Origin of the sequence: Methylobacterium sp. J-076 (assembly GCF_022829405.1) — a bacterium.
Classification (GTDB): Bacteria; Pseudomonadota; Alphaproteobacteria; order Rhizobiales; family Beijerinckiaceae; genus Methylobacterium.
Genome location: NZ_JAKSXW010000078.1, coordinates 1 through 55,604, shown reverse-complemented (window position 1 = coordinate 55,604; position 55,604 = coordinate 1). Strand labels below are relative to the sequence as shown.

Here is a 55,604-nt window from a genome sequence, read left to right as displayed (position 1 = left end):
GCCCAGGCGACCCAGGTGGGGGCCACCGCCATCGGCTACGGCGCCACCGCGACGGCCAACCCGAGCACGGCGGTCGGCTACAGGGCCGTCGCCAGCGGCAACGAGGCGTCGGCCTTCGGCGGCTTCGCCAGCGCCACCGCCGACAACGCCACCGCCCTCGGGCGCTCGGCCAATGCGGGCGGGACCGGTGCCACCGCCGTGGGCGTCAACGCCAGCGCCCAGGGAACGGACTCCCTCGCGGTGGGGCGCGCGGCCCAGGCGAACCAGGAGAACGGAGTGGCCATCGGCACGGGGGCCGCGACGACCCGGGCCAATCAGGTGGCCATCGGGACGTCCCGCCAGACCTACACCCTCGCGGGCTTGCCCTCGGCCGAGAGCACCGCGGCGCAATCGGGCGCGACCGGGTTCGTCACGACGGATGCGTCCGGCAACCTGGCGGCGACGAATTACGGGCCGGGGAACCTGGATGCGATGAACAACCGGATCGGGAGCCTGGAGGGGAACGTCGCCAACCTGCAGGTGGCCACCGCCCGCCTGCAGCGCGACATGCGCAGCGCCTTCCAGGGCACGGCCATCGCCCTCTCCCTCGCCGGGGCAGTCCTGCCCGAAGGCAAGAGGTTCGCGGTCTCAGCGAATTTCGGCGCCTACCACGGCGAGACCGCGTTCGGCGCCACGGGCACCGCCCGGATCACCGACAACCTGTTCGCCTCGGCCGGCATCGGCATCGCCACCAGCGGGCGCAGCAACGTCGGCGGGCGGGGTGGATTGACCATGGCGTGGTGAGAGCATTCGGGAAGGGAGGGGGGATGTCCTGCCGCCGGCCTCGTGCGGCACGGACATCCCCTTTCCGCATCGACCGGCCAGGACGGTCCGGACGAGGCGTCTCAGCGCCCCATGCGCCGGGCCAGCCTCTGCCCGATCTCGAACAGCAGCATCTCGGACAGGTGACGCAGGCGGCTGTTCCCCGTCCGGGTGAGGGCCGCGTGCAGGTCGAGGCAGTGGTCGGCAGCCGCGATGAGCGGATCGTCCTGGGCAACCTCGGCGGGACGCGGCGGCGGGACGGACGCCGTGTGATGATGGGTGGTGTCGATGTAGGCGCCGCGGCCCTTCAGCAGGCCGGTCTCGTCCGGGGTGAGGCTCCCCTGATTGAGCACCCACCGGACCTTCCCCGAGGCCGTCAGGACCCGGAACTCGGCCGAGACCGGGCCGCCGGTCTGCCGCACCTGCCGGATCCGGGCGAACAGCCAGTCGCGATCCTCGGGGTGCGTCCGCCTCAGGGCGAGTTCGAGGGGAAGGGGGCGCCCGGCGAGGTCGATGTCACCGGCCAGCAACTCGGCCGCCCCGTCGTCCAGAATGGACGACGCGGACGGTACGTCCGTGTTCCAGATGCCGATGAAGCCGGCGGCCCGGAGCGCCGGATCGATTGCAATCTCTGACGGCATGCTCGTCCTCTGCCGCATGCCGGAACCATGCGATCCGCGCTGCGGAAAAGTACGGGCCCGGTGATGCTGGTCGTTTCACCCCGATGCGCGACCGGCGCGACGGGCGTGAATGCACACCCACAGTCAACGACTTCCCGCTTCTCCTGCATCCTAACACAGTTTCATTGGGCATCGTCGCTTTTCATGGCGGCCGATCCTGTCCACACCAGCGCGGACGGCACCGGTGTTCTGTCGATATCGCTCCGAAGTGCGGCAGCCGGCCGCGCCGAACGACGCGGCGCCGGCCGTCATGATGGACCGGCGGCCCGGCCGGGGCTGGCGATGAGCCGCGCATACTCGGCCTCGGGCACACCGTAGGAGGCCCCCGCCACCTTGAGCAGACTCTCGCGATCACGGATCGTCAGGATGCCGCGCTGCCGCTGGATGAGGCCCGAGCGCTCCAGCGCCGAGATGGCCGCGGTCAGCCCCGGCCGCTGCACCCCGAGCATGAGCGACAGGAAGCGGTGGGTCGTGGGCAGCTCATCGCCGTCGGTCCGGTCGTGGCACATCAGCAGCCAGCGGGCGACGCGCGCCGGCAGCTTGTATCGCCCGTTGGCGAGCGCCGTGGAGGCGATCTGGACGGAGAGGACGTGGACGTAGCACAGCAGCTGCCTGTGCAGGCGCGGACTCTTCCGGAGCACCTCGCCGAAGGCCTCGGCCGGCATGACATGCGCCAGCCCGAGCGCCTGCACCTTGGCCTCGTTCGGCGTCTGGCCGGCGCCCAGCAGCACCGGGGTGCCCACGAGGCCCTCGAAGCCCACCAGCCCCACCTCGATCCGCTCGCCGTCAGGGGCGTTGCCGATCAGGGACACGATGCCCTGCTCCACGAAGGCGACCTGCGGGATCGCGGTGTCGGGCCGAATCAGCACGTCGCCCACCGCCAGCGTCGCCAGCCTCACATGCCCCTGGAGCAGGGCGAAGTCGTCCGGGTGCAGGGACCGGAGCAGGCGGTTCGCGCAGGTATCCTGCATCGGCTCTGACATGATGCCATCCACACCCGGCAGGGCGGCTGCGCCCTCGGTCCGACAGACGCGACCGAGGGCAGCGTCCCGTCCACGAGATTGCCACCCGCGAATGAATAATATCCATCTTATGTTGGAGTGGGTGTCCGATTCCAGACGTAGGGTGGGCCATCGACTTTTTCCACCGTGGCCCGATGCAGGATGCGCTGATCCGCAAGCTTGAGAGCTTCGAGGAGCTGACCGACGCTGATCGGGCGGCGTTGAGAGCCCTCGTTCCCCGCGTGCGGCAGGTCCGGGCGCACACGGACCTCATCCAGGAAGGCGACATTCCCGAGCGGGTCCACCTCATCCTCGACGGCTACGCCTGCCGCTACAAGATCCTGCCGGACGGCCAGCGCCAGATCATGGCCTACTTCGTACCGGGCGACTTCTGCGATCTGAACGTCTTCATCCTCGACCAGATGGACCACACCATCGGCACGATCTCGCCCTGCCAAGTGGTGGAGATCTCCCGGCAGGCCATCGACGAGCTCATGGCCCAATATCCGCAGGTGACGCGGGCGCTCCTGTGGTGTGCCCTGGTCGATGAAGCGGTGCTGCGCGAATGGCTGGTCAACATCGGCAGCCGCCAGGCCGACCAGCGGATCGCGCATCTGTTCTGCGAGCTGCTCCTGCGCCTGGAAGCCGTGGGCCGCGTCAACGAGAACAGCTATACGTTCCCGTTCACCCAAACCGACATCGCCGACACGATGGGCCTTTCAGACGTACACGTGAGCCGCACCTTGAGGGAACTGCGCCGGCTCGAACTCATCACGTTGAAACGCCGGGTCTTGACGATCCTAGACGTCGAGCAACTCAAAGCGTACTGTGGCTTCAATCCCAATTATCTACATCTCAAGAATACGAGATGGGGTGCCCGCCGGCAGGTGCCGTGGCTGACCAGCGGCCATGGAGCATAACGGTGGCGGACCAGGACAACGTCGAGACCCTGGTCGTCCTTCAGCCCATCGCCGTCGATACCGGCAGCCCCGATTGTGAAGGGATGCTGGTGCTCGCGAACGGGCTTCTCGTCGCGGTTCTCGTCCGCCTCGCCATGCCCGACCATACGCAGCGCGGTTCCTGGTTCCTGGAGGCGGGCCTGGGGCACTTGGCCGGCGTGCGCGCGCCGATGTTCGACACCCTCGAAGACGCGACCCGATGGGTCCGCCAGCGCCTCCGGGCCGCCCGCGTCAGGCCATGAGAGGCCCGGCCGCCTCTTGGCCGCGGACCCCGCCGCCGCATCGCTGAAGACCGCCCTGGAGCCACTTCGGAACTTTGCGCCCGCCCAAGCGTGCTAGAGACGTGATGGAGCGGTGGCCGCCACAACAATACCCGGTGTATCCCATGAACGGCATCAAACGCTTCTTTTCCAAGCTCGCCAGCTTCATGTCGGCGAGACACGAATCACAGGCGAGCCATCAATCGATCGACCTCCGGAATAGCTCGGGGAGCGATACGAAGGCAGTCCAGGCGGCGAGGGATTTCGACGGGGACTACCGCAGCGCGACGGCAATGCTGAAGGAGCGGATGCGCGAGCGCTTCCCGGACAACTTCCACGCGCGGGTGGGCGCGAACGCGAACAGCTCCCGCGACTTCGGTGACGAGCGCGCCAGCGCCATCGACACCGCGTCGGCCGCGATCGCCTCGGCCCTGCGCAAGGGCGCCACGGCCAGACAGGCGGCCGATGCGGGCGCGGCCAGCGTCGGGATCTGAGCGGCCTTCCTCTCTTCCCGCGCCGGGTGCGGGGATGGCCCGGCCCGCGGGCATCGTCGCGGGTGATCGCCGGGATGACGGGGATGCCCCCGCGCCATCGTGCGGCGGCCTCGGGCAGCTCCGGCCGACGCGACACGCGATCGAAGCGGACGCGTCATTCGACGCCCCCCCGCGGAACGACGATCGATAATAATTCAAAAACTGATCTACTATATTCGCGATAATCTTGTTTCAAAATTTCGGAACATCCGTCCGGGCGAGGCTGTTCGATAAGAACAACGCGGCTCGGCCCTGGCATCGTGCCACAGGGGTCCATCGGGCGATCACGCCCGCGCCCCGACCGGGCCGGCCCGGTCGCCCCTTCCGGCCCCCTGCCCTTCGTCCCGGCCACGGCCGCGCGATCACGCCCCCGCACACGCGGCCGGATCCACCGATCCCGGTCCGTCGCCCCGCCCTTCCCGACCGAGACCCAGGAGCCTCCCATGGCCAGCATCACCGAGCCCACACCCGTGTCACCCGGCCGCTCCGGCGGGGACAGGGGTGCGCTCAACCGCACCCTGCCCCAGACCAGCGCCGTCACGCCCGCCGAGGACATGCGGACGATGATGCTCCATTCGGTGTCCTGGGGCGCGGTTCTCGCCGGCGCCACGGTGGCGCTGATCTCCCAGGTCATCCTGAACATGCTCGGCCTCGGCATCGGCCTCTCCACGGTCGATCCCATGGGCGACGGCACCCCGGCGGCGAGCACGCTCAGCATCGGCGCGGGCCTCTGGTTCGTCATCTCCGGGGTGCTGGCCGCGGTGGCGGGCGGCTACTTCGCCGGCCGGCTCTCGGGCAAGCCGTCCTCCACGACGGCGGGCTATCACGGCCTCCTGGCCTGGGCGGTCTCGACCCTCGTGGTGCTGTACATGCTGTCCTCGGCGGCCAGCGGCCTCGTCAGCGGAGCCCTCGGCACGGCGTCGTCGGCCATCGGCGGGATCGGCAACGCGGCGGGCGGGTCCGTCTCCACCCTGGCGCAGGCGGCCGCCCCGTCCCTCACCAAGGTCACCGATCCGTTCTCGGGCATCGAGGCCAACGTCCGCAGCAACACCGGGTCCGATCCGGCCGCGCTGAAGGACACCGCCGTCACCGCCATGCGCGCCGCCGTCTCGGGCGACGGAGCCCAGCAGGCCGCCGCCCAGGAGAAGGCCGCCGTGGCCCTCGCCAAGGCGCAGAACATCCCGGTCGAGCAGGCCCGGACGCAGGTCGGCCAGTACACCCAGCAGTTCAAGGACACCGTGGCCGCGACCAAGGAACAGTCGAAGCAGATCGCCGACGCCGCCGCCCGCCGGGTGTCGCAGGGTGCCCTGTTCGGTGCCCTCGCCCTGATCTTCGGCGCCCTCGCCTCCTTCTTCGCCGGCCGCACCGCGGCCGTCGATCCGACCGTCACCCGCGCCACGGCCTGACCCCGTGGCCAAACTCCACGTCCTCGTCCTGCTCGCCACCGCCTCGTGCGGGCCGCTCGGCGCGCAGGCTCAGGAGGGGGGACGGTCCAGGGCATCCCTGCAGCCGTTCTGCTTGGCGGGCTACACCCGCCTCTGCGCCGGCCTCGATCCGAACGGCACCGAGGTCGTCGCCTGCTTCCGCGCGAATGCCCGGAAGGTGTCGCCCGGCTGCCGGGAGGCCATCGCCAAGTATTCGGGGATGGCCTCCGGCCAGTCCGACATCTCTCCCTAGAGCATCTTTCGCCGAAGCGGATGCCGGTTCGGCGCAATAAAATGCTGCAAAGACAAAGTCTTAGACCATTTTCTGTGATCCATCGATGACAGAAAATGGTCCAGCCACCGATCCTCCCACCGCCATCCTCCCCTATCCAAGGATTCTGCCATGAAGACCGTCTCCACCCTGACCTGCGCGATGGCCGCGATGCTCCTCTCGGGCGGCATCGCCGCGGCCGCCCCCTGCACGACCGGGACGACCACCGACAGCACCGGGCAGAAGTCCGGCGACGCCTCCTCCAACGTCGATCGCGGCTCGACGATGAACGTGACGCCCGGCGCCAAGGCGGAATCCCCCGGCACGGTGGGGGCGATGAACAATATCGGCGCCAATTCGCGCCCCTCGGGGAACGAGGCGAAGGTCCCCGAGGGGAAGGTGGTCAAGCCCGGCGACAGCGACTGCTGAGGACCATCGAGGCGCTGCGGCGCCCACACGGCCCCCCGGTCTCCTGTGGATCGGGGGGCGGCCTCGACCGGGATCGGCCCCGCGCGCCCCGCGCGGGCGGGCTCAGTCCTGCCCCGCCCGGACATCCCTGGTGTCCCGCGGCACCGGGCCGGGCCCGCTCGTGTCCTGCCGCTCGCCCCAGCGGGTGTTGCGCAAGTGCAGGTAGTTCGGCGTGAAGTTGCAGAAGGCCTTCAACCGCTGGACGTTGAGGATGGTCAGCACCCGCCGCTTGAGGTGGATGAGGCCGAGGGCGCGCAGCTCCCGTAGCGTCCGGTTCACATGCACGTCGGACAGGCCCATCGTCTCGGCGATCTCGGTCTGCGTGAGCGGGAACGCGTAGCTGTCGTCCGTGACGCGCCCCACCACCTCGAGGCGCATCAGCAGCTCGCAGAGAAGATGCGCGATGCGCTGGCCCGGGGACCGCCCGCCGATGTTGACGAGCCACTCGCGCAGGACGGCGCCGTCCACCAGGGAGCACCACCAGAACGACCGCGCGATGCAGGAATGCGACTTCGCCGCCTCGTCGATGGCCCGGCGCGGGATGTCGGCGACCTTGCAGGGCGAGAGCGTCCCGATGGCGTGGTCCATCTCATCGAGGACGAACACGTTCAGGTTGCAGAAATCGCCCGGCACGAGCAGGGCTATGATGTGGCGCTGGCCATTGGGCAAAATCTTGTAGCGGCACGCGAAGCCGTCGAGGACGAGCAGCACGTTCTCGGGCTTGTCCCCCTCCAGGATCAGATCCCGGCGCGCCCCCACGGGCCGGACCTTGAGCAGAAGGCCGTCCAGGGTCCAGCGGGCGTGATCGGTGAGGGGCTCGAAGCCCTCGAGCTTCTGCGTCAGCGCATTCGGCATCGAACCGCCCCCGCGGGTGAGCGCGCCGATCGACCGGCGGCGGACAGGGCGGTGGGGCGCGGCCGGTGACGCCCCCGGCGATCCGCACGGAAAACGACCCCACGGCCCCGGCTGGGCGGCGGGGCCTGAATGGGCTCGGGTCGAACCACGCCGTGCGGGCGGTGAGACAGCAAAACACGCTCGCAGGACTCGCGCCGCCCGCATCATCGCGGCGACAGCCATCGCGACATGGCAGGAATTTCAAAACTCTATCTGATCAAAAAGCAGGAATCTCAGAAAATTACTGCTACGGATGCAGCAATCCGGCGCCAAATCCAGGAACGATTTTCGAAAACATCTTAGTTTTTCTATCTTACGATCTCGGTCTGGGAGGTGGCGGGCGGAGCCGAGCGCCGCCCGCCACCTTCCTCACGCGCTCACGGGTTCGCGCTGCGCACGGCGGGCTGCGGATAGGCGGGGTTGCCCCCCGGCACGCCGCTGCTCGCGGCCGAGGACGGCGCATCCGCCTTGCCGGTCTCGGAGCCGGTGATCTGCTTGCGCGAGGCCGCTTGGCTCTGGCTGGCATAGTCCGGCGGCGACGTCGCGCCCTGCCAGATCATCAGGCCGGCCAGGGACGCCAGCATCAGGCCGACGCTCACGATCAGGACGTAGAGGGCCGGCTTGCCGCGTTTGCCCTGGCGGCTGTCCTGGCCGGAAATGCTGTCTGACACGCGTGAACCTCGCTTGCTCGAAAAAGATGAGCACACGCGATCAACATGGGGCCGGGCGCGAAAGTTCTGAGTGTGTGACGTTATGGATCCGTCATCCAAATAAATCTGGAAGCAAAAACAGTATCGATGCCGTCGTGGTGGGAGCGATCCGCGCCCGGCCCAGGGCAAAGGTCGCCGCCCGGCGGCACCGCCGAGTTCCTCGCCACGAACTCCGTCGCCACCAAGTCCGTCGCCGGATTTCGACAGGTACGCGGCACGGCCGGCTGCCGAAAAAACCAACACTTCCGATATGTAATTCTCCGATAAAACATGTCTTATGACAGAACATGGGGCCAACAGAGATTTACGTTCCCCATCATCATCAGCTGATCCGACACAGGTTCTGGTGACTGGAAGAGCCGCGTGCTTCCACCTGTCCTGCCGAGGTGAAGCCGCCATGAATTTCGTTCCCAGCCCCGTCCCCGATCCGCAGGCCCCCGGCATGCTCATCCGCAAGCTGGAAAGCATCGCCCCCCTTTCGGCCGGGGAGCGGCAGGGAATCGAGGGCCTGCCGATGAGGATCCACAACCTCAACGCTCGCCAGGACATCGTGCGCGACGGCGACCAGCCCACGCATTGCTGTCTCATCCTCGACGGATGGGCCTGCCGGTACAAGCTCCTCAGCGAGGGCAAGCGGCAGATCCTGTCGTTCCACATCCCCGGCGACATCCCGGACCTGCAGAGCCTGCAGATCCACCGGTTGGACCACAACCTCGCCACGGTGACCAAGGTCCGCGTCGCCTTCATCCCGCACGAGAGCCTGGGGGAGCTGACGGCGAAGCATCCCAGCCTCGCGGCGGTGTTCTGGCGGGACACGCTGATCGATGCCGGCATCTTCCGCGAAAGGCTGGTCAGCATGGGCCGCCGCTCGGCCTTCGAGCACATCGCGCACATGTTCTGCGAGCTGTACCTGAAGATGCAGGCGGTGGGCCTGGCCGGGAACTTCCGCTGTTCGCTCCCGATCACCCAGGCCGACATGGCCGATGCGCTCGGGCTCACCCCCGTGCACGTCAACCGCGTGCTCAAGGAGATGCGGGACCAGACCCTGATCACGCTCCGGAGCAGCACCCTGGTGATCGAGGCGTGGGACGAACTCCTGCGGGTGGCCGAATTCGATGCCACGTACCTGCAGCTCCGGAAGCGGGCGGCGGGCTGACCGTCGTCGTCTTGGAGCCCCCGCGGGCGACACGCACCGGCCGCGACTCACCCCCATTGCGACCGGCCGCTCAAGCTATCGGCAGATCTGGTCGCTCACCCGATCGTGTCCTCAGAGGCTTCGTTTCTCTTTCAGCGGAAAGATTGTTATAACGGTTGCGATATCTTAGCTGCAGATACCTGCCAATGTCCGTCCTATGACAGGGTTTCTTGTCCCACACTGGACATAGGGTGGCGGATCGTTCGTTGCCGCCGTGGTCCGATGCAAGATGCCTTGATCCGCAAGCTTGAAAACTTCGAGACGTTCACGGCCGCGGACCGCGCGGCGTTGCGGGCGTTCGCTCCCCGGACGCGGCAGGTGGGAGCCCGGACGGACCTAATCCGGGAAGGCGACACCCCCGAGAATGTGCATCTTATCCTCGACGGCTATGCCTGCCGCTACAAGATCCTGCCGGACGGCCAGCGCCAGATCATGGCGTTCTTCGTGCCGGGCGACTTCTGCGACCTGAACGTCTTCATCCTCGACCAGATGGACCACAACATCGGCACCATCTCCCCCTGTCAGGTGGTGGGGATCCCCCGGCAGGCCATCGACGAGCTCATGGCCCAGTATCCGCTGGTGACGCGGGCGCTCCTGTGGTGTGCCCTGGTCGATGAGGCGGTGCTGCGCGAATGGCTGGTCAACATCGGCAGCCGCCAGGCCGACCAGCGGATCGCACATCTCTTCTGCGAGCTGCTGCTGCGCCTGGAGACCGTGGGGCGCGTCACCGAGAACAGCTACGCCTTCCCGTTCACCCAGACCGACATCGCCGACACGATGGGCCTGTCGGACGTGCAGATCAGCCGCACGCTGAGGGAGCTGCGCCGGCTCGAACTCATCACGCTGAAGCACCGCGTCCTGACGATTCTGGACGTGGAGCAGCTGAAGGCTTACTGCGGGTTCAATCCCAACTACCTCCACCTCAGGAACACGCGTTGGAGTGGCCGGCGGCAGGTGCCGTGGCTGAGCGACGTCCAAGAGGGGTAGCGGGTGGGGGGCCAGGACAACGTCGAGACCCTGGTCGTCCTTCAGCCCATCGCCGTCGATACGGCGAGCCTGGATCGCACCGGCATGCTGGTGCTGGCCAACGGGAAGCTCGTGGCCATCCTGGTCCGCCTGGAGGTCCCGGAGCACGCCCGGTGTGGCGCGTGGTTCCTGGAGGTGGGGCTGGGCCGGCTCGCGGGCGTCCGTCCGCCGGCCTTCGATACCCTCGAGGACGCGACGCGCTGGGTGCGACAGCACCTGAAGGGTTAGGGCGTCTTCCCGAAACCCCGGATCGCGGGGCTCGCCGCGCGCTCCCCCCCCCTCGTGGGGAGGGGGCCGGCCCGGAGCCGTGGGAACACCCGATCCAAGGCCCGCGGCAAACGCCCTAGGGCAGCGACGCACTCACTCCGTTCATGCGTCTCTGCTCTAACTTCATGTTTTTGCATCGATTTTTCCAGACACGGCTGACGCCTTCGTCTGGATCGATGCACTAGACGCGCATGCCCAGGCCGAGGTGCATCGTCAGCACGCGGTCGATGAGGGCGGCCAGGGCCTGGCCCTGCGGGCTGTCGAGGTTCTGCACCAGGAAGGTCGCCACGTCCTCCTCCGCCGGAATGCGCTCCGGAGCGTGGACGCACACGCAGCACCCGGTCGGTGAGCCCGGGGCGGCATTCCCCAGGAGCCACTGCGTCCCGTCGGGGCCCGTGTGGAACAGGAGCTGGTCGGGCGGCACGAAGAGGGCATCGACGGGCACGCCGAGCGCCGCCGCGATCCGCTGCAGCAGCCGGTCGTTGGCGCCCGCACCGGGCGGACCGAAGGGTCGAGTGGATTGTCCCAAGATCAGATCCACCCCGAAGCCTGGTTCAGCAAAATGAATTCATTCTGGCGATGTCCGGTTCCCGGATTGCCCCTCTGGAACTATCTGGTCCGTTCCACGGTAGAGCATATCGGTTTTGACGGCGACTAGGGCTGAATCATGTCGCGGGGAACTCAACCGGTACTGGCGTTCGTGCCAAGTGCGTTGACCGCATCGCAAGTCGGGACCTGGGAAACGGATACGACCTGCGACCGGACAGTTGCCGATGCCATCACCGCGGCCGTATTCGGTGTGAATGCAGACGAGGCCGCCGAAGGGCTCCCCCTCGTCGCGTTCACCAAGCACATCCATCCGGAAGATCTGCCGGATTTCGAGGAGAAGATCGCCTGCGTGCGCCAACGAGGCGGCCTGTTCGTGATCGAGTACCGCACATGTCCCACACCCCGTGACATCCGCTGGGTGCTGGCGCGCGGGCGCTTCGAGTGGGACTCCCATGCCGGGGGCATCATCGGTCGGGGCATCGTCATCGACATCACCGACAGCAAGTCGGACGGACAGGTCGAGGACCGCGCCTTCTTCGTGAAGCCGGAGGATACGGGGCCCTCCCTCGAACGCCTCGCGGGCTTCGCCATCGAGGTCCACAACGAGATCGAGGAACTGGGCGAAGCGAAGGGATCGATCCTGCGTCAGGCGATCGACACCCTCCTCTGGGCCATCGGCCGCAAGCTCGCCACGCAGCAGCAGACGGACACGAAGAGGTGGAAGAACCTGATCAACTAGAGCATTTTCCGCCGAAGGGGATGCCGGTTCGGCGCGAGAAAATGTGGGAAAGACAAAGGTCTAGACGCCCCCGGCGGAAGCCCGGCGCGGCCTACGGGAGGGCGCCGATCATCCCCTTGGCATCGGTCATCGTGTTCTCGCAGGCGCGCTGGTCGCCGCGGTGATCCTCGTTGACCGCGCGCCGGATGAGGCCGCGGGCTTCGGCGATATGGTCCGATGTCGGGATCATGGCGGCATCGCTGGGGACCCCGGACGGAGCCGCCGCCAGCCCCCGCGGCGAGCCGAGCCGGACCGGATGGCCGGGCTGCAGGCCGGTGACCTGGACCGCGCCGGCACTGTCGAGGCGCCGCTGGATCGTGTCGATCTGCTCCGCGCAGGGCGTGGCCCACGCGAAACCGCAGGCGGGACAGAGGGCGATGACGGAGGCGACGAGAGTCGGGACGAGGCGCATGGGACAATCCTTCCGGCGGGACGGGCATCGGACCGCGCGTCGCGCGGTCGATCGTCGTGCCTGAGGAGAATCGCGATCCGCCCCGGGAGCGCGCATCCGGCTCGAAACGGGCCACGGCTCATGCTGCACTGCAGCATGACTAGCACGGGGTCGTGCGAATAGAAATGCCTGCCGGATCCCCTGTCGCCCTGAGGCGCCCTACATGCCCCCGATGACAGATTTCCAGACCATCGGGACGTTGTGCGACCGGAACCTCATCTCGGAAGACGAGGTGGATACGGCGGTCGAGGCTTTCCTCTCCGGCTCCACCCCCAGCGTGTTCCACTTCCAGGGGGGCTACCGGCTCAACCTCGTCAAGGCGGTGCGCAGCCACCCCGGCGCCCAGGAGTTCGTCGGCCGCCCCAATGTCGGTACGGGGCTGAAGCGCCCCTTCGTGCGGGCCGCCCTCCTCCAGGCGAGACCGCTGCCGGTGTGAGGGCGGCGCCGACGGCTACACGTAGCCGATGACCCGGTGGGGAATGTAGGGCGCTTCGAGGGCGGCGATCTCGTCGGCCGACAGGTCGAGCGATAGGGCCGCCACCGCGTCGGTGAGGTGGTTCGGCTTCGAGGCGCCGATGATCGGCGCGGTGACCTCGCTCTTCTGGGCGATCCAGGCCAGGGCGACCTGGGCGCGGGGGACGCCGCGTGCCGCGGCGATGGTGCCGACCGCATCGACGATCCGCCGATCCGCATCCTCGGCCTGCCGGTAGAGGGTGCTGCCGAACTCGTCCGCCCGCTGCCGCTCGCTGCTCTCGTCCCAGCCCCGCGTCAGGCGGCCCCGGGCCAGCGGGCTCCAGGGGATGACGGCGATGGCCTCCTCCGCGCACAGGGGCAACATCTCGCGCTCCTCCTCCCGGTAGAGGAGGTTCAGGTGGTTCTGCATGCTGCTGAACTCGGTCCAGCCATGCCGGCGCGCGGTGTAGATCGCCTTCGCGAACCGCCACGCCTCCATGGACGACGCGCCGATGTACCGGGCCTTGCCGGCCTTCACGACGTCGTGGAGCGCCTCCAGCATCTCCTCCATGGGCGTGTCGTAATCGTAGCGGTGGATCTGGTAGGGTCGACATAGTCGGTCCCGAGCCGGCGCAGGCTGGCGTCGATCTCCGCCATGATGGCCTTGCGGGAGAGGCCGGCGGCGTTCGGGCCCGGACCCATGCGGTTGAACACCTTCGTCGCCAGGACGACCTCGTCACGCCGGGCGAAATCCCTGATGGCGCGCCCGACGATCTCCTCGGATGTGCCGTCCGAGTAGACGTTGGCCGTGTCCAGGAAGTTGATCCCGGCCTCGAGGGCCTGACGGATCAACGGCCGGCCGCGCTCCTCGTCGAGCGTCCAGCCATGGCTGCCCCGCGCCGGGTCGCCGTAGGTCATGCAGCCGAGGCAGAGCCGCGAGACCTTCAGTCCCGTCCGGCCGAACTTCACGTAATCCATGGTCGACTCCCGTCTGGGGCTGTCCGAATGTCCGGCTCAGGTGGCCGAGGGCCCCGGCTGCGGGAAGTCCGCGCCCAGGGTGGTCGCCTCCCAGGTGTCGAATTCGCTCCGCAGCGTGTCGAGGTTCTGCCGGGCGAGATCGAGGGCCGGCTTGCCCAGTAGGAGATGGCGCGGCGGCGTTGCGGCCGTCACCGCGGCGATGATCGCTTCGGCCGCCCGGACCGGGTCCCCCGGCTGGTTGCCGCTGCGCTCCTCGGTCTGCCTGCGGCGGGCGCCGGCGGTGGCCTCGTAGTCGGCGATGCGGATCTGCGATTGCTGGATCGAGCGGCCCGCCCAATCGGTGCGGAACGGGCCGGGCTCGACGGCGGTCACGCCGATGCCGAGCGGCTCGCATTCGATCGCGAGGGAGGCGGAAAGCCCCTCCACGGCGAACTTGGTGGCATGGTAGTATCCCGTGGCCGCGAAGCCCACGAGCCCGCCGACCGACGAGACGTTGACGACATGCCCGGCGCGCCGCGCGCGCATCCCCGGAAGCACCGCCTTCGTCATGGCCACGAGGCCGAACACGTTCGTCTCGAACAGGGCGCGCACCGGCCCGTCCTCGCCCTCCTCGATCGCCGCGAGGTAGCCGTACCCCGCGTTGTTGACGAGGACGTCGATGCGCCCGAACCGCCCTTCGGCGGTCTGGATGGCCGCGGCCACCTCGGCGGGATCGTTCACGTCGAGGCCGATGGCGAGGGCGCGCTCCGCGTGCCCCTCCACGATGTCGGCCACCTTGCCCGGATCCCGGGCGGTGACGATGGCGCGCCAGCCTCGGGCCAGGACGGCCCGCGCGAGCTCACGACCGAAGCCGGTCGAGCAACCGGTGATGAGCCATACGGGATCGGAGGGAAGCGGCATCGGGTGATCTCGGCGGTGGGGAGCGGGGCGCCTCCATCGCGGCGGAGCGTCCGACCGTCAGCGCGGCAAACATCGCCGGGTTCCACCGGTCTCGCCTTGGGGGATGGCTCCCCCCGTCCGCGGCAAGCCCTCCGGCGCGGCGGGCCGCTCGCCCAGCCCGCCGACGATAAAAGGGCCGGGCGAGGGATGCCCCCTCGCCCGGCCCCGTGCGCCCCCCCGGAATACCGGTGCGGGGCCTTCGTGCCGTGTCCTGGCGGTCAGGCCAGCGTGCGCACCTTGGCCTCGCGGTCCCAGTAGCGCTTCTTGGCCGCCTCGACGAAGCCGGCGAGATCGGTCACGCCCTCGTCCGGCTCCACGCCCGCCTTGTCCAGCAACGGCTTGGCGGCGGTGTTCGCACCGATCGCCTTGAGGTGGCCGAACGCATCCATCACCCACTGGACGGCGGCACCCTCCTTGAGGAGCTTGGCCGTCGCCTTCTCGGAGAGGATCACCGCGCAGGCATCGACCGTCACCGACGGCTGACCGAACAGCTGCTTGTCCGCCTTCACCGTCGATCCGTCCGACAGGGGCACGGCGCCGATCTTGGGTGCGATCGTCATCGGGTGGCCACCCGCCGCCTTGACCGCGGCCTTGAGCGCCTTGAGGTCCCCGGCATCCGTGCCGTCGGCGATGAGGATGCCGACCACGCGGCCCTCCAGGGTGTGCTTCTCCAGGGGGCCCCGGATGATGCGCAGGGCGGGCGAGGGCTTCATGTCGAGGACGGGGGCCGCCGTGCGCGACGCCTCGGGCAGGTCCATGGCCAGACCGTCCGCCACGCGCCGGGCGAGGTCCTCGTCCACGTTGCGCAGGTTCGCCAGCATCGTCGTCTGCACGTGCTCCAGCGAGACCTTGCTGAGTTCGAACACGAGGGCGGAGGCGATGTGCGCCTGCTCGGCCGGGTCCATGGAGCGGAAGAACAGGCGCGCCTGGCTGTAGTGGTCGGCGAAGCTGTCCGGCCGGACGCGCAGCTTCTGGCCTTGCTCCTCCGACGGGAACGTCCGGTACCCGCCCGATGCGTCCTCGCGGGCGCCCCCGACCTCGCCCGCCTTGACGAGGCTGTTCGGCTCGTAGTTGGCGCGCCCCTTCGGCACGGCCATCTGCATGTGGCCGTCCCGCTGCTGGTTCATGAAGGGGCAGCCCACCGCGTCCGCCCGCCCCTTGGCCGAGTTGATCGGGAGCTGGTGGAAGTTCACCGAGCCGAGGCGCGAGAGCTGCGTGTCGGTGTAGCTGAACAACCGGCCCTGAAGCAGCGGATCGTTCGAGAAGCCGATGCCCGGCACGACGTGGCTCGGCACGAACGCGGCCTGCTCCGTCTCGGCGAAGTAGTTGTCGGGGTAGCGATCAAGGACCATCTTGCCGACGATCCGGACGGGGAGCACCTCCTCGGGGATGATCTTGGTCGCGTCGAGCACGTCGTAGGGCTGGCTGTTGGCGAACTCCTCATCGAAGAGCTGCACGCCGAGCTGCCACTCCGGGTAGTCGCCGCGCTCGATCCGCTCGAACAGGTCGCGGCGCTGGAAATCCGGGTCCGCCCCAGCGATCTTCACCGTCTCGTCCCAGATGGTCGAGGCCAGCCCGGCCTTCGGCTTCCAGTGGAACTTGACGAAGGTGCTCTTGCCGTCCTTGCCGATGAACCGGAACGTGTGGACGCCGAACCCTTCCATGTTGGCGAAGGTCCGCGGCAGCGTCCGGTCCGACATCGCCCACATGATCATGTGGGTGGATTCGGGCATGAGGCTGATGAAATCCCAGAAGGTGTCGTGCGCCGTGGCCGCCTGCGGATAGCCGCGGTCGGCCTCCATCTTCGCGGCGTGGATCAGGTCCGGGAACTTGATGGCGTCCTGGATGAAGAACACGGGGATGTTGTTGCCGACGAGATCCCAATTGCCCTGGCGGGTGTAGAACTTGACCGCGAACCCGCGCACATCGCGCGGCGTGTCGATCGACCCGGCGCCGCCCGCGACCGTCGAGAAGCGCACGAACACGTCGGTGCGCTGGCCCTTCTTCTGGAACAGGTCGGCGATGGTGATGTCGGCGAGGCTCTCCGTGCACTCGAAATAGCCATGCGCCGCGGAGCCGCGCGCGTGGACGATGCGTTCCGGGATGCGCTCGTGGTCGAAGTGGTTGATCTTCTCCCGGTACACCTCGTCCTCGAGCAGGACGGGGCCGCGGGCACCGGCTTTCAGCTGGTTCTGGTTATCGCTGATCGGTGTGCCGTGGTTCGTGGTCAGGACCGGGTGATCGTCGTCAGCGACCTGATGCGTTTCGCCACCGCTGACGGCGTTCGGCGGGGTGTGATTGGTCATGCGAGTCCTCGTTGTCTGAGGCGTTCAACGGCTGGCGTAAGGCCAAGTTGCAGGGGCGGTCACAAACAATTCGACGCGCGGGCTCCCCCGCCGCGATGGGCCGGACCGGCCCCGTTCGGGCGTCGTCGGCCGCCGCCACCGCCCGGCGCCACGGCCGGTGGGGAACCTGCATCTCCTTCGTTTCGCCCCGGGCGGAAACGAACTTCAACCCACGCCGCGGGAAATTTGGCAGCACTTTTCCGCCACCCCCCCGTACATTTACATCGTCGATCTGTGGATCGGCGAGTCCATGACGGGATGGATAGGCGATGACCGTGCTGACCGATGATTCTTCCAGGCATTCGTGTCGCCACAACGCACCCAAGACACTGGAGACGACGCATTCGAGACATCGCGAACACGAGATAGGCCCCCATGCCCGCGCATGAGACAGTCACCGACCTGAGCGCCGAGGGGATCGCGGTTCCGCCGCCTGGCCGCGCCGGGACGCCGGGCGCCTCCCCTTCCCCGCACCCTCCGCCCCTCCCCGTCCTGCGCAAGTGCCGCCCTCGCGGGCGCCACCGACGGCGGCCCGTGGGCCGGCCGGCCGCCGCAACCCAGTCCGGCCTCCGCTGAGGGAACACCGCGCCATGCCGTTCCCGTATCCCGGCCGGGCTCGCCCGGCCGTGCCGGTGGCCCTCGCCTTCGGGCTGGCGATCGGCACCCCGCACCCGACCGACGGCAAGGCTTTCGTGAGGGCCGAGCCCCCGGTGCGCACCGCCGTCTCCCCGGCCCCCGGCCCCGCGGCGGCGCCCGAGACGCCGGCCACGGCGGAGGGAGAGGTCCCGTTCCGCGTGACGCTCGGAGCCGGCGGCCGGGACCTGTTCCTGGAGGGGGACCTCACCGAAGGCACCGCGGCCAGGGTCGCGGCCATGCTGAAGGCGCATCCGCGGGTCGCGCGGATCCATCTCTCCAGCGACGGCGGCTTGGTGGACGAGGCATCCGCGATCGCCCGGCTCGTGACGGCCCGGCGCCTTTCCACCTCCGTGTCCGACGCCTGCATCTCCGCCTGCACCCTCATCTTCGTCCACGGCCGTCGGCGGTTCCTGGCCGCCGGCGGCCAGCTCGGTTTCCATGCCCCCTACGAGGAGGCGCCGGACGGGCGGATGCTTTCGGTGGACCCGGCGCCCGAGCGGGCGGCGTACCGGGCCGCGGGCGTGCCCCGGGCCTTCGTCGCCCGGATCATGACCGTTGCACCGGCCGACATCTGGATCCCCAGCCCCGGGCAGCTGCGCGCCGCCGGCATCGTGACGGAACTCGTCACGGCGGCCGGCCCGCGGGCGCCGCTGAAGCGGGCCAGGGCCCACGAGGCCTCGCGGACCAAGGGCCCCGGCCGGGCCGTCGCGCGCCGGGTGCCGTCGAGCGCGTAGGACACCCAGCAGCAGGCCGGCCCCGCCACGCGCCCGGCCCCTCAGCGTGGGCCGGGGCGTCGCTCGCGGGGCTGCGGACCGCGCCGGGATCCGCCCGCGGCTGTCTGTGGCGACGACCGTCGCCGGCGCCGGTGAACGCGCCCCTCCCCCCGCCCATGCGTGGCCCGGCCCCGGGCGCCCCCTGCTTCGTGATAGGACCCTGCCGTCGCGAATGACGTCGCGCTCGACAAAAATAGGGTACCCCCCTATACTAGGCACCGGAGAGACGGCTGATGGGCCACACGGTCAAGGACAAGGCGAAGCTGCTCGCCCGGGTGCGCCGGATCAAAGGTCAGGCGGAGGCGGTCGAACGCGCTCTGGAGGCCGAACTCGGCTGCACGGACGTGCTGATGCTCGTCGCCTCGATGCGTGGGGCCATCAACGGTCTGACCGCCGAACTGATGGAGGACCACATCCGCCATCATGTCGTGAACCCGGCCACCGAGCCCGATGCGGACCGCGCCCGCGGCGCGGCCGAGCTGATCGAGGTGGTTCGCACCTACCTCAAATGACGAGGGGTCTGCCCCATGACGCCGCTCACCGACCTACTCCAGCAGGGGACCGCGCACGCTTGGCTGTTCGTGCCGACCGCGATCCTGCTGGGGGCCCTCCACGGGCTCGAACCCGGTCACTCGAAGACGATGATGGCGGCGTTCATCGTGGCGGTGCGGGGCACGGTCACGCAGGCCGTGCTGCTGGGGCTGTCGGCGACCCTCTCGCACACGGCGGTCGTGTGGGTGATCGCCCTCGGCGGCCAGTATCTCGGCCGGGAATGGGGGGGCGAGACCAGCGAGCCGTACTTCCAGCTCGCCTCGGCCGTCATCATCGTCGGCATCGCCCTCTGGATGCTCGTGCGGACGTGGCGCGAGCGACACCACGGGCACCATCACCACCACCACGATGCGGACCGGCGCGTCACCACCCGTGACGGCGTGTTCACGCTGGAGGTGTTCGAGGACGGCGTGCCGCCCCGCTGGCGCCTCAGCCGGGAGCGGGGGGTGCTGCCGAAGCCCGAGCGCATCGGCCTGGAAACCGAGCGGCCGGATGGCACGCGGCAGAGGTTTCACTTCGTCCGCCGGGGCGATCGGCTGGAGAGCACGGACGAGATCCCCGAGCCGCACGCCTTCATTGCACGGCTGAACCTCGCCGGCTCGGCGGGCACGGAGATCCACGAGATCGCGTTCGCGGAGCACGACCACCACCACGAGCACGACCCCTTGGATCCGGGCGACGGGGACGACGCCCACGCCCAGGCGCATGCCGCGGACATCCGGCGGCGCTTTTCCGGACGGCAGGTGACGACCGGGCAGATCGTGATGTTCGGCCTCACCGGTGGACTGATCCCATGCCCGGCGGCGATCACGGTGCTCCTGCTCTGCATTCAGCTCAAGCAGCTCAGCCTGGGGTTCGTGCTGGTGGTGTGCTTCAGCATCGGGCTGGCGCTCACCATGGTGTCGGCCGGCGTCATCGCTTCGCTGAGCGTCCGGCACCTCGCGGGCCGCTGGTCCGGGTTCGGCCGCCTCGCCCGGCGGGCCCCCTACGCCTCGGCGGGGCTGATCGTGCTCGTTGGGCTCTACACCGGCTGGCTCGGCTGGCAGGGCATCCAGCACGGGGCGGGCGGCGTCGCACACACGGCCCAGGGCCCCTCGCCGGGGGCCTCCATCCCGGCGCCCGGCGGCCGGTGACGGGGTTCAGGCGGGGCGATGCCGGAGGCGCGCCAGGGATTGCCATGCCGGCGCCAGGACGACGCGCGTCAGCGGGATCAGCAGACCGCCGACGATCAACCCGATCAGGCCCGACGCCATCGCCGTCACCAGCCACTCGACGACCTGCCGGGCGAACGGAAGGAGTGAGCCCGCGCCCTCCGCGGCGGCGTGGGCGGCGTGGGCCGGCGCCGCGATGCCATAGGTCTCCAACCCGTGCATCACGATGCCGCCGCCGACCCAGATCATCGCCGCCGTCCCGACGACGGCGAGGATCCTGAGCAGGATCGGCATGCCCTTGACCACGGCCCGGCCGACCCCGCGCACGACGCCCCCGAACGGCGGCCCCGCCGTGCTCCTGGCGAGGGCGAGGCCGGCATCGTCGGCCTTCACGATCAGCGCGACCACGCCGTAGACGCCCGCGGTGATGCCGATGGCGACGATGGCGAGCACGGCCGCCCGCATCCAGAAGCCGCCCTCCGGCAGGGCGGCGAGGGTGATGGCCATGATCTCGGCCGAGAGGATGAAGTCGGTCTTGATGGCGCTGGCGACGCGGCGGTCTTCCTGGGCCCGGTCGCTCCCCCCGTCCCCCTGACGATCCTGCCCGTCCCCGTGCGCGCCCCCGTCCCCGTGGGCTTGGTGAGGGAAGAGGGCCTCGTAGACCTTCTCGGTCCCTTCGTAGCCGAGGTACGCCCCGCCCAGCATCAGGAGCGGCGTGATCGCCCAGGGCGCGAAGGCGCTGAGCGCGAGGGCGCCGGGCAGCAGGAACAGGAGCTTGTTGCGCAACGACCCGAGGGCGATCTTGCCGACGATCGGGAGTTCGCGCTCGGCCGCGAACCCGACGACGTAGCGCGGCGTGACGGCGGCATCGTCGATGACGACGCCGGCCGCCTTCGTGCCGGCCCTGGCCGCCTGGCCCGCCACATCGTCGAGGGACGCCGCCGCCGTCCTGACCATGAACGCCACGTCGTCCAGCAGGGCGATCAATCCGACGCTCACTCGTCTTACCCCTCGTTCGCGATGAACCTGCCTGACAGACGATCCTCGAACCGATTTGATCCGCCAAGCTTGAAAATCGGCCTGCCTCGCGCCCGGATCGGCAGGAGGGTGAGCGCGTCAGGGCATGATCGGGGGATGGTAGGTCAGGGTGAAGGCCAGCGCCCAGAGCAGGAACAGCACCAGCGGCAGGTGCACGATGAGCTGCAGGAAACTGAAGCCGACGATGTCCCGCGCCTTCAGGCCGAGGATGCCGACGAGGGGCAGCATCCAGAACGGATTGATGAGGTTCGGCAACGCCTCGGCGGCGTTGTAGATCATCACCGCCCAGCCGAGGTGGACCTTCAGCTCGTTGGCGGCCTGGAGCACGTAGGGCGCCTCCAGAAGCCACTTGCCGCCGCCCGAGGGGACGAAGAAACCGAGGATCGCCGAGTACACGCCCATGGTCAGCGGAAAGCTGCCGGTGGTGTTCAGGTTGACGAAGGCGTGGGTGATGACGTCCGAGGCCGAGGCCCCGGCGGCGTTCTTGGGGCCGGTCAGCATGCCGCTGATCGCCGCGTAGAGCGGGTACTGGATCAGGATGCCGGCGGTGGCCGGCACCGACTTGGCCACCGCCACGAGGAAGCGCTTCGGCCGCCAGTGCAGCAACAGGCCGAGGGTGATGAACAGCAGGTTGTACGTGTTGAGGTTCGAGATCGCGACGATCCAGGACTGGCGGGCGAATTCCTGGACGATCCAGCCCCCGGCGATCAGCACGAGCAGGATCGTGAGGAGCGGCGAATGCTCCAGCCACTCGCCGGGCTGTCGCGGGCGCGCGAGGCGGGTCTCCTCGCGGGCGACATCGACCCCCATCGCCTCGGCGGTGACGGCCGTCTCCCGACGGGGCGCCGAGGCGTAGGCGATCGCCACCGAGACCACGAACAGGATGGCGGCGATCAGCATCGACTGCCACAGGAAGATGGTCTCGCTGAAGGGGATCACGCCCGAGATCGCCAGGAGGTTCTTCGTCAGGCTCGCGGGGTTGGCCTGGAGCTGCGCCGCCGAGGAGCTGAGGCCGAGGGCCCAGGTGGCTCCGAGCCCGAGATAGGCCGCCGCCCCCGCGGCCCGGTAATCCATCCGCAGATCCGTTCGTCGCGCCAGGGCGCGGACCAGCAGGCCGCCGAAGATCAGGCTGAGGCCCCAGCTGACGAAGGACGAGACCATGGTCGCGCCCGCCACGAAGCCCACCGCCCCGCGACCGGTCCGGGGCACCTGGGCCAGCCGCTCAATCAGCGCCCGCACCGGCGGCGAGACCGCGACGACGTAGCCGCCGATGGTGACGAAGGCCATCTGCATGGTGAAGGGAATCAGGCTCCAGAAGCCGTCCCCGAAGCTCTTGGCGACGGACGCCGCCGGCGCGCCGTTGGCCAGGGCGCCGAGGGCGACGATGACCACGGCGATGGCGACGAAGATGAAGGCGTCCGGAAACCAGCGCTCGGCCCAGTGGGTGAAGCGGATGCCGAGCCGCTCCAGGGTCCCCGCCGGGGGCACCGTGCCGGAACCGGCGGCCTGGACATGCGGGGACGGGGCCGGATCGGCTGCCATGGACTTCCTCCGAGGCCGGCTCTTCACGGCCGGGGGAAGCAGGATGGCGCGCAGGCGACGACCCTCAAGGGACCGCCCCGATCAACACCGTGACAGCGTGGCGGGATCGTGAACGGGGGCGCCCGCCCGCGGGGGCGCGCCGCGGCCCCCGGCCGGATCTCGGGTCACTCCACCGGCCAGGACACCTCGACCGTCAATCCGCCGTCGGGCGTCCTCGCGAAGGCGAGCCGTGCCCCGGCGGTTTCGGCCACCTCCCGGGCGATCGAGAGGCCGAAGCCGGTGCCGGGGCGGCTCTCGTCCCAGCGCACGCCGCGGCCCAGGCCGGCCAGGGCCGCCTCGTCCATGCCGGGGCCGTCGTCGCTCACGATCAGGCGGCCGGCCGAACCGTCCGTCGCCCCGGTGACGCGCACGCGCCGGTGCGCCCACTTCCGGGCGTTGTCGAGCAGGTTGCCAAGCACCTCCATCACCTCGCCCTCATCCCCCGGGTAGGTGAGCGCGTCCGGCACCGCCACATCCCAGCGGAGCGACTCGCCGTCAGGCAGCCGTCGCATGGTCGCGATCAGCCGCGCCACGACCGGCGCCAGGGTGCAGCGCCGCTGGCGCAGGTCGCCCGGCCCCGACAGGCGGGCGCGGGCCAGGGCCCGCTCCACCTGCCCGCCCATCGCCCCGGTCTGCTCGGCGATCTCGTGGGCGAGGGCCGGCGCCGCGGCGGCGTGCTGCCGCGCGAGGGCATCCAGGACGGCGAGGGGCGTCTTCAGGCCGTGCGCCATATCCGCCGCGCTGGCCTGCGCCCGCGCCAGCGCCTGCTCCTGCGCATCGAGAAGCCGGTTGAGATCGGACACGAGGGGGCGCACCTCGTCGGGGAAACCGTCGGGCAGCCGCCGCCGGGTTCCGGCATGGACCGCGGCGAGATCGCCCCGCAGGGCGCGGAACGGCGCCAGGGCCCGGTGGACGAAGAGGCCCATCGCCACGGTGAGGACGGCGAACAGCGCCGCCAGCGACGGGGCGAGGAGGCGCAGGAAGGTGGTGCGGCTCCCGGCGAGCTCGCGCCGGTCCTCGGCGACGGTGACCTGCAGCCGCGTTCCGGTGCCGCCGATCTCGACCGGGCGCGACAGGGCGAGGAGCCGGCCGCCATCCGGCCCCGTCAGGTCGGCGACGGCCGGCCCGTCCCCGCCCGTCCCGTCGAGCCGCTTGTCCCACAGGGACCGGGAGCGGAGGACCCGTCCGCCGGACCCCTCGATCTGCCAGTAAAGGCCGCCATAGGGCGTCGCGAACCGGGGGTCGGGCGGCTCCCGCGACAGGGTCGGGGCGCCGTCCGGCGCCAAGCCGACCCGCCCGGCGAGGAGCTTGGCCGTGCGGTCGAGCTCGTCGGCGGTGCGCGCGTCCAGCACACGGTCGAAGATGACCGTCAGGCCGAAGCCCGCCAGCAGGAGCGCGAGGGCGATGAGCGCGGCGGCGGCCAGCCCGAGCCGCAGGAGCAGGGAGCCGGCCCTCACCGGTCCGCCGCCCCCGGCGGGTCCGTGGGGACGAGGTAGCCCTGGCCGCGCCGGGTCTCCACCACCCCCGGCCCGAGCTTGCGCCGCAACCGCGTCAGCAGGGCCTCCAGGGCGTTGGCCTCCCGGTCGCTGCCGGTCCCGTGCAGATGATCGAGGAGATCGCCCGCGGGGACCACCTGACCCTGGTGGTGGAGCAGGAAGGCGATGAGCCGGTATTCCAGGGCGGTCAGGTCGACCTCGCGGCCGGCCACGCTCACCGCCCGGGTGCGCGTGTCGAGCTCCACGCCGGCGGCGCGCAGCACGGGCGAGGCGTGGCCCGCCGTGCGGCGCAGGATCGCCCGCAGGCGCGCGATCAGCTCCTCCATCCGGAAGGGCTTCACGAGGTAGTCGTCCGCCCCCGCATCGATGCCCTCGACGCGCTCGCGCCATCCGTCGCGGGCGGTCAGGATCAGCACCGGCACCGCCGCCCCGGACCCGCGCAGCCGGCGGAGCACGCCGAGGCCGTCGAGGCGCGGCAGGCCGAGGTCGAGGATCATCGCGTCGTAGGTCTCGGTCCCGGCGCGGAACCACGCCGTCTCACCGTCGGAGACCCCATCGACGGCGTAGCCGGCCCGCTCCAGGCCCTCCCGCACGTCCGCGGCGATGCGCGGCTCGTCCTCGACCACTAGCACCCGCACCGAACGCGCCCCCCTGCGAGATCAGTCATCGTCGTCCTCGTCGAGGCGGCGGAGCGTCCGGGCGTCGATCTTCACGCTGCGCCGTTTGCCGTCCGGCCCGAGGATCCGCAGCTTGTACCGCCAGCGCCCGTCGTCGTGCTTGAGATCGACGGAGACGACATCGCCGGGCACGGCCGCGCTGGCGGCGCGCAGCACCTCATCGAGGGGGCGGATGTCGCCCCGCTCGAGGGCGCGGCGGGCGCGGTCGGCCTCCTCGTCGGCGCGCGCGGACGGGGCCCGGGCCAGGACGGGGAACAGGCAGGCGGCGAGGAGGAGGCGGCGGCGGGTCGGCATGGTGAGGGACAGTGTCGGCCAGAGAACCTGACAGGAGGCTGACACGCGCCGTCAGGGTCGCGGGTTCCGCGATGGGCAGAAGGCCGCACAGACATTTCGTCAACGGAGCTGCGCCGCCCTCATGTCCCTCCTCCTCGGCCTCGTTCTCACCGGCATCGCCGCGGTCGCCGGCACGGTGTTGTGCCCCCCCGCCGCCGGCCGCCCCATCGACCGGGACGGCCTGCCCGGCCTCGCCCTGGCCGTCGCGCTGGCGGCCCTCGCGGTCATCACCAGCCACCCGGCGGGGGCCGCCGAACGGCTCACCGGACGCGCGAGGATCATCGACGGCGCGACCCTGGCCATCGACGGCGTCCCGGTGGCCCTGTCCGGGATCGTCGCACCGGCGGCGGACGCGACGTGCTCGGATGCCCGGGAGGTGCCCTATGCCTGCGGTCACCGCATCCAGGCCGCCCTGGCGGCACGGATCGGCGCGGAGGCCGTGACGTGCACGCCGTCCGGCCGGGAAGACGGCCGGACGGCCACCGCGACCTGCCTGGCCGGCGGCACGGATCTCGGCGAATGGATGGTCGCCCAGGGCTATGCCGTGCCGGCGCGCGAGGCTCCGTCGGCGTATCGCGCGGCGGGCGACCGCGCCTGGGGGCGTCGCCTCGGCCTGTGGGGCGGCGTGTTCACCGATCCGGCCGGCTGGCGACAGGCCGCGCGGTAGGACACCGCCACGGTCGGCGCACGCCCCCGGTGGGGTCGGGCGCCGACGGCGGATCGAGGGGCGGGCCTTCGCGCCCTTGCGCGTCGATCCCGATCCGGTCGAGGCCATCCCCTCGTTCGAGCCGGCCAAGGTCACGGCCGAGCCGTTCCCCACCGACGACGTGTTGCCGGTGCCTCCGATCCCCACACGGGTGTGATCGGCGGTCCCGGTCGAGTTCCAGCCGCCGTTGATCCCCATCCGGGCGTTGTAGCCAGCCCCGCTGGAGTTCGAGTTGCCGTTGACGGTCAGCGTCGACCACGCCCCGGTGTCGCCTGAGCCGTTGACCGTCACGTGCGCGCCGTCGCAGGCCGAGCTGCCGTTCCACCATCCGTTGACGGTGACGGCCGAATTGCCTCCGACCTGTCTCGGCATGCACCGCATCGCCCTCGCCGGTGATCGCGGCGGAGCTTCCGGCGGCGACGTTCACGGTGCCGCCACTGATGCCGATTCCGCTGCCGCGGCCACAGGCGGAGACGGTGGCGTGCGCGCCCGTGATGGACACGCCGTTCTGGTCCCCGGCCACGGTCAGGTTGACGTCGTGGCCGCCGGAGATGGTGTTGCCGCTGCCCAGGACCGTGTACGTCGCGCCGTTGACGACCTTGATCGTCACCCCGGACAGCGTGACGGTCTGGTGGCGATAATACTGATAGTCGGTCTGGGTGCCGTCGGCGTGGAAGTAGGCGTCCTCGGTGATCACGCCATTATTGTCGAGGATCGTCTCGGGGGACGCGTAGGCTTCTCCGGTATGGGGGTCGACGCCGCCATCGGTGACGAGGCTCGCCGACCATCCGTCCCCACTGCCGATCTGGTTGAGGCCGAGTTCCTGGGCGCGCAGGAGGGTGTTCTGCCATCCGATGGCGGAGCTGCTGTTTGGATTGGTGGCGAGCAGCAGGTTGATGATCTCGGTGTTGGCGAGGTAGGTCTTGTAGTCCTTCGCAATCTGCAGGTCGCCGGCCACCGCATCGATACTGGAATCCTGATGACTCGCCGCGCCGAGGTCGGCGAGCATGATCGGATCGCCGCCGCCGATGTCGGCAGTACGGGCGAGCGAGAGCACGGCATCGCCCGCGGCCTTGCTCCAGGTGCCGGCGTCCCGGGTCAGGAAGTCGACGCCGCCGTCGGCGAGGACGACATGCTGGTCGGATCCGCGCGAAGAAATCGTAAGGTTACCGGTGCCGCCGAAGCCGGCCAACCTGCCCGTGGCAGCAGCCAGCACGGCATCGGTCGCGCCGGAAATGGTGCCGGCCAGCGGGTTGAACACGCTGGAATTGCCGCCGTGCGCCGTATTCTCGGCGACGACGCCGAGATGGTTGCCGCCGGCATTGCCGAGGACCACGGTGGCCGTGGGGGGACAGGAGGAACCGAACAGATTGCCGATCAAGGTGCCGATCACGTCGCCGATGAACGAGCCGACGATGGGAATCGGGATCAGCGCAGTGCCGATAGCACCGCCGGCATAGCTGCCGACGCTGCCGGCAATCGAACCGGCGATCCCGTTGGCGGAGACGAGGGACGAGCCGAGGACGGCGCCGACGGAGCCGCTGAGCGAATCGAAGACACCACCCTTGCTGAAGTCGAACCCGGCGGTGAGCAAGGACGCCCCCTGTTTGATCACCCCGGAATTGGGAGGGCCATGCTGCCGGCGTTGTGAATGAGCTGGCCGGTGATGGTCGTGCCGAGGGTGCCGACCAGAGCGCCGGCGGTGCCTTTGAGGCTGAGGGCTTGGGTGAGCTCTCCGTTCAGCACGGCGGCGAGCCCGCCGCTGACCGGATCGCCGACGGGATGGGACATGTCCTCGGGCGGGATGGCGTTGGTGCCTGCGGCGCCGAGCGAACAGAGCGCGTCGTCCAGGCCGGAGTCGAGGTTGGTCAGGCCGTTGAGGTTGATGGCCGCCAGGGAAGCGCGGAAGTTGCCCAACGTGGCGAGGCTGCCCGCAATCTGAGCTCGGAGGGCTCCGACGGCGGTCGAGCCGAGCACCCGGCCTTCTAGAGCGATTTCGGTTTAATCTGGTTCATATCCTGCTGCGGCGAAGATGTCAACGTTATACACCCGGCGTTATCAGAGTAGGATATACTCGAGTTGGGTTGATAACAAAATTAACTTTTGAATCCTGCAGTAATGTGGCGGGCACAAAGTCGCCTTGAATATCTTTTACAAAGAAATCGCATTATTAGACATAATTTCCTTCAATCTAAGCTTTGCAGGCGCGCGTTTGAACAATTTTGCGATTTGCTCTGATTATTGTAACGTTATTTTCCATAAAATTTTTCAGAAGAAGCTTGAATTCTGATGCTGTAAGCCTTTTGCTTATTGTAGAGAGCCGATATTCACACTCGTCAAAAATATTGTATTTCAGTATCACAGTACACATATCACTACCGCATACTTCATCCGTTTTGTTAATTAATTCTGATACGTACTTACATTCATTTAAGCTACAAGTAGGCACAATATTGTGACTATATAAGAAAAACTACAAATCACTCGACACGCCAATTTTCGAGTCTTGCGTACTTATTACAATCGATACACACGCAGTAGCAAGGCGAATGATATCTATCTTTCGGCCTAATCTTTTGCGGGACGCATAGATCATCAGTTTGGATGTAAAATACAATATGATTATCAACGATAATCCAACATTAACATAAAAAGCAATAATCCAACTTATATGTACAGGATATATATTACCTGAAAGCAATGACAGCGCCAAATTACATGCTATGATAGCAGATGTGACGGCGAGATTTTTAGTGGAAAGAGAATTATTGAAATTATCTGCGCGAGCGCCGGGCGTTTTATTGACGTTTATGTCGACTTTCTCAGAAGTCACCTCTCCCTCCCGGCTTCCTGTACAGCCTGAACGACGGGCGAGAGCAAATACTCCAGCACCCGCCGCTCGCCGATCCGGATCTCCGCCGACACCCGCATCCCCGGGCGGATCGGCTCATGCCGCCCATCCACCAGCAGCCAGTCTAGCTCTAGCGTAACTTTTTCTGGATAGGCTAGATCTGTTGCAGTCGCCGTCGCCATCCGTGCCGCAACGGCCACATCAATGACGTTCTTATCTGACATGATAGGCTCCTAACGTCCGAGCTCGAGTATTCGAGGACGATTGAACCCAACACCAGGGTCGCCGTACGCGAGAACTTCGCCGTTCTTGATGACCGCAAAGCTGGATATTGTGACGGAAACTGCATCTACGCTGCTGATAAGCGGCTGTCTTCGTGGTTCTTCGGCAAAGCATCTGCCGTCATATCCAAGGCAGAGGAATTCATCATTGCCAAGTACGTGTAAATTACGTTCCGCGTTTAATGCATATGTGGCAAATACCGATGTCGTAATGTCTAAAATATTTGACAGATTCGGCAAATAATATGATTTTTTACTGCCGCGGCTGACCCCATTTATTCGACTGATACCCCAAGACCACACAGCACTTTTGTTCGTGATTGCATAAGTGGCCACGGAGGCCGTTACCGATCGAACAGGTGGAAGAGCGACCAGATGCACTGCGGTGAACCCGATCGGCAGCGCGACGAGGTGGCGGAACAGCTGCGCGCCGAGGATCGCGTCCATGCGGCTCGTGGTGTGCGCGAAGACGTAGGTCCCCAGCCAATTCAAGGCCTCATCGGCGAGGTTGACCGCGAGCAGCCCGACGACGAGCACCTGAAGGGTCGTCAATCCGCGATGCACGAGGACCTTGTCGATCACTACCTGCGTGAACAACGGCGCTACGAGCGCCAAGAGCTGGATGAAGACCGAAACGACCAGGACTTCGGCGAGGACCTTGCGGAACCGCCGGACCGCCGGGAGAAACCACGCGAGGCCGAACGTGACGGCGCTTGCACCGGATCGGTCGCGGCGCAAGGCGAACAGCACCTCGCCCGTCCAGTTCCGCGCGAGTTGCTCGAGCGTCCAGTGCGTCGGGCCGCCCCCGTCCTCACCCACGAACACGCCATCGCCGGAGCGGCGCCCGATGACGAAGAAACCGCCGTCGGGCCGGCGCGCCCGGAAGCCACCTTACCTGCATCGCAGGCGCGCAAGCCCCTACGGAGCCATCCGCACCGGGCGATGCGGGCTCGGCTTCGGGCCGAGCACAATCTGACGGTCGGGCTCGGCACCCGGTGGGGCCTCCTCCCCGCGCAAGACCTCACCGACAGATCGGACGCCTCGTCGATGCCGTCACACCCGACGAATGCGCCGATTTCTTCGCTGCAGCAGAATATGAGCCAAATTAAATCGAAAACGATCTAGCGCTTCACAAAGCCCACGTCGGCCGCCACGCCCGCTAAGCGCTCGGGCTCACGTTCCTTCCGCTCGCTGTAGCGGTCCACCAAGTAGTCGGCACGCTCGCGGGTCAGCAGCGTGAACTTCATCAATTCCTCGCATACGTCCACGACGCGCTCGTAGAGCGGCCCCGGCCTCATGCGGCCGGCGTCGTCGAACTCCTTGTAGGCCATCGGCACGGACGACTGGTTCGGGATGGTGATCATCCGCATCCAGCGGCCGAGGATGCGCAGGGCGTTCACGGCGTTGAAGCTCTGCGAGCCCCCCGACACCTGCATGACGGCCAGGGTGCGCCCCTGGGTGGGCCGCACGCTGCCCTCGGAGAGGGGCAGCCAGTCGATCTGGCTTTTCATCACGCCCGTCAGGGTGCCGTGCCGCTCGGGCGACACCCACACTTGGCCCTCGGACCAGATCGAGAGGTCGCGCAGCTCCTGCACCTTCGGGTGATCGGCGGTCGTGTCGTCGGGCAGAGGCAGGCCGTGGGCGTCGTAGATCCGCACCGCGCCGCCCATCGCCTCCAGAAGCCGGGCGGCCTCGAAGGCGAGGAAGCGGCTGAACGAGCGTTCGCGCAGGGAGCCGTAGAGGATCAGGAACCGGGGTGCGTGGGTGAAGGGCGCCGCTGCCTGCCCGCTTTCGCGGGTCGGCACCACGAAGTGCGCCGGGCTCAGGTTCGGCAGACCATCGGTGAAGGGCTGTGCGGACTTGTCCAAGGATCGGCTTTCTCTTACATTCAAAATGTCATTTGAAGATTGTAACGAGAATGGATGAACCGCAAGCCCTCGCCGCGTTCGCGGCCCTCGCGCAGGAACACCGCCTGCGCCTGGTGCGGGCGCTCGTGACAGCCGGGCCGGCTGGCATGGCCTCGGGCGTGTTGGCCGAAGCGGTCGGCGTCTCCGCCGCCACCGTGTCCCATCACCTCAAGGAACTGAGCCACGCCGGGCTGGTCGCCTCACGGCGCGAGGGCCGCTCGATCATCTACAGCGCCGCCTATCCCGCCCTGTCCGCACTGGTCGCCTTCCTGATGCGCGACTGCTGCCAGGGCCACCCGGAAGTCTGCACCCCCGCCATGGCCGCGCTCACCGCCTGCTGCCCCCCGACCGGAGAGACCGCCCGTGCCTGAGCCGTTCGATGTCGTGATCTACCACAACCCCGAATGCGGCACGTCCCGCAACACCCTGGCGATGATCCGCAATGCCGGCATCGAGCCGCACGTGATCGAGTACGTCAAAACCCCGCCCAGCCGGACGTTGTTGGTGCAGCTCCTCGCCCGCGCGGGCCTGAGCGTCCGCGACGTGCTGCGGGAGAAAGGCACCCCGTTCGCCGCGCTGAACCTCGGCGATCCGGCACTGACCGACGCGCAGCGGCTCGATGCCATCGCGGCGCACCCGATCCTCCTCAACCGCCCGCTCGTGGTGACGCCCAAGGGCGTGCGCCTGTGCCGTCCATCCGAAACCGTGCTGGACCTCCTGCCGCGGCAGCAGGGCGAGTTCGTCAAGGACGATGGCGCGCGTGTCGTGGACGAGCACGGCCGCCGCGTCGCCACCGCCTGAGCCTCACGCCACGCCATAAGACGAAAACGCCCGGATGCTCGCCCTCGCCATCTTCCTCGTCACCCTCGTGTTCGTCATCTGGCAGCCCAAGGGCCTCGGGATCGGGTGGAGCGCCCTGGCCGGGGCGGGCATCGCCCTCGCCACGGGCGTGATCCATCCCGGCGACATCCCGGTGGTCTGGCATATCGTCTGGGACGCCACCTTCACCTTCGTGGCGCTCATCGTCATCTCGCTGCTGCTGGACGAGGCCGGGTTCTTCCATTGGGCGGCCCTGCACATCGCCCGGTGGGGCGGCGGGGAAGGCCGGCGGCTGTTCCCCCTGGTCGTGCTCCTCGGCGCGGCCATCGCGGCCGTGTTCGCCAATGACGGCGCGGCCCTGCTGCTGACCCCGATCGTGCTGGCGATCCTGCTGCGGCTCGACTTCAAGCCGGCGGCGGCACTCGCCTTCATCGTCGCCTGCGGGTTCGTGGCGGACTCGACCTCCCTGCCGCTCGTGATCTCCAACCTGGTCAACATCGTCTCCGCCACCTTCTTCGACGTGACCTTCGGCCGGTACGCGGCCGTGATGGTGCCGGTGGACCTGGTATCGCTTGCGGCGACGCTCGTGGTGCTGTGGGCCTATGTCCGGTGCGACGTACCGGCGGCCTACAAGGGGGATGCGCTCGAACGCCCGGCCGAGGCGATCCGCGACCCGCGCGTGTTCCGGGCGGCCGTCCCGCTGCTGGGCGTGCTGCTGCTCGCCTACTTCGTCACCGCACCCTTCGGCGTGCCGGTGTCGGCCGTCACCTGTGGCGGCGCGGCCGTGCTTCTGCTGCTCGCCAACCGGGGCGGGATCATCCCGATCCGCAAGGTGCTGACCGGCGCCCCCTGGCAGATCGTGCTGTTCAGCCTCGGCATGTATCTCGTGGTCTACGGCCTCCGGAACGCCGGCCTGACCGACGAGCTGGCGAAGGGGCTGGTGTGGCTCGCCAAGCATGGCCCGTGGGTCGCCACCGTCGGCACCGGCTTCGCCGCGGCGATCCTGTCGTCCGTGATGAACAACATGCCGAGCGTGCTGATCGGGGCGCTCTCGATCCAGCAGGCCCCGGACCTGTCGCCGCTGACCCGCGAGCTCATGATCTACGCCAACGTGATCGGCTGCGACCTCGGGCCGAAGTTCACGCCGATCGGCAGCCTCGCCACGCTGCTCTGGCTGCACGTCCTCGACAGCAAGGGCCAGAGGATCACCTGGGGCCAGTACATGAAGGTCGGCCTGGTCATCACCCCGCCCGTGCTGCTGGTCACGCTATTGGCGCTGGCGGCCTGGCTGCCGCTGCTCGGCACGCGGTAGAACTCCGTGTCCGAGGCCCGGCGCTGGCCGGTGATCTCTGCCCTCGGCGTGGTCGAAATCCTGGCCTGGGGCTCCTCGTTCTACCTGCCGGCGCTGCTCGCCGGTCCGGTGGCCGAAAGCACCGGCTGGCCGTTGTCCTGGGTGGTCGGCGGCCTGTCCCTCGGCCTCCTGGTCGCCGCGTTCGCCACGCCGCACGTTGGCGCAGCGATCCACCGCCACGGCGGGCGCCCGGTGCTGGCGTCGGCGGCGCTACCGCTTGCGACGGGCCTGGGGTGCTGATCCTCGGTGGCGCGATCATGTCACTCTTGTCCGTGCATCTGCTGACGCCCCTGCGGTAGGGCTGCTCGGGGTGACTCTGCGGCGGTCTGCCTTCGGGCAGCGCGCGGAGGTGAGCCGACACCGTCGTCGTCGAACCCTCCGATCGTGTCCTGCCCCCTTGCGATCCCCCATCTGACCTGCAACTATCAACCAAATGGTTGAGCATCAGCCCGCAGCCCTGGACGGCGTGTTCCATGCCCTCGCGGACCCGACCCGCCGGGCGATGGTGCATCAGCTCGCCTCCGGTGAGCGCACGGTCTCCGAGCTGGCCGCCCCGCACGCGATGTCGCTGGCTGCGGCCTCCAAGCACGTCCGCGTGCTCGAGCAGGCGGGCCTTCTCCGCAGGGCGATCGACGGGCGGGTGCATCGCTGCTCGCTCGAGCGTCAGCCCCTCGTGCAGGCGTTCTCCTGGTTGCGGGCCTACACCGAGTTCTGGGACGCGCGCTTCGATGCCTTGGAGGATCTCCTGAATGCCGGGGACGACGATGACCGAGACTGAGCCCGCCGTCATCCTTGTCCGCACGTTCCGGGCGACCTGCGAGACGCTCTATCGGGCTTGGACCGACCCGGTCATGGTCCAGCGTTGGCTCGCGCCGGGGCCGAACGTGGTCGAGCGGGCCGAGACCGATCTGCGGGTCGGCGGTCACTTCCGGTTGCAGACGCGGGGGCCCGACGGCACGCAACACCGGATCAGCGGGTGCTATCGGGAGCTCGAACCGGGGCGTCGCATCGTCCAGACCTGGATCTACGACGGCCCCCTCGCCCTGCTGCCGGGCGAGGAAACGGTGCTGCAGATCGACTTCACCCCGCGCGACGACGGCACCAGCGAGATGCGCCTGACCCATCGGCGGATCGCCCGCGACGACGTCCGCGACGCCTACCAGGGGGATTGGCCGAGCTGCTTCGACAAGCTCGATCGCGTCCTGCACTGAACGACAAAAAAACGAGGAAACGCCATGCTGACACGAAACTCACCTGCGCCCCTCAGGCGCGGGATCGTCAAACTGTGGTTTGCGCTCGACGCGATCGTGGCGCTGGCCCCGCCGCTCTACTGGGCCGCCGACGGCCGCACGACCCCGATCGCCGGGATCCCGGCTGCATTGTTTTACTTCCTGGCCGTCAACCTCTGCATCACCGCGAGCCTGATCGCCGCCTCTTGGCTCGACTCGGCCGACGAGGGGAGCGCGGCATGATCATCACCTTCGGTCTGCTCGCCCTGTTCTTCGCCGCCGTGGTCTCAGTGCTCCAGCGCAACCGCGCCGTCGACCAGTCCTTCACCGACTATGCCGTGGGCGGCCGCGCCTTCGGCGCCCGCTACCAAGCCATGTCGTTCCTCAACACATGGTATCCCGGCTCGATGTTCACGGCGTTCGGGGCGCTCTCGGTCACGGCCGGGGTGATGTCGTTCTACGTCCTGTCCTACTCGCTGCTGACCGTGGTGCTGCTGTTCGTGCTCGCCCGGCCGGTCTGGATCTGGGGGAAGGCCTACGACCTGCGGACCCAGGGAGACCTGTTCGCGCTGCGCTACGGCTCACGCCACATCCGCACGGTCGCGGCGCTGATCGGCCTCGTCTCGGGCCTGCCCTGGCTGGTGCTCGGCATGCAGGCCCTCGGCAACCTGTTCCAGGCGATGTCGCTCGGCGCATTCTCGTTCTCGACCTCGGTCGTGGTCGGCGTGCTCGTCATCGCGCTCCGCCAGGTGTGGACGGTGCGGATGGGCATGCGCGGCGGCGTCATCTCCGATTACCTGCAGGGGATCGTCGCCTATCTCGGTGGTGGCCTGATGCTCGTCGGCCTCATCGTCTGGCTGATGGTCGCCCGGGGCAGCACCCTCTCCACGCTCGACCCGCAGATGTTCGCGATCCCGAGCTTCGGATCCAAGGAAGGCCCGCTCTACTTGTTCGCTCTGATGTTCACCGGCGCGCTCGGTGGCTGGTGCTGGCCCTACATCTTCGTGCGTCTGTTCACGGCCGATGGCGTCCACAGCCTGAAGAAGTCGGCCGCCCTCGCCGTGCCGTTGACCTTCCTCTTCGGCGTGGTGCTGCTGATCTTCGGCATGCTCGCCTCCAAGGTGCCGGAGGCGGTGGCCAAGCCCGACGACGTCTGGTTCATCGTCTCGCAGCAGGCCGGCGGCCTCGTGCTGCTGGGCCTGGCCGGCGTGGTGTTGCTCGCCGCCTCGATGGGGCACACGGACGGCAACATCCAGGCCTACGGCGCGCAGCTCGCCAACGACCTCGTCGGCAATTACGTCCAACTCGACCAGAAGCGGATGATCGTCATCGCCAAGGTGGGCATGCTGATCCTGACCCTGCTCGCCTCCTGGCTCGCCACGCTGACGCTGCCGGCGCTGTTTTCCCTGGCGGTGCTGTTCTACCAGGGTATCATCCAGCTCGCGGTGCCGCAGTTCCTCGGCATCTTCTGGAAGCGCGGGAACCGGCAGGGTGCCTTTGCCGGCATGATCCTGGGCTTCGTCACCGCCGTCGGGCTGGAGTTCGCCTATGGCGGCCATCTGCCCTTCGGCTACGGCCTGACGTCAGGCTGCTTCGGCTTGGTCGTCAACCTCCTCCTCTACGTCAGCTGCGCCTACCTCCTCCCGCATTCGACCGACGAACGGCGGCGGATCGAGGAATTGTTCGACATCGTGCAGGCCAGGAAGGGAATACAGGCGGGGATCGACCCTCGACCCCGGGCGGCTCTGGCTTGACGCGGACCCGACCACGCGCGTCGGCACGCCCCCCCCGACAGCGGCCGAATGACCGCCCCGATTGGCCGGAGCCAACCTCTCAGGGCGGCGTCACGACCGCGTCCCGGATCTGCAGGACGAGAAACGCCTCTGCGCGCGGCCAAGCCCCGTCGGTATCGCCGCGGACGTTCAGGTCCCGGGCGAGGATGCCTCCGAAGCGAGACCTTCTCCTCGGTCTTGCTGACGAGCTTCATCAGGTCGGCCGGCCCGCGCCTGCGCAAGCAGTCGCCGGACCGATGCTTGACGGGTCGGGGTATCGGGAGAGGCCCTGTGCACCACCCGCGCGTACAACAGGCGGACCAAGAAAGTCTTGCGGTGCAACGACTTCTGGAAGATCAGGCCCTTTGGAAGGGCGCTTGGCGGAGAGGGGGTCCGAGCAACCTCTGAGATAACGCATTGATTTTGCAGGGCTTTCATTTCCTATGAAAGCCGACCCCCCAGAATACACCCCAGAGGGTAAACGTCCACCTTGCGATTGCATCTCCCGCGTGGGTGGAATGATTGGCCGCTCAAATAGCCCTTCAGATCGCCACAGGGACTCACAGGCGGCGTTCAGCGCCTTGGACGACCGGATGATGCCGTAATAGGCGCGCCGGCTCCTACGGCAATCTCGGAGAGGTCTACGGCGGAGGCGGCTGGTAGGGGTGTCTCGTCGTCGGGAGTGTATGCCTGCGACCGCGATTTGGCCCGGAAAATCTCGTCGGCAACCTCCTGGATCTTGCGGGGGTCCATCCGGCCGATTGATCGGGAAATCTCGGCCATCTCGTCGAGCGTACCGCGCTTGAGAACCGCTTCCAAAGCGGTTGGATTGGCTTCCTGCCGTGCCTTGGCTTCGGCTTCGGCCTCTTCGTACATGGCGTCCCGTGCTTCCAGAATAGCGACACGCCGCGCGCGGGCCTCCGGCGAGACCTTCCATTTTTCAGCCTTGGCTTTCGCGGCGGCTTCGCGGAGCCGGGCTTTTCCAAGTTCGAGGCCCATAAGTGCGACGGGGGCTGTCATGCTTTGTCTCCGGCTTCAGCCTTCAGACGGCTGGCCAACTGGGGGTGGGTGTTCGTCACGTAGGCGCGGTGTGTCGCGTTCCCGGTGCGCCACGGATTGCCGTAGGTCGCGACAAGGGTCTCGGCCTGAGACTGCTTTGCCGTGTCCCTGCCCGAACGGATCGCGGCGTTCATCGCGACCGCTCGCCGTGTCGCGTTGGCGTTGGCCGGAAGCTCCAGGCCATCCGGCTTGGACGATGCTGTCGGCTGCTCGATGGGTGCCCCGTAGCCCTTGGACATGGCCTCCACGGCCTCGCTGAGGTCGAGGAAGGGACCGGACGTGATCTTGATCTGGCCGTCCTCGATGCCGATCACCACGCCAAGGTTCTCATTGATCGAGTCTACGTCCTCAGGAGTGAGGCTGATGCCGCGATCCCTGGCACTGGCGACGATCTCTGCGGTAAAGCTGATGCTCATCGGCCGTTCTGGATTGCAAGAGTGCCGAGAGCGTGCGTTCCGAGAAGCTGGCGTGAAAGCACCCAACGGATGAAGTCTTTCCGCTTCAGACGAACGTGCTTCCGGTCGGCATCGAGTGCGGCGGTGAGTTCTTCGTCAAGCTCGATGTGTAGGCGGGCGCCGCGCTGGCGCGGGGTCGTGGTCATGATGTTTTCTCCAGGGAAAGGCATGGAACGTCCATGCAGAAACACGCCCCCGGCGGTGCTGGGGACGTTCAGGCCGGAATGGTGTCCGGCAGGTCAGTTGTGAGGAAGTTGCTGCGGAAGGGATGAATTGCAGTGTGCCATTCCGATAGCACTTTTGAACGGATTTGTCAAGAGTGGGTCAGCTTTGGGCCAGCAACGGGTCAAAATACCCAAGTTGTGAGCTTGGCCGTGGACGGAACTGAGGCCTTCCGACTTTCGGTCTTATCTGGCCTTCGATGATGAAGGCTCTTGTGTGAGCCCCCATCATCTCGCCCACCTGATCAGATTGCCGATCCTGACTTGCTCGGCTTCCGGCTCTCGTTCCGTATCCTGATGGCACCCTTGAAGTAGTCCATCCACGCCTTGTGCCAATCGGCGTACTTCAGCCCTTTGCTCTGTGCGTGGTCTCTGAACTTGCCGAACGTTTCTTTGAGTTCTCCCCGGCTGAAGCCTCGGTAGTGATCCTCTGCCATCTCAGCGATTGGCTTGGTTCACCCAAGGTCATCCGGCCATGCTGTCGCTCGGAGCTTGCTCTGCCGCTCGACCTTCGTCTCTCGCTGGCTTGTGTGTGTGTCATCCGTCTCGCCCCGGCGCCCTTCAGGGCTGAGGGGAGAGGCGGTATCTTCTGAGGGAGTAGAGGGAGAGAGAGTTCCTTCGGAAGTTAAGATTGGAGTGTTAGGGTCCGGTAGACCGGACGGGGGGTAGTCCGGCTGGCCGGACGGGGGTAGTCCGGTAGACCGGACGGTCTCGGGTGCCGGAGGATCGTCTTTCGGGACAAGCCGGAGCTTCGGACCCTTGCCGCGTTCCGGGACCGGAGATGTCGGCTTCGCCTTGGGATCGTGGATCTCCACGTCTTTGAGGACGTAGCTGTTGCTTGTGCTGCTGTTGCCGGTGGTCCAATCAATTAGACCGGCTTCCCGCAGGGCGACAAGGTTCGTGTAGACCACGCTTCGGGGTTTGCCGGTCCCTCTGGCCAGTGTCGGCAGTGACGGATTGCACCGTCCGGTGTTCTGGTTGTGGTGTGCGGCTAGACGGAAAGCCAGAACCTTTGCGGAGGAACTGATGTCCTTCCGTGCCATGATCGACTCAAGCCACATTTGCTTGTCAAACATTTTAGGATGCGCCGCTTGTGCTACGGCCAAAGCTGTGTTATGTGTCACTCACATTCTTTCGGTGAAAGCCCGTTCGACCCATCGCTTGGAAGGCAGGGGGGTCTGGCGGGCTTTTGTCTGTCTGCCCCTATTACCGATCTGGAAAATCGGGCACTTCAAGTCTTTGATGTTGTTGAGCTTTCCGGCTTATTCCGACGGAAAAAGGGATTTCACTGCCCGAATTTCTCTCTTTGGTGTGCCGGCGAGATGCGGGTCGGCAAGTATCAGCCCCTACCCCCGACAGCTTCTCTCGACACTTGCTTCAAGAACTCTGCCCGTTCCTCTGCGGAAGCGGATCGCCAGATTGTCTGTAGACGCTGGATCACAGTAGGTGGCGTGATGATGCCAGCTTCAATAGCTGCCATGCGTACCGACTTGAACTCGCCAAGCGCAATACGCTTCGCGATGTCTGGCCTGTCCCGCTTGATGCGGCTGATCAGGTATGCGGCCGATGTGCCGCCTTGGCATTTCGATGATGTCATACTGGTATCACCAGCCATCAAACTCCCCTTTCACTTCTCTAGGACCGATATGGCGATGAACTTGATCATATCAAGAGTCGGTCATCCTTGATGGGACGGGAACGGCCCGGAAGCTGCCCCATCATCAGATCGACTTGGTTTCGAGGTCGTGGCAACGGTGATGTAGCGGCGGTGCTCAGAAGAGCCGGAGCGATCTCTCCAAGCTCCGCGCGAACTTGCCGGGCAACAGATCGACCCGAGGATGGCCGAGCTTCGGTGGCGGCTGATCGGTCAACATGTACTCGATCTGGCCATCGTACTCGAACGTAAGCCCGAAGTAGCTCGCATTCTCTGCATCTGGCCAGACACCATCGAAGGCAGTTTCCCCGTCCGGTGTTACCCAAGCGTGAAACACTGGAATTATGAGTTCGCCAGCGATTGACGGTGGGAGGATCGCCCAACCTTGGATGATGCTCCACCCGTTCTTGCCGAATAGCGTTCTCGATGCAGTGATGCACTCATTGGGAGGGAAGGTCTCAGTACCATCTGGGAGCGGCCTGCCCCGGTAACTTCGGCCATGCCGGATCAGGTAGTTGATGTCGTTCCGCCGTAGCGTGCCGCTTTCACGAAGTGCCTTGATTACTCGGTGTTGTTCAGCGTCCATAAATACGGGTCCTTTTTGGATTTGTGGAAATTTTTCTGGATCGAAAGTTCCAGAATGGATTGGGGGGGCGTCAAAGAATAGGGGCGTCTTTTGCAGCTACGCTTCAAGCACATCCCGGACAGGGGTACCCCCTATGCTTGGGATAAAAAACTTGCATGAATGCAAATGACATGCAAGCCAAGTTGTAAGTCCATAAATACTTGGCTTTCACTGTGATGTTGCGCAAATGCATCTTGCAACACGGCGACGGATGCCGTAGCTTAAGGATGCACACCGATGCTGGGTCACGAAGCACTGACGAAGTTGGATGACGTGGCCGGGCTGCTACTGCGCCTGGCTGAGCAGCGCACTGCCGTGGGTGACGAGGCCGGTGCCATGGCCTCGTCTGAGGCCGCCGACCACTTGCTTGACCTGCTCGACCTCGATGCCTTGCGCACCCGTGAGCCGCTGGCAGCCTAGGCTTCCCTGGTAGGCGAGACCCCAAGAGGCTTGGTGCTGGCGTCCTCGGGCGCCGGCGCTCGCCTGTCGTTCAGCTACCGGTGATCGAAGCGGCGGCTGCTACGTGCGTCCCGTGCCGCGTTCCTTGCAGAGCGATCCTCTTGCACGGCACGGTCAGCTTCCACCTGCCTCAGGCGGTGTAGCTCGTCAGCCTGGCGCTCCTGTGCCCTGGCCATGTCCCGTAGAGCATTCGCCTCGCGTGTGCCGTCCTGTGCCTGTGACTGAGCAGCGGGGCTCAACAGGATCGCAGCGAGGACGAAGCGGGCTCGTGACATGCCCAAAGTCTGACGAGGGCGTGAGTCCCTGTCTAGCACCCTGTCAGAGCAGGCACGGGTCAACCGGCCGGGCTAAGGCCGCGTAGCTGGCCAGCACCCTGCGGTAGTCCAAGCTTGGAAGCCGGGACAGGACGCCATGAAGCGTCTAGGGCGAGACAACCCCTGTCTCGGCACAGCGCAGGGCGCGTTCGAGAACGCCCCCCCCCCCCGAGACCCCAAGATCATTCGCGCGATGGCCCTGAGGCTCCTGAGCCGTGCCTTGCGTTCGCAGTCATCGCTGGCCGGATCGAACGCCCCCCACCATTCGTCGCCTATCGTCATTTTCTCGTCTCTGGACTGTATTCCTGTCCGTAGGGGTATAATCTAACACAAATCTTCCCCACGATGTTGATTAGGTAAGATATTTTGAGTCAGTTCAGATTTGACTGCCAACTAATATGGATATTCAATTCGCTCGATTATAAACCAATCTAACGAGGCAAGAAATACCTTCGTTGTCCATCTTGATCGCCAGTCCTTGCGAGGCCAGTTGCGACGAGCGTCTCAAGAACCTCAATAACTCGATTTCGGCGCTTCGCAGTCGCTCTTCCATCGAAAACGTTCGCGACGGACTCGGCCGGTGCCGGCGCGAGAGACCTGGCCAGAAGGTCGCGTACAAGCCGGATTTGCTCAAGTCCGTCCGTTGGCCATTTCGGTCGGTCCGCTACTTCTGGAACCGCAAAATCGAGGGTGCCGAGATGCTCCGCCTCCGGCTTCGGCAATTTTTTGCCAAGTTTTGGTATCTGGTAGTCAGGCCGCAGCCAACGAACGAGGCCACACTTTTCCTCCTCTGCCCGCACTCGATTGAGAGCGACAAGCCGAGATAGCAACTCCCCTTCCGAGGCCTCTTGCTCTGCCGTTTTATAGCGCGATGGCAACGTTGCACCCGGCCGGCCGACAAGCGGCGGCATCAAGTCATCCCAGCCATAGGCAACGAGTACCGTTCGGTCGATGTCGTTGTGGATCTCATTCAAGACTGAAATCAATCCGGTCTTGTGCACGTTGCGTTCGACCTCGCTCAGTGGCGGCCCAAAGCCGCACTCGACCTCTCGTAAACGCTCCAAAGCATTGTAAAGGCTCGTCATGGTCAGTGAAGGGTAATTGGACAACCTTTCTTTGCGGAAGACGTCAAGGCGGTTACCAAGGATACGTAAGTTCTCAAGCTGCACAGAAAACGGATTAGTAGGCGCAAGATCTGAATTGAGAGCAAGTGGAAATGGAAAAGGGTCGAAAGTTTGCTTGTTGTTATACCTCGGCCTATTTTCTAATGTACCGCCAAAATTCAGAGCCCAAGCAACATGAACTCTGCTGCTCAGCGAAGCAAGCAATGCTCCATCGTCACTCGCTATTGCATACACCATCGCATCCGGAACGGTCCCACCATCGATGAAAGAAAATAGTCGGTGTTTTGCCGTATAGGGTGTTCCAATGAAATTACTCAGGTTTGACAATGATTGACGCATCGCCGGTCGAGGCTCGGCGAAGATCCACCATAATTTTTTATAGCTTTCTCTATTATTGTGCTCGCGTTCCGGACGCACTCGTACTAGCAGGTACTGATACGTCGCAGGAAACTCTATCTTCAAGCGGTCTAAACTTATTCCAAATGCGTCAATAATAAAAGATCCTCGATCATTCTGCGCAATATCCCTACCATTTAAATAATTTCTGAGAAGTCCTTGTTCGGGAAAAGCCATTGCTTCAGAGGCAGTCATTTTGAAGCCGGAGCCCGCAGGTACAACTCCTTGAAAACACAATTCGCTATTGGAATGTAAAGAAGAAAAACTGTCTTGTTCTGTCGCTGGTTGCAGCAATGATCCTATCCGATCTACCTCCGTGAACTTCACAGAAGCTTGCTCGTCAGCGAACGCAACCCCTAACTTTGCTTTTCGCGGTAGCTTGGATTTTGGAGCGGCAACTGTCATAGATATTCTGACCGCGGCGCCATCAGCTTCATCAACCCAGGGGTGATCTGCTATAGCAAACTCCAAACTGATTTTTGGCTGCTTTCCGTCAATCCAATAAGCTAAAACAGGCCTATTGTACGATTGGGTTATGCTGTTTGTTGTTATAAATCCAAATCTTTTTATTCGCTTTGTTGAAACAAGTCGAGCTGACTCGTGCCACCAGTAAGCAACAATGTCTGCGGTTTCCACAACTCCGGGATATGCGCTCCGCAACGCATTGACATAACCGTCGCCCAATCGATTTCTAATACGACGGGTTCCGATAAAAGGAGGATTTCCGACGATAAAATCTGCATCAGGCCAAGTTGTTGGACGCGGGTTTACATATCTGTATAGTGGTATTATTGCATCTGAGTCAGGCACTGCTTCACCAGTGATTGGATTGAGCTTCTTAGTTACGCCGTCCCAACGTGACATCAGACGCCCATCCGGGTCGCGCACCATCTCCAGGCTGTCATACGCCAGCACTGCGTCTTGTTGTAAAATTGTGCCGTAGGCGTCCAGTACCGGCTCTGTGATCGCGTCGATACCTACGGTTTTGAGTTGCCATTTCAAATAGCCGATCCAAAGCACAAGGTCGGCAATCGGCACCGCGCGCGGATTAATCTCAAGCCCATGGAATTGGTGGGGATCGACTGTGAAGCGCCCGCCTGTCCGCGCCAACCGCTGACCTCGCAAATCATTACCAGCTTCGGCCGGGTAGTCGCTGTAACGATCAGGCTGTCCGCCAAGTGCCATGATCGCTTCCAGCACCTCACCCTCAAGTTTTTTCATCAGCTCCAATGCAACATAGAGGAAGTTGCCAGTTCCACATGCGGGATCGAGTACCCGCGTCGTGCATAGTTGACGGTGAAACCGCAGCGCAGCAGCGAGCGCACCTTTCTCGTCACCTCGCTCGCTCCTCTCCTTCAGCTGCCCCTGGACAAGATCCCAGTCGGCGCGCAGAGGCTCCATGATCGTCGGCACGATCAGCCGCTCGACATAGGCACGTGGCGTGTAGTGAGCCCCGAGTTTCGACCGCTCGCGCGGATTGAGCGCCCGTTCCAGAAGTGTGCCGAAGATGGCTGGCTCAACCTCTGACCAGTCCTTCCCAGCTGCGATGTGCAATTCTGCGATGTCCTCAGGTTCAAGCGGTAGAGCTGTGCGCGTCTTGAACAGCGCGCCGTTAAAGCGTTTGAGGGTCGCGTTGAGGTGAGGGGCGTAGCCGCCTGCATCCATTGCAGCCCACAGGCTCTCTAAGGCGGGGACGAAGTGCTGTGGTGTCTCGCGCATTCGACCGAGCAGATCGCGAAACCCGTCCTTAGGGATCAGCTTCACGTCCTCGGCAAACATCGTGAACAGGCAGCGCATCAGGAACTCGGCAACCTGCTTGGGGTCGTGCTGTCCTTCCAGCCGTTTTGCGATACGCGCGAGACGATCAGCAATGTCGCGGGTAACCTGCGCAGTGATCCGAGTCGGATCAAGCGAAAGCGGATCCAACCAAATTGCGCGCAGCCGCGCTTGGACAGCTAGATCGCGCAGGTCATCCATGGCGATGCGGTAGGACTGACGATCAGGGAATTGGGCGTAATTCTTCCCCTGGCCAGAGAAATCAGCATAGACCTCGACGACATGCCCAACATCGACGACGAGCAAGAAGGGTGGGTACCCGTGCTCGACAGGCAATGCGCGAGCATAGTTCTCCGCTTGTTTGCGGGCGCCCGCCATCACTTGGTCCCAGCCGCGTGTACCACGCAAGGCGTGCCCGGCTTTGAACTGCCTTGTTGTCTCTGGAAGCAAGGATAGCTGGTCTTGTGCAGATCGCGCCAAATCGCGCTTACGGGACTGTTTGGCTTCCAGAATAAATGAACACTTGCGGTAACAATCGATAAAGCCACTTGTTGTGCTACCGTCCGGGTGCTTGAACGCAACAGTGCGCTCGAATACGTAATTATTGAGTCTGTTCTCTTCTCGCGCCATATCAGGACACGGCAAACCTAGCGCGACACACAAGCGTTCTATGAAAATTTGATAATTTGATCGCTCTGACCCACCTGATGATTTAGCTTCGTTAATCAGAATGTCTAATTTTTCCAAATTCGTCATAAATTCATTCATAGTAATTTGTTCCTCGCCTCAAGAATTTTATTATAATGAAATTATTCGCGATATGAATGTGTTGGCAAGCCTTCACTTACCGCAGATCAAAATATGATGCCCCGCTATGAATGTGCTTGGCAAGCCACGTCCACAGGGCAACCTTGGACCATCCCCCGCTTGAGCCTTTGCAACTCATCTACAACTTCACTCAGACTGCAACAGCTTTTCGTGGTCGTTTCGCAAACGTCATGCGCCACGAGCATAGGAACGGATATCCGCTAGGGTATGCCGTAGCGGACAATCGGAAAAGTGCGAATTTTTTGTCCGTAAGGGTTGCATTCGGTCAACGGACATCGTTCTATACGGACATCAGCCCAGCGGACCAAAGACAGCCCCGATGCAGACCGTTCTCTACGCCCGCGTCTCCACCGCCGACCAAACCATCGCGCATCAGCGGAAACAGGCTGAGGCCTCCGGCTTCAAGATCGATGCGGTGGTCGCGGACGATGGCGTGTCGGGTGTCTCCACGGTCCTCGCGGATCGCGCCCAGGGTCGTCGTCTGTTCGACATGCTCAGGGCTGGCGATGTCCTCGTGGTCCGTTGGGTTGACCGGCTGGGCCGCAACTATGCGGACGTGACTGAGACGATCCGGGAGTTCATGCGCCGGGGTGTCATCATCCGCACGGTCATCAATGGCCTCACGTTCGACGGCGCGACCACCGATCCGATGCAGCAAGCCGTTCGTGACGCTCTCATCGCGTTCATGGCCGCAACCGCCCAGGCCCAGGCCGAGGCGACCAAGGAAGCTCAGCGTGCCGGTATCGACCACGCGAAGGGTCGGGATGATGCGTATCTCGGCCGGAAGCCTTCCTACACCCGCGCCCAGCTTGACGACGTGATCACCGGCCTAGATCGCGGCGATGCCGTTGCTGCCATCGCCAAGGCCACTGGCCTGAGCCGTCAGACCGTCTACCGCGTCAGGGATGACCGCTCTGAGGCGGAAGCCGCTCTCGCCCGCTGGGCTGCGTAGACATTCAACACTGAAGAGGACGACGAGAGCGTGACCGGGAGACCGGCGCGCCCTTCTTTATGAGCATGTGCAGACCGCTACCGGATGCAGCGCCACAAGCGACGGTCTGCCGGCCGAAGTCGAACAGGCCGTTGTCGTGCGTCAGGAACCTGATGTCGCGCACGTCATGGTCGAGGCCCGCGCTGCCTGAGAGCGGTCATGGCGCTGGCGGATCGGATGGGGGATCACCCCGCCCCTGGCGTCTCCGAAGGAACCGGCCGGTCTCCACAATAGCGGCGATGGCCACAGGCGACAGCGCTGTGATGACGGCGGCGAAGGCGTAGAGGGTGTTTGGGTCTGGCATGTTGAGACATCATCAGTGAGACGTCCCGCGTACCATCAGTTGCCTACGGCAGTTTTAACAGCCGGTTTACCGGGATGTGCATGTAGCCCCGGCGATACCAGGCAAAACGATGAAGGGTGCGCCGGACTGTCGGTCGCACCCCTTGTCGTTTTGAGACAGCCTTAGCTGCTATCCTCCGAAGTGCGCTCGAACAAAGGCGGGAGGAAGTGCTCCAAGAAGCTGCAAAAGAAATCCTAAGATTACCAACATGACACCAAAACCGACTGGTGGTCGTGTTCGTGTTTCGATCTTCGCCATCTTGCGAGCAATAGCGGCATCCGTTTCTATCCTAGATCGTGCAATTTCTTCTTCTGTCGGCAGCATCCTTCCTTCGCCGATAGCCGGTAGTCCAAGGCGCTGACGAAGTCTATCCATCTCAGAGCGTCCCATCGAGTGAAGCATTTCTTGGATGGTTTGCGCAGGCTCTTCGTCTTCTTGAGTCTCGGATAGTGACGAGATCAGTACTTTGTACTGCCATTCAATAGCTTCACGCAGGCGGTGGACTCTGTACTCTGGCCATATGTCGTAGGTGATGATGGCGACACCCGCCATATCCGCAACTAGACCCCAAACACTCAACCACGGGCTCATGCGTCCTACTCACGAAAATGCCCTCGCTGGGGCGTCGCATTTAAGGAATGCATCCTGCGGCGTGACATTACACGTTGACCGGCGTGGTATCGACCACAACCGGGCTGGCGGCGCCGCTTGCGTCTGGCTTGTCGATTGGCTCGGGGACCACAGGTGCCTTGCCTGCTTCCACGCTCTCTAAAGATGGCAACTGTCGGCCGAGTCGCAGAAACGCGCCCTCGTCCAAGCCCTCATAATCCTCACCGGTGCCGGGTGGCTTGGCCAAGATTTCCGTGACGATGCCGGGTTCCTTCGTGAAGGTGTGCGTTACTGTATCGATCACGTAGCTTCCGTTAACTTCACTGCGAAAGCCTCGGAGCAAGGTCCGCATCTGGTCTCGTATCCAGGGGTAGCCCTTGGCGAGTGTCAGGTGCGCTTCGCCCTGAGCGCGTTTGAGCATCGCCATCTGGCTCTTGGCCATCATCTTGGCCTCCGCCTCTGATCGCCCAAGCTGTTTCGAGAGGTAGAAGTCCTGTTGCGTGGTTCCATCCGCCTCCTTGCTGGCGTTTGGGTCCTCTACCTCCGCGTACTGCTTGACGTGATCCTTATCGAACCATCCGACCTTAACACCATCAAACTGTGATCTGTCTGTGTGGCGCACAAATCCCTTGCTGATATGCCATGGCCGGAGTTCGATGACCGGTGTCTCTGAGCCTTCCGTGGACTCGCCCTCGTCACGTTTTGCAAACACTAGTCGGTCGTTCTCAAACTTGGCGACGGCACCGAAGCGTCGTTCGAGTTCGTGGAGCAGGTGAAGGGGGCTCGATGTCTGATTGACGAACGGAAGCTCAATGTCCCTGAACTCGGGGTCCACGTAGACACTGGCTCCCTTCAATGCGCCAATCTCGTTCAACACATCCCCGAGTTTCTTGTTCTCGAAGTTTTTGATGGCCGGCGCCTTGATCGCACCTGTAAACCCTACAGAGTTTCCGACGATCTCGATTTGCTTCGGCATGATGACGTAGTCAACAGTGCCCACCTGGAAAATGCCCATCTGAGCAAGCCAGGTTTCTTTGAAGCCGAGGTATACTTCAAGCTTCGCGCCAACCTCAACCGTGGCAATTTTCCAATCGCGGTCGTCTACTGTGATCTTGCATGTATCGGAGTCTCCACCGCCACCTTTCAGGTCGACTTGAATTTCTGTTGTACGGTCATTGAAGCGGTCGGTGATGTCGATGCCGCCTTTCATGATCTTGTAGATTGGCGTGTAACCGGGCTGCATTGTGTGTTCCTAAACGAAAAAGCCGCCCGACGAGGGGCGGCTGCTGATTGGGTGGAGGTAGGTAGAGGGCGTCAGGGGACGCAGGGTGCAGACGCCAGCCAGCCGGTGCCGATGCCTTCGCCGCCAATGTGCTGCCTATCATCGCCAGCATCCGCGCCAGCGGGTTCGAGAATGACACCCCCATCGCCGTTGAGTTGAACGCCCGTTGCATCCCGACCGCCCGTGGCGGCACATGGGTGACTGTTCAGGTGAGGCGGGTGCTTGTTCATAGTTTTGAACGCAAGGTTTCAGTTGCAACCCGTGGATAAGCCAAATCATCCTAAGTTGCGGCGTTGCATCGCCGTATCCTTTGACCCGATAACATACGTTCTCCCCTTGAACCGGAAGCAGCCGTATCGGGAAACTGACGAATGGAAAGAACGGCAAAGTTCGTCCTATCATACACGGGCAGAATGTCCGACGAACATCAAATTGATTTTTATGATATTTCGGAAGCCTTACACGGATTTCAAAGGTATTTAGCTCTTACGACTAATCTCGTTGTCAATAACGAAATCATTACTCATTCGACGGCTCTTAAAAACGCTCGAATTTATGCCTTACCTCCAGAAGAAGGTAGCTGGAAAATACTTGCTCCAATAGTTGTTGCTTGTACAGCAGCCTACCATGTTGGTACTGCAGACAAAGACACACCCATAGGAAACTTGGCGCACTCCATATATGCGTATGTTATTCAAGAAAGTCTTGGGATCAACCCGGATTTTGATAAGGATTTGGGTCAACAAATAAAGGATGAGAGGGCCAAAAATCCAAATTTTCCAGAGCTTACGCAAAGCAAAATCGACTCCCTTATCGAAAAATGCCACAACTCCCTCCAGAAAATTCATCGACCTATCATTGCGTCTGAGACAGCAAAACAGGCTGAGATTTTATTCGATGATGGCTCTGGGGAAATCAAAACAACGGGATCGTTTGATAGAAAAACGTACGATTATATGGCGTACGATAAAGAAGACAGCCATGAAACCATTGTCATCGGTCGAATAACTAGCTACAACGTGAATACGTTTAAAGGAAGAATTTATATTCCAAAGGAGAAAAGGCCGATCCCATTCATGCTTGCAGATAATGCAAGGAGATCAGACATAATAGATTTAGTCACTTCAAGTCTTTCGGCATCTGCACTTGATATTGTTACCTCAAACGACCTAAGGTGCTTCGTATACAAAACCAAAAGCCGGACGGATCGTCTCAAATTCTTGGTAATGACCAACGTAACTGTAGTGCCATGAAAAGTGAATTGAAAGCACATAAGGCCGGCGAGATTACCGCCGGCCTTCAATGTGTCAGGCTGCTTCGCCGAGCGACACCTTCTCCGCCATCCACCTCAGAGCGGCCCGAGCTTCTGCCAACTGCCGGCGAGCTTCGTCGTCGGAAAGATCCTCAAGAAGTTCGGTACCGTTGAGGTGGGCGACCATTCCGGCTTCTATCCAGGCTTCAACCCACTCAGCGTCCCAGGCGCCGGTATCGTACTGAGCTTTAAAATCACCGATCGGCAGTAATCCCATCAATCTGCCTTCCTGAAAGCGGCCGACTGTGCTCCACACCTTGAGGCGCCCAGGAAATCTTGCCTCGAGAATGGCATCCATGTCCTCGGCGTTACTCCACTCGGGGTATGGTTGCGACCGAAGAGCCTTGGCGGCGATGTAGAGGGCCTGTGCCAGGATGTAGCCGTCGCGGGAGGTAATGCTGTTATCGTTCGACATGGTGATGCTCTCCGGCTCAGGCGTGGGACGTAGGGCGGTGGATGACGTGAACGGCTGAAGCCTGCCGTGCGCGGTTGAACGCTGCCGACATGGCGGTCTCGCGTGGCGGGACCGGTCGAGCGCGGGCGTTGCGGATTACGCGGTAGACGCCTTCGGGCATCGCGCCAGTATCGTACTTGGCTTCGATCCAGAGGGCACCGAGTTGGTCTGAGATGTAGGGCTGTAGCATCACGCGGCTCTCCGATCCGGGAGGCCGTTCCACCATGCACTCGCATCGTCGCGACCGATGAGTACGCGGTGCCCCACGCGTTTGGCAGCGAGGCGACCAGCCTTCATCTCATCGAAGACACGGTTCTTGCTGATGCGGTAGGTCGCGCACATCTCTGCGACCGTAAGCACTTGTGATTGAGTGGGCGGCCTTACCCGTTCGATGCTGGTTTCTTGTTCCACTGAAACTCTCCTCAACCCGGTTGGGCTGAGCGAGACCTATTCTCCATGGTGTCACAGAAATAGACGGCAATCGATTTCTGTGAACTGTATACCTACACCCCTCAGCGATACGTGGTACGTGCCATCCACTCAGGGTGCTCTCTTTGGTGCTTACTGATCATGTTCTCAATGGTTCTCGGACTGATCCCATTTGGAAAACTCATCATCTTTCGTACCGTGATCGCATCTGCACTATTACCTGCAATGTATCGGCAGATTGCTCGGGTTGACTTTAGGTCATCTCGTATTTTGCTTTCCTCTGACGCTTCCCGAATGACATTGATGAAGAGCGACAACGCCATCATACGCTCCGGCCCTCTAGTTTCAGACCTACCTACCTTCGCACCGTCGAGTTTCTCTGATGTTTGTTTTAGAGCATGGGGAGCATACTTTTCAGCAAGCGCCAATGCTACGGCACGCCAGTCCTCCGGGTCCGCAACGCCTACGTGATCGAAGAGGGCCTTATGGAAGTGATCCTCACTCATGCTGCCGTCCCCGACGACACGAAGGCATCCCAGGCATTCATCAGTTCACGGCGCTTTTCGAGGGCATCACCCCGGCGGTAGGCGGCTTCTGTCGCGTCTCCGACGACGTGGGATAGTGCGGCCTCTGCGACCTCACGCTGAAAGGTGGTGGCATCGCCGGCCCAATCCCTGAAGGATGATCGGAAGCCGTGTGTCGTCGCCTTGACGCCCATGCGCTTTAGCAGGGCGTTGAAGGCCATGTTGCTCATGTGCTTGTCCGCCTTGAAGGTCGGGAACACGTAGGTGCCCCGCCGCAACGGCTCCATTGCATCGAGAATTTCGAGCATGCGAGGCGTAAGCGGTACCCGGTGGTCGCGCTCCGCTTTCATGCGCGCGGCCGGGATCGACCACACCTTTTTCGTTCGGTCGATTTCCGACCAAGGGCATTCGAGAACTTCCCCGACGCGACCCGCTGTCAGGATCGTAAATTCGAGCGCCAGAGCTGAGACACCGGAGCGCTTGCGAAGCTCAGCGACGAAGGCCGGAACCTCCAGGAAGGGAAGGGCCGCGTGATGGCCGCGCATGAGCTTCCGCCGCTTGGATAGAAGCTGATCGAGATGGCCGCGCCACCGTGCCGGGTTCTCACCAGTCCGCAAGCCCCTTGCCTTGGCAGCATCCAACACCTTTTCGATCCTGCCTCGCACACGGGCTGCCGTCTCGTTTTTGTCGTGCCAGATGGGTTGTAGGCAGGCGAGAACATCGTCGGTGGTGATGTCAGCCACCGGCTTCAGCCTCAGCGACGCGGCGTACGTGTTGACCGTGCTGGTCCACTGAGCCCTGTGCTTCTCGTTCCGGTAGCCCTTGACGATCTCGGGGATGAGCTGGTCTGCGAAAGCTCCGAACGTCACAGCCTTCACCGTCGCCGGATCGGGCTTGCGCTTCTCCGCAATGGGGTCACGACCTTCCGCGATGAGGCGACGAAACTCATCACGCTTGGCGCGTGCCTCCGCGAGCGAGAACACGGTGGCGCTGCCGAGCCCCATCTCCCGTTGACGGTTGTCGTGCCGGAAAATCATGATCCAGCGCCGAGAGCCGTTCGGATCGATAACGAGGTAGAGGCCGGCACCGTCGCCGTAGCGGCCCGGCTTCTTCTCCCGTGCGATGCTCAAAGCCGTGAGTTTGTTGACCGCCCGTGCCATGTGTCCGCCCAACCCCCAGCAATCACCCCAGCGGGTGCAGCGGTATCAGGTGGGATCAGGCTAAACCGGTTCAAGCCCCTCAGCGGAAAAAGCGCTGCTGGTTCAAGGGCTCAGAGGGCTGGTTCAAACCCCCTCAAACAGGTCCGTGGCGGAGAGGGGGGGATTCGAACCCCCGATGGGCTTGCACCCATGCCGCATTTCGAGTGCGGTGCATTCAACCGCTCTGCCACCTCTCCAGCCCAGCGCGGAATGGGACACCGGGGTGCCGCCCTCCAGGCTGTGCACCGCCGAAGCCGGGGCCGGGCACGGGGCACGACCGTCGATCTCTGCGGATAGGGGCTCATAATCGGCCGGCGCGCCGAGGGCAAGGGCTTCGGGCGATGCGCCGGGTCCGCGCACAACGCGGCGCGGCCGGGTGGCAGCCCCGGGATGCGATCGCCGGGGAACCCGTCCGTCGATCCCTGGGGCGCCCGGTCCCGGCGGTCTTGGGCGCCCGGTCCCGGGGGTCTTGGCGCCGCAGGGGGCGGGCGCGGGGGAGCCTTGCCGGGGGCGGCCGGTTTCCCAGGGGCAGGGATCGCGGGAGGCGGCGGTGGGAATGGTGCTCGGAACGGGCCACAGCCGGGTCGAGGGGCCCGCCAAGGTCACCGGCACGGCCGTCTACGCCTCCGATCCGCCCCCGCCGGGGACCGGGGGGCGGGTCGCCCATGCCGCCCTCGTCACCAGCGCGATCGCCCGGGGGCGGATCACCGGGTTCGACCTCTCCGGAGTGCGGGACGCGCCGGGCCTGCTGGCCGTGTTCACCCACCGGGAGTTCGCGGGCGCCATCGCCCCCGTGCGGCACCTGATGGCGGGCGGTTACGTGAACAGCGCCCACCGCCCCCTCGACTCCGCGGCCATCGCCTATGCCGGGCAGATCGTCGCCCTGGTGGTGGCCGAGACCGCCGAGATCGCCGAGGCCGCGGCCCTGGCCGTGCGGGTGTCCTACGAGGAGGAGCCCGCCGCCGGAGGGTTCGATTCGCCCGGCGCCGAGACCGTCCGCCTCGCGGTGCTGAAGGACCGGCACGCGGATGTCCGCTTGGGGGATGCCGACGCCGCGCTGGCGGCCTCCCCCCACCGGGTCGAGGCGCGCTACGAGACCCCGATCCAGCACCACAACCCCATCGAGCTGTTCACCACCCGCTGCGCCTGGGAGGGTGACCGGCTCACCGTTCACGAGCCGACGCGCTTCGTCGGCGCCGTGCAGCACGGGCTCGCGGCGCAGCTCGGGCTCGATCCGGCGAAGGTCCGGGTGGTCTCGGGGCTGATCGGCGGCCATTTCGGCGCCAAGTTCGCCCTGTCCCAGCACACCGCCCTCGTGGCGCTCGCCGCCCGGCGCCTCGGGCGGCCGGTCTCCCTCGTCCCGACCCGGCGGCAATGCTTCACCATCGCCACCTACCGGCCCGAGACCCGCCACGACATCCGCCTCGCCGCCGACGCGCAGGGCCGCCTCACCGCCCTGGTGCACGAGGCCGAGGTGGTGACCTCCCGCTTCGACCCCTTCGCCATGGAGGGGGCGGACGTCACCGCCAGCCTCTATGCCTGCCCGGCGATCCGCACCGAGGAGCGCGCGGTGCGCGTCGATCGCAACACGCCGGGGCCCATGCGCGCCCCGCCGGAGTTGCCCTACCTCTTCGCCCTCGAATCCGCGATGGACGAGATGGCGTGGCAGCTCGGCCTCGATCCGATCGACCTGCGCCGCCGCAACGACACGGCGACCGATCCGGTGAGCGGCAAGCCGTTCACCTCCCGCCCGCTCATGGCCTGCTTCGAGGCCGGGGCCGCGGCCTTCGGCTGGGCGCGGCGGCCGCCGCGGCCGGGGGCGCTGCGCGAGGGGCCGTGGCGGGTCGGCCTCGGCTGCGCCGCCTCGGTGCGCCCGGTGAAGATCGCCGCCGCCACGCTGCGGGTGCGGCTCGCCGCCGACGGGGCGGCCGAGGTCGCCGCCGCCCAGCACGAGATCGGCAACGGCATCACCACCCTCCTGGCCATGGGCGCCGCCGACTGGCTCGGCGTGCCGGTCGCGGGGGTGCGCGTCCGCCTCGGCGACACGGCGTTGCCGCCCGCGGGCATCTCCGGCGGGTCGAGCACCACGACGAGCCTGATGAACGCCCTCGCCCTCGGCTGCGGGCAGGTGCGCGGCCGGCTGGCCGCCGCGGCCACCGCCCCCGGCGCGCCCCTGGCCGGGCGGGCGCCGCAGGGCCTGCGCCTGTGGGAGGGGGCCCTCGTCGCGCCGGACGGGGCGCGCCTGCCCCTGGCGGAGGCGGTGCGCCTGATCGACCCCGAGGCCGTCGAGACCCTGGCGGAGTTCGTGCCCCGGGGCGGCAAGCCGGACGCCCTCCAGGCCCTGCGCGAGGGCCATATCGGCCTGACGCTCGCCGACGATGCCCTGTCCTGGGCCTTCGGGGCGCAGTTCGCGGAGGTGCACGTCCATTCCGAGACCGGGGAGATCCGGGTTCCGCGGCTCACCGGCGCCTTCGCGGCGGGGCAGGTGCTGAACCCCCTCACCGCCCTCAGCCAGCTGAAGGGCGGGATGATCTGGGGCCTCGGCTCGGCCCTGCTGGAGGAAACGGTGCTGGACGGGGCCGCCTACCGCAACCCCGACCTCGCCGAATACCTCGTGCCGACCTGCGCCGACGCGGAGACGGTCGAGGCCGTCCTCGTGCCGGATCCCGACGCGCGGGTGAACCCCCTCGGGGTGAAGGGCCTCGGCGAGCTCGGGGTCATCGGCGTGAACGCGGCCATCGCCAACGCGGTCTACCACGCCACCGGCCGCCGCCGGCGCAGCCTGCCGATCCGTATCGAGGACATGATCGCGTGAGGGCGACCGCTCTGTCATCGCGGAGGCAGCGGGCGGATTGCGGACGTGGCGGCGCCCTAAGTTGCTTCGCTCCGCTCGCAAGGACGGCGGTGCTGCCGGAGGGCCCACCCGTCATCGCGAACGCAGCGAAGCGACCCAGGGCAGCGGGACGCTTCCGGACGAGGCGGCGCCCTGGGTTGCTTCGCTTCGCTCGCAAAGACGGCGGTGCTGCCGGAGGGCCAGCCCCGTCATCGCGAACGCAGTGAAGCGACCCAGGGCAGCGGGACGCTTCCGAACGTGGCGGCGCCCTGGGTTGCTTCGCTCCGCTCGCAAAGACGGCGGGGGCTCGCGACGACCCGCTCCGTCATCGCGAGCGCAGCGAAGCCACCCAGGGGACCGGGACGGTCCCCGCTGTGGGCCCCCTGGCGTGCCTCGCTCCGCCCGCAATGACGGCAGTGGCCGCCCGCCCTGATGGCGGGCCCGTCCACCGCGACGGCGGCGGCAACCGTCCGCTGGGGCGGCGGCGGCCCTCTCCGTCATCGCGAGCGAAGCGAAGCGACCCAGGGCGGCGGAACGGTCCACGACGTGGCGCCGCTGGATTACCTCACTCCGCTCGCATTG

General features: G+C 65.5%; 55 protein-coding genes, 1 tRNA gene and 2 pseudogenes (1 of these 58 running past the window's edge). 28 read left to right on the top strand and 30 right to left on the bottom strand.

Features of this window, described 5'->3' with window-relative positions; genetic code table 11:
- Window positions 1-783 carry the 3' portion of a YadA-like family protein gene (locus tag MKK53_RS25365; protein WP_279598857.1) on the top strand. Its footprint begins 2,421 nt before the window's first position, so the window shows 783 of its 3,204 coding nt (coding positions 2,422-3,204); the start codon falls outside the window, past its left edge; it ends in the stop codon at window positions 781-783.
- 101 nt (window positions 784-884) lie between these two features.
- Here the strand turns inward: MKK53_RS25365 and MKK53_RS06765 are convergent, their stop codons facing one another.
- Window positions 885-1,442, bottom strand: coding sequence for a PAS domain-containing protein (locus MKK53_RS06765; RefSeq protein WP_243927930.1), 558 nt, complete (start codon window positions 1,440-1,442; stop codon window positions 885-887).
- Between the two features lie 287 nt (window positions 1,443-1,729).
- Window positions 1,730-2,464 carry a Crp/Fnr family transcriptional regulator gene (locus MKK53_RS06760; RefSeq protein WP_243927929.1) on the bottom strand — a complete coding sequence of 245 codons (735 nt, stop codon included), beginning with the start codon at window positions 2,462-2,464 and terminating at the stop codon, window positions 1,730-1,732.
- A gap of 173 nt (window positions 2,465-2,637) precedes the next feature.
- On the opposite strand from MKK53_RS06760, the gene MKK53_RS06755 reads away from it, so the two are divergent.
- The 6 genes from MKK53_RS06755 (at window position 2,638) to MKK53_RS06730 (ending at window position 6,358) form a co-directional block, all read left to right on the top strand.
- A complete protein-coding gene (locus MKK53_RS06755) occupies window positions 2,638-3,402 on the top strand; it encodes a Crp/Fnr family transcriptional regulator (RefSeq protein WP_243927928.1) in 765 nt (254 codons plus the stop codon).
- Window positions 3,403-3,404: 2 nt separating this feature from the next.
- Complete coding sequence (locus tag MKK53_RS06750; RefSeq protein ID WP_243927927.1) at window positions 3,405-3,683, top strand: hypothetical protein; 279 nt, start codon at window positions 3,405-3,407, stop codon at window positions 3,681-3,683.
- A 104-nt stretch (window positions 3,684-3,787) separates the two neighbouring features.
- Complete coding sequence (locus MKK53_RS06745) at window positions 3,788-4,195, top strand: hypothetical protein (protein WP_243927926.1); 408 nt, start codon at window positions 3,788-3,790, stop codon at window positions 4,193-4,195.
- A gap of 482 nt (window positions 4,196-4,677) precedes the next feature.
- Window positions 4,678-5,640, top strand: a complete 963-nt coding sequence (locus MKK53_RS06740; RefSeq protein WP_243927925.1) for a PhnA-like protein — start codon at window positions 4,678-4,680, stop codon at window positions 5,638-5,640.
- A gap of 4 nt (window positions 5,641-5,644) precedes the next feature.
- Complete coding sequence (locus tag MKK53_RS06735) at window positions 5,645-5,911, top strand: hypothetical protein (protein WP_243927924.1); 267 nt, start codon at window positions 5,645-5,647, stop codon at window positions 5,909-5,911.
- 150 nt (window positions 5,912-6,061) lie between these two features.
- Window positions 6,062-6,358 (top strand): hypothetical protein, encoded by a 297-nt coding sequence (locus MKK53_RS06730; RefSeq protein WP_243927923.1) that lies wholly within the window; start codon window positions 6,062-6,064, stop codon window positions 6,356-6,358.
- 102 nt (window positions 6,359-6,460) lie between these two features.
- Here the strand turns inward: MKK53_RS06730 and MKK53_RS06725 are convergent, their stop codons facing one another.
- Both MKK53_RS06725 and MKK53_RS06720 read right to left on the bottom strand, forming a co-directional pair.
- Window positions 6,461-7,252, bottom strand: coding sequence for a Crp/Fnr family transcriptional regulator (locus tag MKK53_RS06725; protein ID WP_243927922.1), 792 nt, complete (start codon window positions 7,250-7,252; stop codon window positions 6,461-6,463).
- 416 nt (window positions 7,253-7,668) lie between these two features.
- Window positions 7,669-7,962 (bottom strand): hypothetical protein, encoded by a 294-nt coding sequence (locus tag MKK53_RS06720; protein ID WP_243927921.1) that lies wholly within the window; start codon window positions 7,960-7,962, stop codon window positions 7,669-7,671.
- Between the two features lie 436 nt (window positions 7,963-8,398).
- Between MKK53_RS06720 and MKK53_RS06715 the strand changes: the two genes are divergently transcribed.
- From MKK53_RS06715 to MKK53_RS06705, 3 genes are all read left to right on the top strand, one after another.
- Entirely contained in the window at window positions 8,399-9,157 is a 759-nt protein-coding gene (locus MKK53_RS06715; protein ID WP_243927920.1) for a Crp/Fnr family transcriptional regulator, read from the top strand.
- 261 nt (window positions 9,158-9,418) lie between these two features.
- Window positions 9,419-10,183, top strand: coding sequence for a Crp/Fnr family transcriptional regulator (locus MKK53_RS06710; RefSeq protein ID WP_243927919.1), 765 nt, complete (start codon window positions 9,419-9,421; stop codon window positions 10,181-10,183).
- Between the two features lie 3 nt (window positions 10,184-10,186).
- On the top strand, window positions 10,187-10,450 hold the full coding sequence (locus tag MKK53_RS06705; protein WP_243927918.1) for a hypothetical protein: 264 nt from the start codon (window positions 10,187-10,189) through the stop codon (window positions 10,448-10,450).
- A 220-nt stretch (window positions 10,451-10,670) separates the two neighbouring features.
- On the opposite strand, the gene MKK53_RS06700 is transcribed toward MKK53_RS06705, so the two are convergent.
- Window positions 10,671-11,018 carry a hypothetical protein gene (locus tag MKK53_RS06700; protein ID WP_243927917.1) on the bottom strand — a complete coding sequence of 116 codons (348 nt, stop codon included), beginning with the start codon at window positions 11,016-11,018 and terminating at the stop codon, window positions 10,671-10,673.
- Between the two features lie 138 nt (window positions 11,019-11,156).
- Between MKK53_RS06700 and MKK53_RS06695 the strand changes: the two genes are divergently transcribed.
- On the top strand, window positions 11,157-11,777 hold the full coding sequence (locus tag MKK53_RS06695) for a PAS domain-containing protein (RefSeq protein ID WP_279598856.1): 621 nt from the start codon (window positions 11,157-11,159) through the stop codon (window positions 11,775-11,777).
- Between the two features lie 91 nt (window positions 11,778-11,868).
- Here MKK53_RS06695 and MKK53_RS06690 read toward each other — a convergent pair whose 3' ends face one another.
- Window positions 11,869-12,228, bottom strand: a complete 360-nt coding sequence (locus tag MKK53_RS06690) for a hypothetical protein (protein WP_243927915.1) — start codon at window positions 12,226-12,228, stop codon at window positions 11,869-11,871.
- 202 nt (window positions 12,229-12,430) lie between these two features.
- Between MKK53_RS06690 and MKK53_RS06685 the strand changes: the two genes are divergently transcribed.
- Complete coding sequence (locus MKK53_RS06685; protein WP_243927914.1) at window positions 12,431-12,703, top strand: hypothetical protein; 273 nt, start codon at window positions 12,431-12,433, stop codon at window positions 12,701-12,703.
- 15 nt (window positions 12,704-12,718) lie between these two features.
- Here MKK53_RS06685 and MKK53_RS06680 read toward each other — a convergent pair.
- The 3 genes and pseudogenes from MKK53_RS06680 to MKK53_RS06670 all read right to left on the bottom strand — a co-directional run bounded on the left by MKK53_RS06680 (window position 12,719) and on the right by MKK53_RS06670 (window position 16,943).
- Window positions 12,719-13,698: pseudogene (locus MKK53_RS06680) on the bottom strand (aldo/keto reductase).
- 36 nt (window positions 13,699-13,734) lie between these two features.
- Window positions 13,735-14,598 (bottom strand): oxidoreductase, encoded by an 864-nt coding sequence (locus tag MKK53_RS06675; RefSeq protein WP_243927913.1) that lies wholly within the window; start codon window positions 14,596-14,598, stop codon window positions 13,735-13,737.
- A 257-nt stretch (window positions 14,599-14,855) separates the two neighbouring features.
- Window positions 14,856-16,943, bottom strand: a complete 2,088-nt coding sequence (locus tag MKK53_RS06670; protein ID WP_243927912.1) for a catalase — start codon at window positions 16,941-16,943, stop codon at window positions 14,856-14,858.
- Between the two features lie 629 nt (window positions 16,944-17,572).
- On the opposite strand from MKK53_RS06670, the gene MKK53_RS06665 reads away from it, so the two are divergent.
- From MKK53_RS06665 to MKK53_RS06655, 3 genes are all read left to right on the top strand, one after another.
- Window positions 17,573-18,352, top strand: coding sequence for a hypothetical protein (locus MKK53_RS06665; protein ID WP_243927911.1), 780 nt, complete (start codon window positions 17,573-17,575; stop codon window positions 18,350-18,352).
- 272 nt (window positions 18,353-18,624) lie between these two features.
- Window positions 18,625-18,903 (top strand): metal/formaldehyde-sensitive transcriptional repressor, encoded by a 279-nt coding sequence (locus tag MKK53_RS06660; RefSeq protein WP_243927910.1) that lies wholly within the window; start codon window positions 18,625-18,627, stop codon window positions 18,901-18,903.
- Between the two features lie 15 nt (window positions 18,904-18,918).
- A complete protein-coding gene (locus MKK53_RS06655; protein ID WP_243927909.1) occupies window positions 18,919-20,076 on the top strand; it encodes a nickel/cobalt efflux transporter in 1,158 nt (385 codons plus the stop codon).
- 6 nt (window positions 20,077-20,082) lie between these two features.
- Here MKK53_RS06655 and MKK53_RS06650 read toward each other — a convergent pair whose 3' ends face one another.
- From MKK53_RS06650 to MKK53_RS06630, 5 genes are all read right to left on the bottom strand, one after another.
- Window positions 20,083-21,093, bottom strand: a complete 1,011-nt coding sequence (locus tag MKK53_RS06650; protein ID WP_243927908.1) for a DUF808 domain-containing protein — start codon at window positions 21,091-21,093, stop codon at window positions 20,083-20,085.
- A 117-nt stretch (window positions 21,094-21,210) separates the two neighbouring features.
- Window positions 21,211-22,674, bottom strand: a complete 1,464-nt coding sequence (locus tag MKK53_RS06645; protein WP_243927907.1) for a short-chain fatty acid transporter — start codon at window positions 22,672-22,674, stop codon at window positions 21,211-21,213.
- Window positions 22,675-22,838: 164 nt separating this feature from the next.
- Window positions 22,839-24,170 carry a sensor histidine kinase gene (locus MKK53_RS06640; RefSeq protein WP_243927906.1) on the bottom strand — a complete coding sequence of 444 codons (1,332 nt, stop codon included), beginning with the start codon at window positions 24,168-24,170 and terminating at the stop codon, window positions 22,839-22,841.
- Window positions 24,167-24,847, bottom strand: a complete 681-nt coding sequence (locus tag MKK53_RS06635) for a response regulator transcription factor (protein WP_243927905.1) — start codon at window positions 24,845-24,847, stop codon at window positions 24,167-24,169. Before MKK53_RS06635 ends, MKK53_RS06640 begins: the two co-directional genes overlap by 4 nt.
- Before the next feature lie 21 nt (window positions 24,848-24,868).
- Window positions 24,869-25,180 carry a PepSY domain-containing protein gene (locus MKK53_RS06630; protein WP_243927904.1) on the bottom strand — a complete coding sequence of 104 codons (312 nt, stop codon included), beginning with the start codon at window positions 25,178-25,180 and terminating at the stop codon, window positions 24,869-24,871.
- Between the two features lie 121 nt (window positions 25,181-25,301).
- On the opposite strand from MKK53_RS06630, the gene MKK53_RS06625 reads away from it, so the two are divergent.
- Complete coding sequence (locus tag MKK53_RS06625) at window positions 25,302-25,886, top strand: thermonuclease family protein (RefSeq protein ID WP_243927903.1); 585 nt, start codon at window positions 25,302-25,304, stop codon at window positions 25,884-25,886.
- Here the strand turns inward: MKK53_RS06625 and MKK53_RS06620 are convergent.
- The 5 genes from MKK53_RS06620 to arsH all read right to left on the bottom strand — a co-directional run bounded on the left by MKK53_RS06620 (window position 25,849) and on the right by arsH (window position 30,925).
- Complete coding sequence (locus MKK53_RS06620; protein WP_243927902.1) at window positions 25,849-27,519, bottom strand: hypothetical protein; 1,671 nt, start codon at window positions 27,517-27,519, stop codon at window positions 25,849-25,851. The two genes, MKK53_RS06625 and MKK53_RS06620, sit on opposite strands and share 38 nt — an antisense overlap.
- A gap of 17 nt (window positions 27,520-27,536) precedes the next feature.
- On the bottom strand, window positions 27,537-27,902 hold the full coding sequence (locus tag MKK53_RS06615) for a hypothetical protein (protein ID WP_243927901.1): 366 nt from the start codon (window positions 27,900-27,902) through the stop codon (window positions 27,537-27,539).
- Between the two features lie 852 nt (window positions 27,903-28,754).
- On the bottom strand, window positions 28,755-29,000 hold the full coding sequence (locus tag MKK53_RS06610) for a hypothetical protein (protein WP_243927900.1): 246 nt from the start codon (window positions 28,998-29,000) through the stop codon (window positions 28,755-28,757).
- A 9-nt stretch (window positions 29,001-29,009) separates the two neighbouring features.
- Entirely contained in the window at window positions 29,010-29,807 is a 798-nt protein-coding gene (locus tag MKK53_RS25360; protein ID WP_313901533.1) for an ABC transporter transmembrane domain-containing protein, read from the bottom strand.
- Window positions 29,808-30,178: 371 nt separating this feature from the next.
- Window positions 30,179-30,925 (bottom strand): arsenical resistance protein ArsH, encoded by a 747-nt coding sequence (gene arsH / locus MKK53_RS06600; RefSeq protein WP_243927899.1) that lies wholly within the window; start codon window positions 30,923-30,925, stop codon window positions 30,179-30,181.
- A 50-nt stretch (window positions 30,926-30,975) separates the two neighbouring features.
- Here arsH and MKK53_RS06595 point away from each other — a divergent pair, with 50 nt between their 5' ends.
- The 8 genes and pseudogenes from MKK53_RS06595 to MKK53_RS06560 all read left to right on the top strand — a co-directional run bounded on the left by MKK53_RS06595 (window position 30,976) and on the right by MKK53_RS06560 (window position 36,117).
- Window positions 30,976-31,335 carry an ArsR/SmtB family transcription factor gene (locus MKK53_RS06595; RefSeq protein ID WP_243927898.1) on the top strand — a complete coding sequence of 120 codons (360 nt, stop codon included), beginning with the start codon at window positions 30,976-30,978 and terminating at the stop codon, window positions 31,333-31,335.
- A complete protein-coding gene (arsC, locus tag MKK53_RS06590; RefSeq protein WP_243927897.1) occupies window positions 31,328-31,765 on the top strand; it encodes an arsenate reductase (glutaredoxin) in 438 nt (145 codons plus the stop codon). Before MKK53_RS06595 ends, arsC begins: the two co-directional genes overlap by 8 nt.
- Window positions 31,766-31,799: 34 nt before the next feature.
- Window positions 31,800-33,095, top strand: a complete 1,296-nt coding sequence (locus MKK53_RS06585) for an arsenic transporter (protein WP_243927896.1) — start codon at window positions 31,800-31,802, stop codon at window positions 33,093-33,095.
- A 6-nt stretch (window positions 33,096-33,101) separates the two neighbouring features.
- Window positions 33,102-33,362: pseudogene (locus MKK53_RS06580) on the top strand (MFS transporter); the annotation flags it as partial.
- A 205-nt stretch (window positions 33,363-33,567) separates the two neighbouring features.
- Complete coding sequence (locus MKK53_RS06575; protein ID WP_243927895.1) at window positions 33,568-33,912, top strand: ArsR/SmtB family transcription factor; 345 nt, start codon at window positions 33,568-33,570, stop codon at window positions 33,910-33,912.
- Window positions 33,899-34,345 (top strand): SRPBCC domain-containing protein, encoded by a 447-nt coding sequence (locus MKK53_RS06570; protein ID WP_243927894.1) that lies wholly within the window; start codon window positions 33,899-33,901, stop codon window positions 34,343-34,345. Before MKK53_RS06575 ends, MKK53_RS06570 begins: the two co-directional genes overlap by 14 nt.
- A gap of 24 nt (window positions 34,346-34,369) precedes the next feature.
- The gene (locus MKK53_RS06565; protein ID WP_243927893.1) at window positions 34,370-34,606 is read left to right on the top strand and encodes a hypothetical protein; all 237 of its coding nucleotides are present in this window, start codon (window positions 34,370-34,372) and stop codon (window positions 34,604-34,606) included.
- On the top strand, window positions 34,603-36,117 hold the full coding sequence (locus MKK53_RS06560; protein WP_243927892.1) for a sodium:solute symporter: 1,515 nt from the start codon (window positions 34,603-34,605) through the stop codon (window positions 36,115-36,117). The genes MKK53_RS06565 and MKK53_RS06560 overlap by 4 nt, the downstream gene beginning before the upstream one ends.
- Before the next feature lie 591 nt (window positions 36,118-36,708).
- Here the strand turns inward: MKK53_RS06560 and MKK53_RS06555 are convergent.
- The 4 genes from MKK53_RS06555 to MKK53_RS25685 form a co-directional block, all read right to left on the bottom strand.
- Window positions 36,709-37,155 (bottom strand): hypothetical protein, encoded by a 447-nt coding sequence (locus MKK53_RS06555; protein WP_243927891.1) that lies wholly within the window; start codon window positions 37,153-37,155, stop codon window positions 36,709-36,711.
- Window positions 37,152-37,610 (bottom strand): hypothetical protein, encoded by a 459-nt coding sequence (locus MKK53_RS06550; protein ID WP_243927890.1) that lies wholly within the window; start codon window positions 37,608-37,610, stop codon window positions 37,152-37,154. Before MKK53_RS06550 ends, MKK53_RS06555 begins: the two co-directional genes overlap by 4 nt.
- Window positions 37,607-37,795, bottom strand: a complete 189-nt coding sequence (locus tag MKK53_RS06545; protein ID WP_243927889.1) for a hypothetical protein — start codon at window positions 37,793-37,795, stop codon at window positions 37,607-37,609. Before MKK53_RS06545 ends, MKK53_RS06550 begins: the two co-directional genes overlap by 4 nt.
- 530 nt (window positions 37,796-38,325) lie before the next feature.
- The gene (locus tag MKK53_RS25685) at window positions 38,326-38,913 is read right to left on the bottom strand and encodes a helix-turn-helix domain-containing protein (RefSeq protein WP_409564287.1); all 588 of its coding nucleotides are present in this window, start codon (window positions 38,911-38,913) and stop codon (window positions 38,326-38,328) included.
- Window positions 38,914-40,386: 1,473 nt separating this feature from the next.
- Here MKK53_RS25685 and MKK53_RS06540 point away from each other — a divergent pair.
- On the top strand, window positions 40,387-40,569 hold the full coding sequence (locus tag MKK53_RS06540) for a hypothetical protein (protein ID WP_243927888.1): 183 nt from the start codon (window positions 40,387-40,389) through the stop codon (window positions 40,567-40,569).
- A 784-nt stretch (window positions 40,570-41,353) separates the two neighbouring features.
- Here the strand turns inward: MKK53_RS06540 and MKK53_RS06535 are convergent.
- Window positions 41,354-44,974, bottom strand: a complete 3,621-nt coding sequence (locus tag MKK53_RS06535) for a class I SAM-dependent DNA methyltransferase (protein WP_243927887.1) — start codon at window positions 44,972-44,974, stop codon at window positions 41,354-41,356.
- 391 nt (window positions 44,975-45,365) lie between these two features.
- On the opposite strand from MKK53_RS06535, the gene MKK53_RS06530 reads away from it, so the two are divergent.
- Window positions 45,366-45,998, top strand: coding sequence for a recombinase family protein (locus tag MKK53_RS06530; RefSeq protein WP_243927886.1), 633 nt, complete (start codon window positions 45,366-45,368; stop codon window positions 45,996-45,998).
- A 511-nt stretch (window positions 45,999-46,509) separates the two neighbouring features.
- Here MKK53_RS06530 and MKK53_RS06525 read toward each other — a convergent pair.
- Entirely contained in the window at window positions 46,510-46,971 is a 462-nt protein-coding gene (locus tag MKK53_RS06525; RefSeq protein ID WP_243927885.1) for a hypothetical protein, read from the bottom strand.
- A gap of 67 nt (window positions 46,972-47,038) precedes the next feature.
- Entirely contained in the window at window positions 47,039-48,232 is a 1,194-nt protein-coding gene (locus MKK53_RS06520) for a phage late control D family protein (RefSeq protein WP_243927884.1), read from the bottom strand.
- A gap of 452 nt (window positions 48,233-48,684) precedes the next feature.
- Between MKK53_RS06520 and MKK53_RS06515 the strand changes: the two genes are divergently transcribed.
- Window positions 48,685-49,524 (top strand): hypothetical protein, encoded by an 840-nt coding sequence (locus MKK53_RS06515; protein WP_243927883.1) that lies wholly within the window; start codon window positions 48,685-48,687, stop codon window positions 49,522-49,524.
- 54 nt (window positions 49,525-49,578) lie between these two features.
- Here MKK53_RS06515 and MKK53_RS06510 read toward each other — a convergent pair whose 3' ends face one another.
- The 4 genes from MKK53_RS06510 to MKK53_RS06495 form a co-directional block, all read right to left on the bottom strand.
- Window positions 49,579-49,998: a hypothetical protein gene (locus tag MKK53_RS06510; protein ID WP_243927882.1), complete on the bottom strand. Its 420-nt coding sequence runs from the start codon at window positions 49,996-49,998 to the stop codon at window positions 49,579-49,581.
- A 551-nt stretch (window positions 49,999-50,549) separates the two neighbouring features.
- The gene (locus MKK53_RS06505) at window positions 50,550-50,972 is read right to left on the bottom strand and encodes a hypothetical protein (protein ID WP_243927881.1); all 423 of its coding nucleotides are present in this window, start codon (window positions 50,970-50,972) and stop codon (window positions 50,550-50,552) included.
- Window positions 50,969-52,150 carry a tyrosine-type recombinase/integrase gene (locus MKK53_RS06500; RefSeq protein ID WP_243927880.1) on the bottom strand — a complete coding sequence of 394 codons (1,182 nt, stop codon included), beginning with the start codon at window positions 52,148-52,150 and terminating at the stop codon, window positions 50,969-50,971. Before MKK53_RS06500 ends, MKK53_RS06505 begins: the two co-directional genes overlap by 4 nt.
- Before the next feature lie 146 nt (window positions 52,151-52,296).
- Window positions 52,297-52,386 (bottom strand) — tRNA-Ser (locus tag MKK53_RS06495).
- A gap of 359 nt (window positions 52,387-52,745) precedes the next feature.
- Here MKK53_RS06495 and MKK53_RS06490 point away from each other — a divergent pair.
- The gene (locus tag MKK53_RS06490) at window positions 52,746-55,004 is read left to right on the top strand and encodes a xanthine dehydrogenase family protein molybdopterin-binding subunit (protein WP_243927879.1); all 2,259 of its coding nucleotides are present in this window, start codon (window positions 52,746-52,748) and stop codon (window positions 55,002-55,004) included.
- Window positions 55,005-55,604 lie beyond the last annotated feature (600 nt).

What these genes read in the sequence shown, in the direction of transcription:
- MKK53_RS06530 (WP_243927886.1), top strand. Translation starts at nt 45,366, where the DNA reads ATGCAGACCGTTCTCTACGCCCGCGTCTCCACCGCCGACCAAACCATC.
- MKK53_RS25685 (WP_409564287.1), bottom strand. Translation starts at nt 38,913, where the DNA reads ATGGCACGGAAGGACATCAGTTCCTCCGCAAAGGTTCTGGCTTTCCGT.
- MKK53_RS06670 (WP_243927912.1), bottom strand. Translation starts at nt 16,943, where the DNA reads ATGACCAATCACACCCCGCCGAACGCCGTCAGCGGTGGCGAAACGCAT.
- MKK53_RS06730 (WP_243927923.1), top strand. Translation starts at nt 6,062, where the DNA reads ATGAAGACCGTCTCCACCCTGACCTGCGCGATGGCCGCGATGCTCCTC.
- MKK53_RS06500 (WP_243927880.1), bottom strand. Translation starts at nt 52,150, where the DNA reads ATGGCACGGGCGGTCAACAAACTCACGGCTTTGAGCATCGCACGGGAG.
- MKK53_RS06610 (WP_243927900.1), bottom strand. Translation starts at nt 29,000, where the DNA reads ATGTCAGATAAGAACGTCATTGATGTGGCCGTTGCGGCACGGATGGCG.
- MKK53_RS06675 (WP_243927913.1), bottom strand. Translation starts at nt 14,598, where the DNA reads ATGCCGCTTCCCTCCGATCCCGTATGGCTCATCACCGGTTGCTCGACC.
- MKK53_RS06645 (WP_243927907.1), bottom strand. Translation starts at nt 22,674, where the DNA reads ATGGCAGCCGATCCGGCCCCGTCCCCGCATGTCCAGGCCGCCGGTTCC.
- MKK53_RS06555 (WP_243927891.1), bottom strand. Translation starts at nt 37,155, where the DNA reads ATGACAGCCCCCGTCGCACTTATGGGCCTCGAACTTGGAAAAGCCCGG.
- MKK53_RS06695 (WP_279598856.1), top strand. Translation starts at nt 11,157, where the DNA reads ATGTCGCGGGGAACTCAACCGGTACTGGCGTTCGTGCCAAGTGCGTTG.
- MKK53_RS06540 (WP_243927888.1), top strand. Translation starts at nt 40,387, where the DNA reads ATGCTGGGTCACGAAGCACTGACGAAGTTGGATGACGTGGCCGGGCTG.
- MKK53_RS06510 (WP_243927882.1), bottom strand. Translation starts at nt 49,998, where the DNA reads ATGTCGAACGATAACAGCATTACCTCCCGCGACGGCTACATCCTGGCA.
- MKK53_RS06665 (WP_243927911.1), top strand. Translation starts at nt 17,573, where the DNA reads ATGCCGTTCCCGTATCCCGGCCGGGCTCGCCCGGCCGTGCCGGTGGCC.
- MKK53_RS06655 (WP_243927909.1), top strand. Translation starts at nt 18,919, where the DNA reads ATGACGCCGCTCACCGACCTACTCCAGCAGGGGACCGCGCACGCTTGG.
- MKK53_RS06755 (WP_243927928.1), top strand. Translation starts at nt 2,638, where the DNA reads ATGCAGGATGCGCTGATCCGCAAGCTTGAGAGCTTCGAGGAGCTGACC.
- MKK53_RS06560 (WP_243927892.1), top strand. Translation starts at nt 34,603, where the DNA reads ATGATCATCACCTTCGGTCTGCTCGCCCTGTTCTTCGCCGCCGTGGTC.
- MKK53_RS06570 (WP_243927894.1), top strand. Translation starts at nt 33,899, where the DNA reads ATGACCGAGACTGAGCCCGCCGTCATCCTTGTCCGCACGTTCCGGGCG.
- MKK53_RS06565 (WP_243927893.1), top strand. Translation starts at nt 34,370, where the DNA reads ATGCTGACACGAAACTCACCTGCGCCCCTCAGGCGCGGGATCGTCAAA.
- MKK53_RS06515 (WP_243927883.1), top strand. Translation starts at nt 48,685, where the DNA reads ATGTCCGACGAACATCAAATTGATTTTTATGATATTTCGGAAGCCTTA.
- MKK53_RS06505 (WP_243927881.1), bottom strand. Translation starts at nt 50,972, where the DNA reads ATGAGTGAGGATCACTTCCATAAGGCCCTCTTCGATCACGTAGGCGTT.
- MKK53_RS06765 (WP_243927930.1), bottom strand. Translation starts at nt 1,442, where the DNA reads ATGCCGTCAGAGATTGCAATCGATCCGGCGCTCCGGGCCGCCGGCTTC.
- MKK53_RS06535 (WP_243927887.1), bottom strand. Translation starts at nt 44,974, where the DNA reads ATGACGAATTTGGAAAAATTAGACATTCTGATTAACGAAGCTAAATCA.
- MKK53_RS06740 (WP_243927925.1), top strand. Translation starts at nt 4,678, where the DNA reads ATGGCCAGCATCACCGAGCCCACACCCGTGTCACCCGGCCGCTCCGGC.
- MKK53_RS06595 (WP_243927898.1), top strand. Translation starts at nt 30,976, where the DNA reads ATGGATGAACCGCAAGCCCTCGCCGCGTTCGCGGCCCTCGCGCAGGAA.
- MKK53_RS06630 (WP_243927904.1), bottom strand. Translation starts at nt 25,180, where the DNA reads ATGCCGACCCGCCGCCGCCTCCTCCTCGCCGCCTGCCTGTTCCCCGTC.
- MKK53_RS06545 (WP_243927889.1), bottom strand. Translation starts at nt 37,795, where the DNA reads ATGACCACGACCCCGCGCCAGCGCGGCGCCCGCCTACACATCGAGCTT.
- MKK53_RS06685 (WP_243927914.1), top strand. Translation starts at nt 12,431, where the DNA reads ATGCCCCCGATGACAGATTTCCAGACCATCGGGACGTTGTGCGACCGG.
- MKK53_RS06585 (WP_243927896.1), top strand. Translation starts at nt 31,800, where the DNA reads ATGCTCGCCCTCGCCATCTTCCTCGTCACCCTCGTGTTCGTCATCTGG.
- MKK53_RS06760 (WP_243927929.1), bottom strand. Translation starts at nt 2,464, where the DNA reads ATGTCAGAGCCGATGCAGGATACCTGCGCGAACCGCCTGCTCCGGTCC.
- MKK53_RS06525 (WP_243927885.1), bottom strand. Translation starts at nt 46,971, where the DNA reads ATGAGCCCGTGGTTGAGTGTTTGGGGTCTAGTTGCGGATATGGCGGGT.
- MKK53_RS06745 (WP_243927926.1), top strand. Translation starts at nt 3,788, where the DNA reads ATGGAGCGGTGGCCGCCACAACAATACCCGGTGTATCCCATGAACGGC.
- MKK53_RS06520 (WP_243927884.1), bottom strand. Translation starts at nt 48,232, where the DNA reads ATGCAGCCCGGTTACACGCCAATCTACAAGATCATGAAAGGCGGCATC.
- MKK53_RS06690 (WP_243927915.1), bottom strand. Translation starts at nt 12,228, where the DNA reads ATGCGCCTCGTCCCGACTCTCGTCGCCTCCGTCATCGCCCTCTGTCCC.
- MKK53_RS06725 (WP_243927922.1), bottom strand. Translation starts at nt 7,252, where the DNA reads ATGCCGAATGCGCTGACGCAGAAGCTCGAGGGCTTCGAGCCCCTCACC.
- MKK53_RS06715 (WP_243927920.1), top strand. Translation starts at nt 8,399, where the DNA reads ATGAATTTCGTTCCCAGCCCCGTCCCCGATCCGCAGGCCCCCGGCATG.
- MKK53_RS06710 (WP_243927919.1), top strand. Translation starts at nt 9,419, where the DNA reads ATGCAAGATGCCTTGATCCGCAAGCTTGAAAACTTCGAGACGTTCACG.
- MKK53_RS06660 (WP_243927910.1), top strand. Translation starts at nt 18,625, where the DNA reads ATGGGCCACACGGTCAAGGACAAGGCGAAGCTGCTCGCCCGGGTGCGC.
- MKK53_RS06625 (WP_243927903.1), top strand. Translation starts at nt 25,302, where the DNA reads ATGTCCCTCCTCCTCGGCCTCGTTCTCACCGGCATCGCCGCGGTCGCC.
- MKK53_RS06575 (WP_243927895.1), top strand. Translation starts at nt 33,568, where the DNA reads ATGGTTGAGCATCAGCCCGCAGCCCTGGACGGCGTGTTCCATGCCCTC.
- MKK53_RS06550 (WP_243927890.1), bottom strand. Translation starts at nt 37,610, where the DNA reads ATGAGCATCAGCTTTACCGCAGAGATCGTCGCCAGTGCCAGGGATCGC.
- MKK53_RS06490 (WP_243927879.1), top strand. Translation starts at nt 52,746, where the DNA reads ATGGTGCTCGGAACGGGCCACAGCCGGGTCGAGGGGCCCGCCAAGGTC.